The 57,109-nt window shown below is 37.8% G+C and carries 63 protein-coding genes and 1 other annotated feature (2 of these 64 only partly in view); of the genes, 50 read left to right on the top strand and 13 right to left on the bottom strand.

Going from position 1 to position 57,109, the window contains the following annotated elements:
- The 3 genes from IGI38_RS06550 to recQ form a co-directional block, all read left to right on the top strand.
- Positions 1-2,143 carry the 3' portion of a family 78 glycoside hydrolase catalytic domain gene (locus IGI38_RS06550; RefSeq protein ID WP_438728063.1) on the top strand. 401 nt of this gene lie to the left of the window's left edge, so only the last 2,143 of its 2,544 coding nucleotides appear in the window; its start codon lies off the left edge, out of view; the stop codon is at positions 2,141-2,143.
- A 113-nt stretch (positions 2,144-2,256) separates the two neighbouring features.
- Complete coding sequence (locus tag IGI38_RS06545) at positions 2,257-3,294, top strand: ABC transporter substrate-binding protein (RefSeq protein WP_438728061.1); 1,038 nt, start codon at positions 2,257-2,259, stop codon at positions 3,292-3,294.
- 471 nt (positions 3,295-3,765) lie between these two features.
- On the top strand, positions 3,766-5,517 hold the full coding sequence (gene recQ / locus IGI38_RS06540) for a DNA helicase RecQ (RefSeq protein ID WP_438728059.1): 1,752 nt from the start codon (positions 3,766-3,768) through the stop codon (positions 5,515-5,517).
- Positions 5,518-5,840: 323 nt separating this feature from the next.
- On the opposite strand, the gene IGI38_RS06535 is transcribed toward recQ, so the two are convergent.
- Both IGI38_RS06535 and IGI38_RS06530 read right to left on the bottom strand, forming a co-directional pair.
- Positions 5,841-6,113, bottom strand: a complete 273-nt coding sequence (locus IGI38_RS06535; RefSeq protein ID WP_438728057.1) for a hypothetical protein — start codon at positions 6,111-6,113, stop codon at positions 5,841-5,843.
- A 106-nt stretch (positions 6,114-6,219) separates the two neighbouring features.
- Complete coding sequence (locus tag IGI38_RS06530) at positions 6,220-7,038, bottom strand: helix-turn-helix domain-containing protein (RefSeq protein WP_438728055.1); 819 nt, start codon at positions 7,036-7,038, stop codon at positions 6,220-6,222.
- 478 nt (positions 7,039-7,516) lie between these two features.
- Here IGI38_RS06530 and IGI38_RS06525 point away from each other — a divergent pair, with 478 nt between their 5' ends.
- The 6 genes from IGI38_RS06525 to IGI38_RS06500 all read left to right on the top strand — a co-directional run bounded on the left by IGI38_RS06525 (position 7,517) and on the right by IGI38_RS06500 (position 13,780).
- Positions 7,517-8,494, top strand: a complete 978-nt coding sequence (locus IGI38_RS06525) for a C-terminal binding protein (RefSeq protein ID WP_438728053.1) — start codon at positions 7,517-7,519, stop codon at positions 8,492-8,494.
- 11 nt (positions 8,495-8,505) lie between these two features.
- Entirely contained in the window at positions 8,506-9,672 is a 1,167-nt protein-coding gene (locus tag IGI38_RS06520; RefSeq protein WP_438728051.1) for a hypothetical protein, read from the top strand.
- 30 nt (positions 9,673-9,702) lie between these two features.
- Positions 9,703-10,920 (top strand): LeuA family protein, encoded by a 1,218-nt coding sequence (locus tag IGI38_RS06515; protein WP_438728049.1) that lies wholly within the window; start codon positions 9,703-9,705, stop codon positions 10,918-10,920.
- A 23-nt stretch (positions 10,921-10,943) separates the two neighbouring features.
- Positions 10,944-12,008: a butyrate kinase gene (gene buk, locus IGI38_RS06510; RefSeq protein WP_438728047.1), complete on the top strand. Its 1,065-nt coding sequence runs from the start codon at positions 10,944-10,946 to the stop codon at positions 12,006-12,008.
- 13 nt (positions 12,009-12,021) lie between these two features.
- Positions 12,022-12,936 (top strand): phosphate acyltransferase, encoded by a 915-nt coding sequence (locus IGI38_RS06505; RefSeq protein ID WP_438728045.1) that lies wholly within the window; start codon positions 12,022-12,024, stop codon positions 12,934-12,936.
- A gap of 160 nt (positions 12,937-13,096) precedes the next feature.
- Positions 13,097-13,780 (top strand): alpha/beta hydrolase, encoded by a 684-nt coding sequence (locus IGI38_RS06500; protein ID WP_438728043.1) that lies wholly within the window; start codon positions 13,097-13,099, stop codon positions 13,778-13,780.
- 136 nt (positions 13,781-13,916) lie between these two features.
- Here the strand turns inward: IGI38_RS06500 and IGI38_RS06495 are convergent, their stop codons facing one another.
- The 3 genes from IGI38_RS06495 to IGI38_RS06485 are packed head-to-tail and all read right to left on the bottom strand — an operon-like array spanning position 13,917 to position 16,032.
- The gene (locus IGI38_RS06495; protein WP_438728041.1) at positions 13,917-14,675 is read right to left on the bottom strand and encodes a DUF1576 domain-containing protein; all 759 of its coding nucleotides are present in this window, start codon (positions 14,673-14,675) and stop codon (positions 13,917-13,919) included.
- A gap of 32 nt (positions 14,676-14,707) precedes the next feature.
- Entirely contained in the window at positions 14,708-15,253 is a 546-nt protein-coding gene (locus tag IGI38_RS06490; RefSeq protein ID WP_438728039.1) for a DUF1576 domain-containing protein, read from the bottom strand.
- Between the two features lie 14 nt (positions 15,254-15,267).
- The gene (locus IGI38_RS06485) at positions 15,268-16,032 is read right to left on the bottom strand and encodes a DeoR/GlpR family DNA-binding transcription regulator (protein ID WP_438728037.1); all 765 of its coding nucleotides are present in this window, start codon (positions 16,030-16,032) and stop codon (positions 15,268-15,270) included.
- A gap of 230 nt (positions 16,033-16,262) precedes the next feature.
- Here IGI38_RS06485 and IGI38_RS06480 point away from each other — a divergent pair, with 230 nt between their 5' ends.
- From IGI38_RS06480 to IGI38_RS06470, 3 genes are read left to right on the top strand one after another with little or no spacing between them, the layout of a single operon-like run.
- Positions 16,263-16,757, top strand: coding sequence for a MarR family winged helix-turn-helix transcriptional regulator (locus tag IGI38_RS06480; RefSeq protein ID WP_438728035.1), 495 nt, complete (start codon positions 16,263-16,265; stop codon positions 16,755-16,757).
- A gap of 1 nt (position 16,758) precedes the next feature.
- A complete protein-coding gene (locus tag IGI38_RS06475) occupies positions 16,759-17,265 on the top strand; it encodes a flavodoxin domain-containing protein (protein ID WP_438728033.1) in 507 nt (168 codons plus the stop codon).
- A 21-nt stretch (positions 17,266-17,286) separates the two neighbouring features.
- Positions 17,287-17,661, top strand: a complete 375-nt coding sequence (locus IGI38_RS06470) for an FMN-binding protein (protein ID WP_438728031.1) — start codon at positions 17,287-17,289, stop codon at positions 17,659-17,661.
- 179 nt (positions 17,662-17,840) lie between these two features.
- Here the strand turns inward: IGI38_RS06470 and IGI38_RS06465 are convergent, their stop codons facing one another.
- The gene (locus IGI38_RS06465) at positions 17,841-18,626 is read right to left on the bottom strand and encodes a GntR family transcriptional regulator (protein ID WP_438728029.1); all 786 of its coding nucleotides are present in this window, start codon (positions 18,624-18,626) and stop codon (positions 17,841-17,843) included.
- A 91-nt stretch (positions 18,627-18,717) separates the two neighbouring features.
- Here IGI38_RS06465 and IGI38_RS06460 point away from each other — a divergent pair, with 91 nt between their 5' ends.
- From IGI38_RS06460 to IGI38_RS06405, 12 genes are all read left to right on the top strand, one after another.
- The gene (locus IGI38_RS06460; RefSeq protein ID WP_438728027.1) at positions 18,718-19,701 is read left to right on the top strand and encodes a sugar isomerase; all 984 of its coding nucleotides are present in this window, start codon (positions 18,718-18,720) and stop codon (positions 19,699-19,701) included.
- A gap of 282 nt (positions 19,702-19,983) precedes the next feature.
- The gene (locus IGI38_RS06455; protein ID WP_438728025.1) at positions 19,984-20,403 is read left to right on the top strand and encodes a PTS sugar transporter subunit IIA; all 420 of its coding nucleotides are present in this window, start codon (positions 19,984-19,986) and stop codon (positions 20,401-20,403) included.
- Positions 20,400-20,870, top strand: coding sequence for a PTS sugar transporter subunit IIB (locus tag IGI38_RS06450; protein ID WP_438728023.1), 471 nt, complete (start codon positions 20,400-20,402; stop codon positions 20,868-20,870). Before IGI38_RS06455 ends, IGI38_RS06450 begins: the two co-directional genes overlap by 4 nt.
- A 15-nt stretch (positions 20,871-20,885) precedes the next feature.
- The gene (locus tag IGI38_RS06445; protein WP_438728021.1) at positions 20,886-21,674 is read left to right on the top strand and encodes a PTS mannose/fructose/sorbose/N-acetylgalactosamine transporter subunit IIC; all 789 of its coding nucleotides are present in this window, start codon (positions 20,886-20,888) and stop codon (positions 21,672-21,674) included.
- Between the two features lie 15 nt (positions 21,675-21,689).
- A complete protein-coding gene (locus IGI38_RS06440) occupies positions 21,690-22,505 on the top strand; it encodes a PTS system mannose/fructose/sorbose family transporter subunit IID (protein ID WP_438728019.1) in 816 nt (271 codons plus the stop codon).
- 90 nt (positions 22,506-22,595) lie between these two features.
- Entirely contained in the window at positions 22,596-23,573 is a 978-nt protein-coding gene (locus IGI38_RS06435; RefSeq protein ID WP_438728017.1) for an SIS domain-containing protein, read from the top strand.
- A gap of 139 nt (positions 23,574-23,712) precedes the next feature.
- Positions 23,713-26,442 (top strand): sigma 54-interacting transcriptional regulator, encoded by a 2,730-nt coding sequence (locus tag IGI38_RS06430; protein ID WP_438728015.1) that lies wholly within the window; start codon positions 23,713-23,715, stop codon positions 26,440-26,442.
- Positions 26,443-26,450: 8 nt separating this feature from the next.
- Complete coding sequence (locus tag IGI38_RS06425; RefSeq protein WP_438728013.1) at positions 26,451-27,083, top strand: HAD family hydrolase; 633 nt, start codon at positions 26,451-26,453, stop codon at positions 27,081-27,083.
- Positions 27,084-27,179: 96 nt separating this feature from the next.
- Positions 27,180-27,411 (top strand) — a binding site (T-box leader).
- Between the two features lie 73 nt (positions 27,412-27,484).
- The gene (locus IGI38_RS06420) at positions 27,485-28,300 is read left to right on the top strand and encodes a MetQ/NlpA family ABC transporter substrate-binding protein (RefSeq protein ID WP_438728011.1); all 816 of its coding nucleotides are present in this window, start codon (positions 27,485-27,487) and stop codon (positions 28,298-28,300) included.
- Positions 28,301-28,325: 25 nt separating this feature from the next.
- Positions 28,326-28,832, top strand: a complete 507-nt coding sequence (gene msrA / locus IGI38_RS06415; RefSeq protein ID WP_438728009.1) for a peptide-methionine (S)-S-oxide reductase MsrA — start codon at positions 28,326-28,328, stop codon at positions 28,830-28,832.
- Positions 28,833-28,965: 133 nt separating this feature from the next.
- The gene (locus tag IGI38_RS06410) at positions 28,966-29,379 is read left to right on the top strand and encodes an SRPBCC family protein (RefSeq protein WP_438728007.1); all 414 of its coding nucleotides are present in this window, start codon (positions 28,966-28,968) and stop codon (positions 29,377-29,379) included.
- Positions 29,380-29,509: 130 nt separating this feature from the next.
- Positions 29,510-29,686, top strand: coding sequence for a hypothetical protein (locus IGI38_RS06405; RefSeq protein ID WP_438728005.1), 177 nt, complete (start codon positions 29,510-29,512; stop codon positions 29,684-29,686).
- Between the two features lie 54 nt (positions 29,687-29,740).
- Here IGI38_RS06405 and IGI38_RS06400 read toward each other — a convergent pair whose 3' ends face one another.
- Positions 29,741-30,412 (bottom strand): Crp/Fnr family transcriptional regulator, encoded by a 672-nt coding sequence (locus IGI38_RS06400; protein WP_438728003.1) that lies wholly within the window; start codon positions 30,410-30,412, stop codon positions 29,741-29,743.
- 415 nt (positions 30,413-30,827) lie between these two features.
- On the opposite strand from IGI38_RS06400, the gene nox reads away from it, so the two are divergent.
- Complete coding sequence (gene nox / locus IGI38_RS06395; RefSeq protein ID WP_438728001.1) at positions 30,828-32,159, top strand: H2O-forming NADH oxidase; 1,332 nt, start codon at positions 30,828-30,830, stop codon at positions 32,157-32,159.
- A 187-nt stretch (positions 32,160-32,346) separates the two neighbouring features.
- Here the strand turns inward: nox and IGI38_RS06390 are convergent, their stop codons facing one another.
- The gene (locus tag IGI38_RS06390; protein WP_438727999.1) at positions 32,347-32,892 is read right to left on the bottom strand and encodes a GNAT family N-acetyltransferase; all 546 of its coding nucleotides are present in this window, start codon (positions 32,890-32,892) and stop codon (positions 32,347-32,349) included.
- A gap of 290 nt (positions 32,893-33,182) precedes the next feature.
- Between IGI38_RS06390 and IGI38_RS06385 the strand changes: the two genes are divergently transcribed.
- Complete coding sequence (locus IGI38_RS06385; RefSeq protein WP_438727997.1) at positions 33,183-33,671, top strand: TIR domain-containing protein; 489 nt, start codon at positions 33,183-33,185, stop codon at positions 33,669-33,671.
- A 146-nt stretch (positions 33,672-33,817) separates the two neighbouring features.
- Here IGI38_RS06385 and IGI38_RS06380 read toward each other — a convergent pair whose 3' ends face one another.
- Entirely contained in the window at positions 33,818-34,198 is a 381-nt protein-coding gene (locus IGI38_RS06380) for a PH domain-containing protein (RefSeq protein WP_438727994.1), read from the bottom strand.
- Between the two features lie 485 nt (positions 34,199-34,683).
- Between IGI38_RS06380 and IGI38_RS06375 the strand changes: the two genes are divergently transcribed.
- The 23 genes from IGI38_RS06375 to IGI38_RS06265 all read left to right on the top strand — a co-directional run bounded on the left by IGI38_RS06375 (position 34,684) and on the right by IGI38_RS06265 (position 54,136).
- Positions 34,684-35,715: a sulfurtransferase gene (locus IGI38_RS06375; protein WP_438727992.1), complete on the top strand. Its 1,032-nt coding sequence runs from the start codon at positions 34,684-34,686 to the stop codon at positions 35,713-35,715.
- The gene (locus IGI38_RS06370; protein WP_438727990.1) at positions 35,715-36,086 is read left to right on the top strand and encodes a hypothetical protein; all 372 of its coding nucleotides are present in this window, start codon (positions 35,715-35,717) and stop codon (positions 36,084-36,086) included. Before IGI38_RS06375 ends, IGI38_RS06370 begins: the two co-directional genes overlap by 1 nt.
- A 5-nt stretch (positions 36,087-36,091) precedes the next feature.
- On the top strand, positions 36,092-36,454 hold the full coding sequence (locus tag IGI38_RS06365) for a 4Fe-4S dicluster domain-containing protein (RefSeq protein WP_438727988.1): 363 nt from the start codon (positions 36,092-36,094) through the stop codon (positions 36,452-36,454).
- Entirely contained in the window at positions 36,451-37,206 is a 756-nt protein-coding gene (locus IGI38_RS06360) for a heterodisulfide reductase-related iron-sulfur binding cluster (RefSeq protein ID WP_438727986.1), read from the top strand. The genes IGI38_RS06365 and IGI38_RS06360 overlap by 4 nt, the downstream gene beginning before the upstream one ends.
- A 9-nt stretch (positions 37,207-37,215) precedes the next feature.
- On the top strand, positions 37,216-38,454 hold the full coding sequence (locus tag IGI38_RS06355) for an ABC transporter substrate-binding protein (protein WP_438727984.1): 1,239 nt from the start codon (positions 37,216-37,218) through the stop codon (positions 38,452-38,454).
- A complete protein-coding gene (locus IGI38_RS06350; RefSeq protein WP_438727982.1) occupies positions 38,447-39,301 on the top strand; it encodes an ABC transporter permease in 855 nt (284 codons plus the stop codon). The genes IGI38_RS06355 and IGI38_RS06350 overlap by 8 nt, the downstream gene beginning before the upstream one ends.
- A complete protein-coding gene (locus IGI38_RS06345; protein WP_438727980.1) occupies positions 39,298-40,092 on the top strand; it encodes an ABC transporter permease in 795 nt (264 codons plus the stop codon). Before IGI38_RS06350 ends, IGI38_RS06345 begins: the two co-directional genes overlap by 4 nt.
- Positions 40,076-41,071 carry an ABC transporter ATP-binding protein gene (locus IGI38_RS06340; RefSeq protein WP_438727978.1) on the top strand — a complete coding sequence of 332 codons (996 nt, stop codon included), beginning with the start codon at positions 40,076-40,078 and terminating at the stop codon, positions 41,069-41,071. The genes IGI38_RS06345 and IGI38_RS06340 overlap by 17 nt, the downstream gene beginning before the upstream one ends.
- Positions 41,068-41,748 carry a TIGR04283 family arsenosugar biosynthesis glycosyltransferase gene (locus tag IGI38_RS06335; RefSeq protein WP_438727976.1) on the top strand — a complete coding sequence of 227 codons (681 nt, stop codon included), beginning with the start codon at positions 41,068-41,070 and terminating at the stop codon, positions 41,746-41,748. The genes IGI38_RS06340 and IGI38_RS06335 overlap by 4 nt, the downstream gene beginning before the upstream one ends.
- Positions 41,749-41,761: 13 nt before the next feature.
- A complete protein-coding gene (locus tag IGI38_RS06330) occupies positions 41,762-42,757 on the top strand; it encodes an aminoglycoside phosphotransferase family protein (RefSeq protein WP_438727974.1) in 996 nt (331 codons plus the stop codon).
- Complete coding sequence (locus IGI38_RS06325) at positions 42,750-43,415, top strand: TIGR04282 family arsenosugar biosynthesis glycosyltransferase (protein ID WP_438727972.1); 666 nt, start codon at positions 42,750-42,752, stop codon at positions 43,413-43,415. The genes IGI38_RS06330 and IGI38_RS06325 overlap by 8 nt, the downstream gene beginning before the upstream one ends.
- Entirely contained in the window at positions 43,412-44,272 is an 861-nt protein-coding gene (locus tag IGI38_RS06320) for a nucleoside hydrolase (protein ID WP_438727970.1), read from the top strand. The genes IGI38_RS06325 and IGI38_RS06320 overlap by 4 nt, the downstream gene beginning before the upstream one ends.
- A gap of 59 nt (positions 44,273-44,331) precedes the next feature.
- Positions 44,332-45,006, top strand: coding sequence for a TVP38/TMEM64 family protein (locus tag IGI38_RS06315; protein ID WP_438727968.1), 675 nt, complete (start codon positions 44,332-44,334; stop codon positions 45,004-45,006).
- A gap of 135 nt (positions 45,007-45,141) precedes the next feature.
- Positions 45,142-46,269, top strand: coding sequence for a helix-turn-helix domain-containing protein (locus IGI38_RS06310; RefSeq protein ID WP_438727966.1), 1,128 nt, complete (start codon positions 45,142-45,144; stop codon positions 46,267-46,269).
- Positions 46,262-46,474 carry a PLDc N-terminal domain-containing protein gene (locus IGI38_RS06305; protein WP_438727964.1) on the top strand — a complete coding sequence of 71 codons (213 nt, stop codon included), beginning with the start codon at positions 46,262-46,264 and terminating at the stop codon, positions 46,472-46,474. Before IGI38_RS06310 ends, IGI38_RS06305 begins: the two co-directional genes overlap by 8 nt.
- The gene (locus IGI38_RS06300; protein ID WP_438727962.1) at positions 46,471-47,406 is read left to right on the top strand and encodes an ATP-binding cassette domain-containing protein; all 936 of its coding nucleotides are present in this window, start codon (positions 46,471-46,473) and stop codon (positions 47,404-47,406) included. Before IGI38_RS06305 ends, IGI38_RS06300 begins: the two co-directional genes overlap by 4 nt.
- Complete coding sequence (locus IGI38_RS06295) at positions 47,403-48,167, top strand: ABC transporter permease (RefSeq protein WP_438727960.1); 765 nt, start codon at positions 47,403-47,405, stop codon at positions 48,165-48,167. Before IGI38_RS06300 ends, IGI38_RS06295 begins: the two co-directional genes overlap by 4 nt.
- A 144-nt stretch (positions 48,168-48,311) precedes the next feature.
- Positions 48,312-48,998: a response regulator transcription factor gene (locus IGI38_RS06290; protein ID WP_438727958.1), complete on the top strand. Its 687-nt coding sequence runs from the start codon at positions 48,312-48,314 to the stop codon at positions 48,996-48,998.
- 90 nt (positions 48,999-49,088) lie between these two features.
- A complete protein-coding gene (locus IGI38_RS06285) occupies positions 49,089-50,012 on the top strand; it encodes an ABC transporter ATP-binding protein (RefSeq protein WP_438727956.1) in 924 nt (307 codons plus the stop codon).
- Positions 50,013-50,184: 172 nt separating this feature from the next.
- Positions 50,185-51,132, top strand: a complete 948-nt coding sequence (locus tag IGI38_RS06280) for an IS30 family transposase (protein ID WP_438725454.1) — start codon at positions 50,185-50,187, stop codon at positions 51,130-51,132.
- Between the two features lie 13 nt (positions 51,133-51,145).
- Entirely contained in the window at positions 51,146-51,811 is a 666-nt protein-coding gene (locus IGI38_RS06275; RefSeq protein WP_438730334.1) for an ABC transporter permease, read from the top strand.
- 21 nt (positions 51,812-51,832) lie between these two features.
- Positions 51,833-52,723, top strand: coding sequence for a sensor histidine kinase (locus IGI38_RS06270; protein ID WP_438727954.1), 891 nt, complete (start codon positions 51,833-51,835; stop codon positions 52,721-52,723).
- A gap of 138 nt (positions 52,724-52,861) precedes the next feature.
- Complete coding sequence (locus IGI38_RS06265; protein WP_438727952.1) at positions 52,862-54,136, top strand: S8 family serine peptidase; 1,275 nt, start codon at positions 52,862-52,864, stop codon at positions 54,134-54,136.
- Positions 54,137-54,267: 131 nt separating this feature from the next.
- On the opposite strand, the gene IGI38_RS06260 is transcribed toward IGI38_RS06265, so the two are convergent.
- Complete coding sequence (locus IGI38_RS06260; RefSeq protein ID WP_438727950.1) at positions 54,268-54,588, bottom strand: hypothetical protein; 321 nt, start codon at positions 54,586-54,588, stop codon at positions 54,268-54,270.
- A 101-nt stretch (positions 54,589-54,689) separates the two neighbouring features.
- Positions 54,690-54,959 (bottom strand): hypothetical protein, encoded by a 270-nt coding sequence (locus IGI38_RS06255; RefSeq protein ID WP_438727948.1) that lies wholly within the window; start codon positions 54,957-54,959, stop codon positions 54,690-54,692.
- Positions 54,960-55,292: 333 nt separating this feature from the next.
- On the opposite strand from IGI38_RS06255, the gene IGI38_RS06250 reads away from it, so the two are divergent.
- On the top strand, positions 55,293-56,558 hold the full coding sequence (locus IGI38_RS06250; RefSeq protein ID WP_438727946.1) for a glycoside hydrolase family 73 protein: 1,266 nt from the start codon (positions 55,293-55,295) through the stop codon (positions 56,556-56,558).
- 38 nt (positions 56,559-56,596) lie between these two features.
- Here IGI38_RS06250 and IGI38_RS06245 read toward each other — a convergent pair whose 3' ends face one another.
- Together IGI38_RS06245 and IGI38_RS06240 are read right to left on the bottom strand one after the other, a co-directional pair.
- Positions 56,597-56,815 (bottom strand): hypothetical protein, encoded by a 219-nt coding sequence (locus tag IGI38_RS06245; protein WP_438727944.1) that lies wholly within the window; start codon positions 56,813-56,815, stop codon positions 56,597-56,599.
- 87 nt (positions 56,816-56,902) lie between these two features.
- Positions 56,903-57,109 carry the 3' portion of an AzlD domain-containing protein gene (locus IGI38_RS06240; protein ID WP_438727942.1) on the bottom strand. The gene runs 114 nt beyond the window's last position, so only the last 207 of its 321 coding nucleotides appear in the window; the start codon falls outside the window, past its right edge; the stop codon is at positions 56,903-56,905.

The following is a 57,109-nucleotide window of genomic DNA, read 5'->3' as shown; positions in this document are numbered from 1 at the left end:
CTTGTTTATCAATGGTGAACGTGTTGGAAAGGACTATTTAAATAACGACGTTTCGAACTATGATAAGGTAGTCTATTATGATACCTATGAAATTTCCAATTATCTAAGCGCAGGAGAGAATCGTATTTCTGTTGAATTAGGAAATGGCTGGTACAATCCAGCGCCGATTGCTATTTTAGGGAAATACAATGTAAGAAAGCAGCTTTCGATTGGCAAGCCTTGTTTGATCGCGAGTATTGATTTTGAAAATTCTGAAGGAACATGCTGGCAGCTTTTAACCGATAATTCTTGGGAAAGTTCTGAAGGAAACATTCGGATGAATAATATTTTTGTTGGCGAAAAAGTTACGGATAAGGTCTGTAAAAAGAAGAAATACAACACCATAAAAATCCCTGGACCTACGGGCGTTCTGACACCAGGAAGTATTCCAAAGATACAAAGAATAAAGGATTGTTTGCCAAAAAAAATCACTCATTTAGGAAACAGAGCAATCATCGACTTTGGCGAAATTATCTCGGGACAAATTGCGTTCACTATTTCCAAGAGGTTTATCGGTAATCTTATCTTGAACTACTCAGAAAGACTAGCAGATGAAGAGACCTTAGATTTTTCTAGTACGATCAGCGGTGTTTACGGTATTACCGATCCGGAGTTGGGAATTGTTCCTAATCAGCGGATTATTCAAAGCGACACAGTTGAGAAAACACAGGATACGGGTTTTCATTATTCCAATCAATATACCTACCATTCATTTAGATATGTTGAGATTATTTTTAATGAATCCGTAAAATTTGAAGAGGTAATCGAAGAATTCTCTGCTTACAGAGTCCATACAAATGTTGATGTGATCGCCGAAATGAATACATCGCTACCCATACTTAACGATTTATGGCAGGCTGGGCTGCAGACTAGATTAAACAATATTCACTCCTATTTTGAGGATTGTACTCGCGAACGGTTTGGCTATGGAGGGGACATTGTCGCGTTGATAGCGTCTCATATGTATTCAATAGATGGGAGACAGTTACTAAAGAAAGTGATGATAGATTTCATCAATGACCAAACGATAGACGGTGGTATTCCCGCGACAGCACCTTTTGTCGGGATCATGACAAATAGCCCCAGCAATAAAGCTGGAGCGATTGATTGGCAGCTGGTCTTGCCGACAATTGCCAATCAATTGCTAGAATTTTACGATGAAACATCCTTTGTTCACCGATACAGCAGTTGTTTTAAGCGACATATCCGTTATTTACTAAGCTACGATTTTGAGTATATAAAAACATGCGGTTTAGGCGATTGGGGTTCTATTGATGAGAAAAGTAATGGAGCAGTGATTACGTCACCGGATCAAGAATTTTGTTCAGCTTGCAGTTACAGCCTCATACTTCAGGAATATTTGTCGGTAATGGAAAAAACATCTGACTTTGAAGCAGCTGCTGAGCTTTCGAAAAAAATTAATGAAGTCAATCAAAAGATTATCGCGGATTATTATCGACCAGAAGGCTATTTTGGCGAAGGAACACAATCAAGCTATGTTTTTGCATTCAAGGCCAATCTAATCGAGAAAGAGCATCAGAAAGAAATGATCAATCAGTTGGTCAAAAAAATACAAGCAAACGATGATATTGTTTCTGTCGGGATATTCGGCATGTCATGGATATACGAACTTCTCCATCACTTCGACTGTAAAGATGTTCTATTTAACTGGCTGACCAGAGTAGAGTCACCTAGCTATCAAGCAATGATTGCAGAAACTGGAACATTGAGAGAACATTTTCCACTAGCAGATAGAGAGGCCACCTACAACGGTTCATTAAATCACGCGATGTTTTCTTCTTATTCGGCATGGATGGTCAAGCAATTTTTGGGAATCGCCTTTCCTGAAGGTTATTTCAACAAAGTTGTCATTACTCCGCAAACCGATTTTTTCGTAGAAGAAATAGCTGGCAGCATCAAAACGCCTTATGAAAAGATCACGCTAAAATGGACGCAAAAACAAGCAGTAGTAACAGGAGAAATTATCCTCCCAAAAACTATTCCTTATGAGTTGCGAACGTCTTCTAATGAATGGCACATAGAAAAAGATTATCAAGATTTAGGGGAGCAGCAGAAAATTATCTTAAGAGTAAAAGAAGGCTAGATTCATAAAACGCTAAACACTATAGAAGAGTGTTTAGCGTTTTTATAGAAACGAATGGATTGTTATTAAACAATTTTGGATAGCTGAGGATTGAAGAAAGGAGAATGGCATTTATGGTAGCAGAACTAGAAACGAATGAATTGTCGAAATTGTACCAGGAAGCGATCGATGAGTTGAAAGACAGCGGGGAATCCTTGATCGTATGGTCAGGAGGCGACGCGGTAAATCAACAGGACGAATTGGCGAAAGCGTTTATTAGGCGTTTTCCTAAGGTTCCAATTGACATAAGAGTTGACTTATCAAAAATTCTTGATGTAGAAATCTATCATGGATTATTAGATGGCGAACTGATTCCAGATGTTACGATGCTTCAAACGTCTAATGATTTTGAAGACTGGAAGAAAATGGGGGTGCTGGAATCATTTAAGCCAGCAGGATTTGCAACTATCAGAGACGAATTTAAAGATCCAGATGGTGATTTTTCAGCATTTCGAATGTTTGCCTTCCTACCGCAATATGCAAGAAAGGGAGTACAGGTAACACCTCTGAATGTTAAGGATTTAATGAATGAAAGCTACAGAGATAAATTAGTTTTAACATATCCCCATGATGATGACGCCGTATTGTTTGTATACGACAAATTAATCAAACAATATGGAAAAGAATTTTTAAAAGATCTAGCGGCTTTAAATCCTTTTTTTGTGCGTGGAACAGCAGGGCCACCATTGCTTGTTGGATTGAATGGTCTGCTGGGTTGTTTGACGGGATACGAAACAAGCCCAGAACAATTATCTCAATCTTATATTCCTGAGGAAGATTTTTTTATCTCATGGGCACAACGAATTGCGATGTTTAAGCAAACAAAACACAAAGCAGCTGCTCGTTTATTTCTTGCATTTGTTCAAAGTGACGAATTTCAGGCATCGTTAGGTAAGTATACGGTTCAAAAAACAGTCAATTCAACGAGCGATAAATGGATCGGCAGTTATCCAAATACAAATCCAGTTGGATTCTATGAATTTATGCGCGATCGAGAGTATATTGGCAGACTACGCCTTACGATGGAAAAGTATTTTGGTCCTGTAGAAGGCGCTTCTCCGGTAAAGGATCACAAGATGATTAAATTAACTTATGGTTGGCCGTATTTTTAATAATAATAGCTAAAAAAGAACGCACTGGAACAGCTCGTAAAAAAATTTATATTGTCTATGTCCATTCACCTTTGATGGTGAGTGGGCTTTTTCATGGTTCGAGTAAAATAGAATTAAACTATTCGAGGCTTAGGCATCATGGAGAGGCGTTGCAAACAGTGAGCAATTTTGTTATGAGCGAACGCTAAGCTACTGAATCTATAGTTGTTAGAATTTTTATCTCCAAATGATTTACAGACTGGGGTATAATGAAAGCTGCGAACCAGAAAACAGTGGATCATTCTTAAGCGCAAGCTGCACTAAAATTACCATAAATGAAGCTGTTAGCTTGCCAGAGTATGAGTATTTCCATGGAGTAAAGGTGAACCGAAGAAGAATCAGGAATGAATAGTTTATTGAGGCGGCGGATGAAGATCTCCTCCGTCTCGTTTTTTCATGTATGAATCCATGAAAGATAGAAAGGGTACAAAAATGGAACGATTAAAAGAATTATTAGCCGAGAAATTTGGCTATACACAATTTCGGAATGGGCAAGAGAAAATTATCCAAAAAGTTTTACAGAAGGAAAATGTCTTAGGTATCATGCCGACTGGCGGAGGAAAGTCGATTTGTTATCAATTGCCGGCTTTAGTACTTGAGGGACTGACTCTAGTGATTTCTCCCCTGATCTCCCTAATGAAGGATCAGGTAGATAGTTTGAATGAAGTAGGCATTCCTGCGGCGTTCATTAACAGTACATTATCCAATTTTGAAATGAATGAACGGGTAAAAAAAGCGGCCCGCGGTGAAATCAAGCTATTGTATGTTGCGCCAGAACGCTTGGAATCAGCGGATTTTCGTGAGTTATTGCGTTATGTACCGATTGAACTTTTAGCGGTCGATGAGGCACATTGTATTTCGCAGTGGGGGCACGATTTTCGTCCGAGTTATTTGAAATTGGCAGAAACGATCGAGAATTTTAATCAACAGCCAACAATTATTGCGTTGACTGCGACAGCAACACCAGAAGTCGCCGATGACATATCTAACTTGCTGCATATTTCAAAAGAGAATGAAGTTAAAACCGGCTTTGCTCGTGAAAATTTGGCGTTTCAAGTAATCAAGGAACAAAAAGATCTCTATTTACTGGAATATCTAAAGTTGAATAAAGGACAGTCCGGGATCATCTATGCCTCCACTCGTAAAGAAGTTGATCGTTTATATCATCTATTAAAGCACCACGATTTCGCTGTTGGTAAATACCATGGTGGTTTAACTGGAGACGAACGTTTGCAAAACCAAGAAGACTTTCTTTTTGATCGGATCGAAGTAATGATCGCTACCAATGCTTTTGGAATGGGGATTAATAAAAGCAATGTCCGGTTTGTCATTCATGCGCAGATTCCAGGGAATCTGGAATCGTATTATCAAGAAGCGGGACGTGCCGGCAGAGATGGATTGCCAAGTGAAGCAGTCTTGTTATATGCGCCTCAAGATATTCAAATCCAGCATTACTTTATTGAACAATCCCAATCAGAAATAACCTATCAGCAAAACGAATATACAAAATTGCGTGAAATGAATCAGTATGCTCATACTCAACTATGTTTGCAACGGTACATCTTGCATTATTTTGGTGAAGATCAGCCGGACTGCGGAAAATGCAGCAACTGTTTAGATGAACGTGAACAAGTCAATATCACGACCGATACGCAAAAGGTCTTATCCTGTGTGAAGCGTATGGGTGAAAAATTTGGGAAAGCACTAGTTGCCAAAGTTCTGACAGGGTCAAACGATCAAAAAATTAAACAATGGCATTTTGAACAGCTGCCAACCTATGGATTAATGAAAGAAAAATCGCAAAAGGATGTTTCTAATTTGATCGATTACTTAACTGCTGAACGCTATTTGGTGCCGTCTGAAGGTCAGTATCCCGTGTTAACAATTTCTGACCAGGGAATTTCGGTTCTCCTAGGCAAACAAGAGGTCTATCGTAAACAAGCGCCAGTGAAGCAATTAGTGGCAGACGATGCACTTTTTGAAAAACTTCGCAGCTTACGATCGCAACTCGCTCAGGAAAAAAATCTTCCGCCATATCTGATTTTTTCAGATAAAACATTGACGGAATTGGCTGAAAAACAGCCGCAAACGTCATTGGATTTTCTACAGATTAAAGGTGTGGGAAAGAACAAGCTTGATAATTACGGTGAGCAGTTCTTGGCGTTATTAAAGAATGACGATTAAAAATGATAAACCGAGTCACTCGTATAGAGGGGATTCGGTTTTTTGCGTCTCGCAAAAAAAGTAAAGGGATTGGAAACCACTCCCTCGTTTCAGGAATTCTTCAACATCTGTCTACACGCGATTTTACGGAAAAAAGACCGCTGGAGGAGTCCAACGGCCGTGAGCTAGAGTAGTGTTCATGTCAAAATTGTCGGTCAAAACTTCAAGAGATCTAGCTCATCTATATTGTACACCCATTTGTAATAATTTTAAAAGAGCATACATTATTCATTAAATCGTAAATGAAACAAACGCCTGTTAATCGTTTGTTTATCAGTACAAGCTTAATTTGTCTCGAAGATTTGAGGGACGATAGTATCGATTTTCAGCACTTCTTCTTCAGAAAGAGCTTTGCCATCTTTACGCCAAACACTGATTCGACGTTGGTCCTTCTCAAGAGCATAGTTCTCTGAGACATATTTTGCTCGTGGATTATTTAATAAACTTTTTATGAAGAGTGCTCGCAATTGGCTAAGCGTTAATCCATTTTCTCCTTGCATAAAAAAAGGGGATTCGTAATGGTACACTCGTTGATCATTGGTGATAGTTCCACGCATAATTTTCTCCAATCTATCGTTTATGTCCTTCATTTTACCAATAAAAAGCCCAGATAAACATAGAAAATTAAAAGTCTTTTTCTGAAGTTTTTATAAACAGATCGGGTTAAGCAATGCGCTCATAAAACCACAACAGCTGCGTATCTTCAGAACTTTCATTGCACCAACCGTGGTTCTCTTTTGAGCTGTAGCTCAAGCAATCGCCTTCTTCTAAATAATAGACTGTTTCATCGCCTATGGTAAACGTAACTTTCCCTGATAAAACGAACACAATTTCATTTCCAGAATGCGGTTGGAGCGTCGGACGTTTGGAACCAGGCTGTAAGGTGTACAGCATAAAAGACAAACGGGAATTGTTCTGATTCAACAGATTTTCAATCGAAAGACCGCCTTTTTCATCCACTACACGAATGCGCTGGTCTTTTCTCACTAATTGAGACGTTTCCTCTGGATCTGTCGAGATGTAGTAAAGCACATTTTCACCATAATAATCGGCGATCTTTTTTAAAACCTCAACGCTAGGATTGACCTGCATATTTTCGATTTTAGATAAATAAGAAGTAGAGATACCTACAGCATCGGCGACCTCTTTGATGGTTTTGTTTTGCGATTGTCGGCTTTCTTTCCATTTTTCACTAAGAAAACTTTTGGTTAGCGTATCTTCCTCCGTAGATTTAAGCTCATTCAGACTGTAAGAATCCACCATCATTTTTACTGCCTGGGTGCCCATCTTCATATTCACCGACCAGTTTTTTATCTTCATAAGCATTTCGATATCGTGTTGGTCAAAAATACGATAGCCGTTTTCACTTCTTTTAGGTTTAAAAAAGCCGTGCTGCTCCCAGTTTCGAATGGTCGCAGGGACCACTTGAAGGATTTTAGCGACTTCTTGGATTTTGAAATAGATTTTATTAGAGGTTGGCATGTGAGATCTCCTTATAGTTGTAGTGCTTACTTTAGTTGAACAAATCGTCTTTCACTTAACGATCCTTTTTCTGGATAACTGTATCTGAAAACCCTCTCAATTTTAAATTAAGTTGCCTATCATTGTCAATGAACCTTACTATCAATAGGAAAAAATTGTGAATAAAGCAAATAATCAGCAATCTTTTTTTGTTTTTTTAAAATTAAGCAAGCAGGGGATCTTGTGTTTTCCTATGAATCCATTTTGATTCAATCGATTATGGGGACACCATTCTTATCAGAGAAAACGCGTTCAATCAATGGTTATTTATCATTGGTTAAAAAGTTACTCCTTTTGTTAGTGAATTTCTTAACTTGTAAAAAGGTATTTACAAAGTTAAGAAAATGTCTTACGATGTTTTTGAAAACGTATTCATAAAAACTTTGCGCAAAGTCAGTTGAATAATTTCATCATTTTTTTCGAAAAGGGAGGCTTTTTTATGAAAGTTGTACTGTTGGATTCACAAGTGATTAGTGGATACGATTATGCCATTGAACGAAAAATTGTTGAGGATGCTGGATTTGAGTTTGTCATGGGTACTTGTAAAAATGAGGATGAGGTGATCGAGAAGTATAGTGATGCGGACGCCATTTTAAACATTGCGACCAAAATGACGGAAAAAAGTATTAGTCAACTGAAGAAGTGTAAAGTAATGATTCGTTATGGAATTGGTGTGAATGAATTTGACATGGCTGCGGCGAACAAGATGGGGATCAGAATTTGCAACGTGACAACGTATTGTATCTCTGAAGTAGCCATCCATGCCACTGCTTTAGCGTTAGCTTTGACGAGACAACTGAAACATTTTGACAATGCAGTTGCAAGAGGTGTTTGGAATCAAGATCTAGGCAAGAGAATGCGTCGTCCAGCCGCACAAATAGTCGGATTAGTTGGTTTTGGAAATATTTCTCGCCAGATATCACGCAATTTCCAAGGACTTGGGTACTCCGTAATCGCTTATGATCCATACGTATCAGCTGAAGTTTTCAAAGAAAATGGGGTTGAACAAGTTGAACTTGATGCGTTGTATACACAAGCGGATATTATTTCATTCCATTTACCAGAAACAAAAGAAACGGCTGGAATGATCAATGCTGCAGCGCTCAACAAAATGAAGGATAATGTGATCTTGATTAATGCTGCACGCGGCGGACTGATCAATACAGCTGATTTAGTCGCAGCGCTCAAATCAGGAAAAGTTGGCGGAGCGGGATTGGATACATTAGCAGAAGAACCAATGAAGGATGTGAACCATCCGCTATTGGGAATGAAGAACGTTATTCTTACCCCTCACATTGCATATAATTCTGCAGAGGCGAATCAAGAGTTGTTTGCTTCAGTAGCACAAACGGCGGTAGATGTATTAAACGGGGAGAATCCAGCGAATATCTTAAATAGGAAAGCATTGAACTTATAAGGAGAAGCGAAATGGAAAAAAAAGAAAGCACGCTTCAAAGTTTGCTCGTTTCTTTTGGATTAGCCTCTGTCTGGTTTGGGATTTATATTGGTCCAGGATTTTCAGGCGGAGCGCAGCTTGTTAGTTTCTTCGTAGGGCAATCATGGCTTGGGGTATTTCTCGGTCCGTTATTTACAACCATCGTAGCGGGAGTGATTTGTTACCTCGTGTTGGAATACTGTCGCACATTTGAGCTTTATGATTTCCGTTCCTTTTATGATCGTGTTTTTGGGAAATTCAACTTTTTCTTTGCGAATGTCAAAGAATTTTCCGCAATATTGGCTTGTATTACTATCTCCGCATTAACCTTTGCGACTGGCGGCCGGCTGTTATCGGAATTTTTCAACGTTTCTTCGATTGCGATGGGGCTGCTTACCTTTGGAATAGTGATCGTCCTGATATTAGCAGGACAAAAAATCGTACTGCGTTCGGCTTCTTTTATCGCAATCGCACTGATCGGATTGATTGGGTACATTGCGATTCGAGGAATCCCAGCTTCTTGGGAAGGTATGAGTGTCTATGTTGGTAATCGAACGATGAATGCACCGATGTCTCATGTTCTCATGCAAATCGTTTTATACATTAATATCATGGTAGCCTTTATCGACGCCGTGATTCCAGCTTCTAAAGGACAGGTAAAAACGAGGAAGCATTCATTGGGCACTGCGATCATTGGAAGCGTGATGGTATTTGTTTCAACAGTCGCTATGAATATCATATTTGCTGCCGGAATGCCAACTGTGGCTGGCGAGGATTTGCCGACGCTTTGGAGTCTGAATCATATTATCGGCGCAGGATTCTCTGTCCGTCTGCTATATACTGCAATCGCTTACTTAGCGGTTCTCTCAACAGGGGCTGGCTACTTATATGGAATGATCGAACGCTATCAGCTTTTGGTCCACAAGGTTTGGAAGGGTTCTTCTTACAACGCGCGCCGTATCTTACTAGTAGCAATTCTAACGATTTTAGCATTCTATTTTGGTCGAGCTGGAATTCCGCAAATTGTTACAACCGCTTATGGAATCATTGGTCGAATCAACATTCCGTTGTTCGAAATTCCGTTTTTGATCATTTTGCCGTATCAATTATATAAATATCAGAAAAATAAGCTCTCAACGGAAATGGAATTATCAGAATAAAGAAATCAGTAAACGAAGGAGGAAATACGAATGGGATTTAGAGAAGAAGGAAAATGGTGGGTTAGTCCATCAAACTATGATGAAAAAGTGACGAGTGAATTCAAATTTGTCGATAAGATTCAGTTTTTAGATACGACACTACGCGATGGCGAGCAACAACCAGGCATCGTTTTAACGAAGAACGAAAAGGTTGAGATCGCTAAGAAGCTTGATGCTGTCGGTATTCATCGAATCGAAGCAGGTACTCCTGCCGTAACTCAGGAAGACGCGGACGCAATTAAGGAAATCACCAGTTTAGGATTAAAAGCGGATATCTATTGTTTCGTTCGGAATATGGTAAAAGACATGGAGTTAGCTAAAGAGTGCGGTGTCGATGGCGTCGTAGCAGAGATTCCAGGCAGTGAACATTTGCTGGCAAAAGGAATCAAATGGGGGGCTGAAAAGGCCATCAAATCCGCGATCGAAGCGACAGCGAAAGCTCATGAACTAGGCTTGAAGGTCTTGTTCTTCCCAGCGGACGGTTCTCGGGCCAGTATGGATTTCTTGATGGATACCGTACAAGCAATTGTTGATGGCGGCGGTCATATGGATTCGTTGGCATTAGTAGATACCTTTGGTGCACTTTCACCAGAGGGGGCACGTTTGAGAATCTCACAACTGATCGAACGTTTCCCTGAAACACCGATTGAATGTCATTTCCATGATGATTTTGGTTTAGGAACGGCGACTTCATTGGCTGGATTGGCTGCTGGGGCTTCAGCAGTTCATGTTACGGTTAATGGGATTGGTGAACGAGCGGGCTCAGCACAACTGGAGCAAGTGGCTGTCTCTTTGGAAGCTTTATATGGTCAGGATACAGGGTTGGATCTATCGAAATTAAAAGACCTGTCAGATACTGTGGCACGCTTAGCGCGTGAACCAATCAATCCTACTGCGCCAATCGTTGGTGATGCGATCTTTGGCTGGGAAACCGGAATGCCTTCCAGCCTTTGGGAAAATGCGCGTAAATCTGATCCGCTGGTAATGCTGCCTTATCGATGGGACCTTGTCGGAAACAGCGAGCCTGTCTTGGATCTAGGAAAGAAATCAGGAAAAGATAATCTACGTGTTTGGTTGGAACGTCATGATTTGACAGTTGATGAAGAGCGAAAAATGGATCTGCTAATGGCGGTCAAAGCAAAAGGAATCGAATTGCATCGTACATTGAATGAAGCAGAATTTAGAGAATTAGTCGCAGAATTTCAATAAATAGAGAAAGTTGGCTGCTGGAAATGAAAGCATTGATTATGAATTTGGGAGGAACCTCTACCAAGGTCGCTGTTTGCGAAGGCGAAAAAATGATCCTAAAAGAATCAATCCGCCACCCTTCAGAAGAGATTGAGGGCTACAAGAGGATTTGGGAACAATATGATTATCGAAAAGAACGCGTTCTAGGTTTTTTAAAAGAACATCAACTCTCGATTCATGATATCGAGTTGTTCATTTCTCGCGGACCTTCTGTAAAACCCTTATCTTCAGGCGTTTATGAAATAAATGAGACCATGGTTTCAGATGCTCGATCCGGTGACTATGGACAGCACGTTTGTAACTTGGGCTGTGCGATTGCTTTGAGTTTTGCTCAGGAAAATGGGAAGAAGGCTCTGATCGCGGACCCTCCTTGTGTGGATGAAATGATTCAGATTGCGCGGTATACGGGACTCCCGCAGATCACGCGCCATAGCTATTTTCAGGCGTTGAGTCACAAGGCGTTCGGTCGGTTTATTGCTGAGAAATTAGGGAAGAGCTATGAAGAAAGTACCATTGTCATTACCCATTTAGGCTCTGGAATCTCCTGTGGGACACATAAAAAGGGAAAAGTGATTGATATTACGAACGGTTTAGATGGCGATGCCCCATTTGGGATGGATCGCAGTGGGACATTGCCGGCAGCTGATTGGAAAAAGCTGATCCAGTCAGAGAAATACACGAAACAAGAACTGGACTACATGCTGAATGGCGGCGGCGGGCTAATGGCGCATCTGGGGACAAACAATGGGGAAGAGATCGAAAGAAGAATCGAACAAGGAGATTCAGAGGCGTTAGAAGTTTTTGAAGCAATGGCTTTTCAAGTCAGTAAAGCAATCGGTGCAGCGGCCGGCGCAATGGGGGCGCAGCCAGATGCGATTGGTATCACTGGGGGATTAGCCCATTCAGAACGTTTTGTTGATTTTATCAAGAAGCAGGTTTGGTGGATGGCGCCGATTTATGTCAAGCCTGATATTGATGAACTGGAAGCCTTAAGTTCTGTCTGCATTCCAGCTTATTTAGGTGACATTGAAATTAAGAATTATGAGTAAGGTAGGTGAGACGATGGAAATCACATCATTCAATGGACTGCGTTCACTAGTACGTGAAAATAATCAGGTAAAAATTGTTATTGCCATGGCAGATGAGGAAGAGGTTCTGCTGGCAGACGCTGCGACCAAAGAAGGCATTGCAAAATTTATTCTGATTGGGGCTGAAGAACGTATTCAAGGCCTATTTGACAAACATGAATTGTCTCGCGAAAACTTTGAGGTCATCAATGAATGTGACCACAAACAGGCTGCGATAAAAGCGATGAAAATGGTCAAGCAGCAACAGGCAGATATTCCAATGAAGGGGTTACTTCACACTTCTGAGTTTATGGGTGCTGTTCTGAATAAAGAATACGGCTTTGAAAGAACCAAAAGAATCAGTCAGATTACGATTTTCCAAGACCAATCGAATACGTTAACGTTTTTGACGGATTGTGCGATCAATATTGAACAAAGCTTATCCGTAAAAAAAGACATTATTGAAAATGCAGTTCTTGCCGCACGATTGTTTGGGATTCCTTGTCCAAAGGTTGCATTACTAAGTGCAGTTGAAACGATCAATGAAAAAATGCCGGATACAACGATTGGGGCTGTTTTGGTTCAGATGAACAATCGCGGGCAAATCAAGGATTGTTTGATTGATGGTCCGCTTTCACTAGATAATGCCATTTCAAAGGAAGCGGCTACAATCAAGGGGATTCGCAGCTCAGTGGCTGGAGCGGCGGATATCCTAGTAGGCTCTTCGTTGCAGGAAGCCAATACTCTAAGTAAAGCTTTGAACTTTTATGCAGGATTCGAAACGGCATCCATTTTATTGGGAACGAAGGAACCTTTCATTATGACTTCGCGAACAGATACCTTGCAGAACAAAGTGAATTCAATCGCAGCAACTTGTTGGCTCTATCAAAAGCAAAATAGTTCGACATAAAAGAAACGTTCTCCGGTCTAGGTTATTATCAAAGGATTGATTTGATTCTAACCTAGACTTTTTTGAATGGGTCAATGCAGCTGATACGATCTGTTCTCTTATTTCCGAGGAACATGATACAATTTGTAAAGATAAAAAAATCAATAAGTTGGTGATGAAAATGAAAAAAATCAATTATTCAGCTGACGCTGATTGCTTTATTCAAATAGCAGAACCAGAAACAATCACACAAAATAAGCTATTGGTATTGATCCACGGCGGTTATTGGAGACAAGAAAAAGCACTAGATACTATCACTGGAATGCAGGAATTATTTGTCTCCTTGGGATATCTTGTCTGCAACGTAGAATACCGCAGAGGAGTGAATAATCCTTGGCCAATACCACTTATGGATGTCAAATCTGCTATTCGTAAAATCAAAGAGCGGTATCCAACATACGAAATCGTATTGATTGGTCATTCAGTCGGCGGCCAATTAGCGCTTTTGAATGCTGACGAAGCACATCAAATTGTTGCTCTTGCACCAGTTACTGACCTTATCTACACCAATGAGCATCAGTTAGGGGATGATGCGGTTTTAGAATACTTTGGAAGTGCCGCAGATACTAACGAACTACTTGCTGCTTCGCCCTATCATCACCTGCCATTAACGGTAGAAAAATGCTTGATCATCCATGGCAGCGATGATGTTCGTGTGGCTGTCGAGACCACTCTAGATTATGTCAAAAAAAATCTATTAGCTAGGAAAAATATTGAACTGCTGGTTCTTCCGAAGATGGCTCATCAGACTATTATTGAACCAGATCAAGAACATTTTGCATATATTGAAAAGTGGTTGAAGTAAGAGGATAAAGGGACGAAGAAGTGAATACGGCTACGATTCAAAAAACAAATTAATAAAAAAACACAACATTCTTACAGAAGAATTCCTTTGTTTGTAGGAAGGTTGTGTTTTTTTGTTAGTCAGATTACAACAATAATCACTCATCTCTTATTGTTGTAATCTTAAAAACAAAGGCTTGAGTCATTTCTTGAAATTTAGTCACGAATCTCTTTTCTAGGCTTACGATTTGACTGTGCAAACTTTGAAAGTAGGCTTTGAATATGCTGTTTTTATAAAATTGTACACGAACAAAGTCCATCAATAACACGGTAATTCCACCAGCGAACCCACAGTTGTATAGATTGATTCCTGCAGTTAAGTAGTGTGTATTTCTAGTGATCAGTGAGAAGAAGCCGCCGGAAAAAGTTCCAGTCACTAAACCGTATTTACGAGTCATCGGCGATAGTGTGCTGGCAAAGAGAATAATAACGATATTATTGGTGGTGGCAGCGTCATGATAGAAAAATTGAGCAGTCAAAAAGACTCCTAAAGCCGGAAAAAAGAAGTAACGAAACTTGAAGTTGTACATACTAAACCCCGCAAAGGTCAGAATAGCTCCCACTAGAATTCCGCTTAATGGAACCTTTAGAATCAGTGTAAAGATCACTGCAAGGTATCCGTATAGTGAAAAACGGGCGATTTTCTTTAAATCTAAAAGGAGATGCTTTGATCGTGTACTATTTTTTTTATAGAAAAAAAGGAATACTAAGAAGGGAACCGTGAACAGGGTAGCAAGGAAACTAAGCAACGCATGATGGTGCTCGAAGGATAACGCATGCGGGACAACTTTTATAGCTAAAACTTTTCTGGTAGTGAGATTTCCGATAACACCGATGAAGCCGGCGGAGAATCCCATGTTGTAGAGATTAAGCTCTTTTGTGTGGACTTTTAAAATTCGAAGATTGGTAAAATCGTGTAGCCGATTAATATGCCCGCGATAAGTGCAATAACCTTATTGGATAGGAAGGAATGGTCTGGAGCACTATAGATTGTGCTGACGATCGGCGAAAGACAGGTGCTTAATAGCCCCATTACCAATAGATCTTGCCGACCGGAATGATGGATGCGTAAATAAAGTAGACAGCCTAAAATAATCGGCGCGGAATTCACAATGTTTTTCCCAAAAAAGGAAAAGCCGGAGAGCATCATAATGACGGAAACAGTTAAAGAACAAAAGTGGTGTTTATGCTTACGCAGAAGAAACAGACTGCTTAATGTTAAGAGTCCACTATTAAGAAAGGCAGGACCAACACCTGCGATATGAACATAATCGGTTATCAGATTGCTCGGCGAACTGATGATGTGCTGCATCCCAGCAATCAGTTTTTGCGGACTGGCTAAGAAAAAGGCGGCCAACGTAATTGATAAACCATATGTAAATAAAAAGATAAAAATGATGTTTGTAGAAAGTAGTACTTGTTTCGTTTTCCCCAAAGAATCACACTCCTTTAAGTGACTTGAACGACAGTTACCCCCATATTTTGAATCTCATTCAGACATTCCTCTGAACTAAATTGATCCGTTATCAAATAATCAAAGGCTGAGATATCAGCTACTTTAAACTTTGATGTGACACCTATTTTGCGATGATCCGCAACCAGGACCTTACATCTAGTTGTGCGATTGATCATCATTTCATTGATCGTGGCTTCATTCATAAACTGAGTAGTGACGCCATTTTCTAAATCGATTCCGCCGCAGCCGACGATACAGGCATCGGCATTGATAACAGATAATGTATTGAGTGCAAAGTCTCCAACTAAAGCTTCTTTCGGGTAGCGCATCTCGCCGCCCGTCAACACGTAATTGTAGTTAGGATTTTGCGTAGAATAATTAACCTTTAGATTATTGGTTATGATCGTTAAATGATCGGCATGCAAATAATCTAGTGTTTTTAATGCGGTTAAGCTGGAATTGATAAAAATCGTATCGCAATCATGAATGAGCTTGCTGGCCTCATGTGCTAGTGCTTGCTTGATCCGGACTGGACCAGAATGATCACTATCCAGCTTGTTTTCGTAATTGAAAATACAATAGCCGAATTTACGAATGATATCATTTTTTTCCTCAAGTAGATGCAAATCACGACGGATCGTACTTAGTGAAACGTCTAAAGCTTCAGCCAGTTCCAGCGTGGTCATATGTTCTTCTTTTTCTAAAATATCCAAAATGTCTTTATGACGTTTATCAATATTTATGATTGAATTCTTCAAATTAAAGCCTCCTGAAAACCAAAAATCGGTATAGAAAACGTTTTTATACGATTTATTATACATTTATATTGTTGGTTTGAATAGATAAAATCTTAAAAGAATCAAAAAATCATAAAAATCGAGTTATATACGATTGATTAAAAATAGGACTTAAGTATGATAGCTGATACAAAAAAATCAAGTTAAAATATAGGTAACAAGTTACGTATTAGAGAGGATGAATACTCGTTATGAATATTGAAAGTTTGACAGCGGCGTACAAAACGGGGCGTGACAACCAACAACGGGCAATCTTTGCCAGTTTATTTATTTTAGGAAACCGTCTGCAGACATCATTTGATAAGGTCGATCCGCAGGTTACGATGAAACAGTTCATGGTGTTAATCATGATAAAGCAAGTTCCAGAAAAAAGTTTAGACATTACCAGCTGTGGCGATTTATTAGGCTGCTCGAGGCAAAATGCAAAAAAACTAGCCCTCGTCTTAGAGAAGAAAAACCTGATTACTATTTGTCGGAATGCTAAAGATAGGCGAAAAACAGATTTAACCTTGACCGAACATGGAGAAGCCTATTTTCAATCGGTAGCAAAGCTTCATAAAAAAGCACTTGACACTATTTTTGAAGGATACACAGATGAAGAATTGGAACAGTTTTTTATCATTTTTATGAAATTGTATGATGGCGCAGAACAATTAGCTGTACTGGAAGAATCAGGAGGGAAATGAGATGGAGACGATCGTAATCTATTCAACAAAAAAAGGTAGTTCAAAGATCTATGCTGAAGCATTTGCTGAAAACAGAGGGTATCCAATTTTCGCAAGAGAACAGATCTCACAGGAGGTTCTCTCCGAAATAACGAACGTCTATTATTTCGGTAGTGTCTATGCTGGAAAAGTACTGGGTTTAGCAGAATTAAAACAGATATTTTCTAATGATGCTCAATTAACGATTATTTCTGTGGGACTAACTTCAGAAAACGATCACGAGAAATTAACTGAGATCCGTGAAGGAATAGTAAAGGAATTCCCGCAAGCGAACAGTGTCCATCTAAGAGGCCGGTTATCAAAGGAACAATTAAAACTGCCGGAAAAACTGATTATTAAAATGATCAGTAAAACGAGTCAGAAAAAAGCTGTCTCGGAAAAGCTGGATATCGAGAAAGCAATCGAACAGGTGGAACGTGATGGCGGTGTGGATTGTATTGATTTGGACCAATTAAGCAGCATTATTTAATAGAAAGGATTAGATGAAATCATGGGGAAACGGGTAATCATTATTATCGTAGTCATTTTACTACTACTACTATGTGTAAAAATCGGGGCCGATTTTCTGACTAAGCGTACGTTGAAGAAGGTGAAGGTTAATGAAGTAGCTATTTCTCAAGTAGAGAGTGGAGAATACGAGGGGAGTGCTAAAATTGCTCCTGTATCAGCAACAGTTAATGTACAGGTGGAAAATGGAAAGATAACAGGTATTCAAATCAAGGATCATATGACCGGACTTGGAAAGGCTGGCGAAAAAATCGTTGGCGAGATCATCAACAAACAAAGTTTAGAAGTGGACGCCATCAGTGGTGCAACTCAAAGTAGTATGACCATTATTAAAGCAGTAGAGGATGCGTTGCTTTAAGGCCAATAGAATCGTTTCAAATAATGAGCAGAACGAGAATAGAAAGGAGCTATGACAAGACTTTTGTCATAGCTCCTTTTTCCGAACAAACGGTGCTCCAGAAGTACTTCTGCGGAAATAAGCTGAAATTTCTTGAAGGGAGCACTTCTGCAACAACCTCTATTTATTGCTGCTACATTTTACAAGTAATACTTAAACAGGTCCGGCAGATCAACTCTTACTAGCTCTTCTGCTACGAGCACCAATTGATTTTTGGAGTCGTAAACGGAGCCTTTATGATGGATAACTGACAGTCCGCTTTGTACATTAAATAATTTAGCCTGCTGATCAGTCAATTGGCTGATCGATACTTGATTCAAACCTTTATATTTAGGTTCAATTCCAAAAGTATTCAACACTTGATATAAGGAACCCGCCAAATCATTTTTAAATAGGAAGGAATAGGTAGTTGGTAGAAAGTTTCTTTCCAGCATGATTGGAACACCATCAATTTTTCGGAGTCGTTCGACTAGGATGACCCTATCTGTCGAAAAGAGTTCTTTGAATTCTGATGGTACCGTTTCCTCGTTGACTAAAAGTACCTCAGAGTTCAATTTTTTTCCTTGATCAAGACAAACTTGTGTCAAAGATAAACTTTTTTGAGGATCATGTGCCTTTTTTTTAACAAAAGTTCCTTTTCCTTGCAAGCGGGTCAAATAACCTTCTTCAACTAGCTCATCAATCGCTTTTCGTACGGTAATTCTGCTTACACCAAAGCTTTTTTGAAATTGTGCCTCGGAAAGTAGCTTATCTCCAGGAGTCAATTTGCTTTCATTAATCTGTTGCAAGATCGTTTCTTTAATTTGCAAATAGAGAGGTTTATTCTTATCAATAACTTTTTGAGCCATTCGTACACCGCCTTTTCGATTATTATACGTAAAAGAGAATGGTAGTTCAACTATAATACGAGTTTGAATATATGTCATTAACATGTATTGACATACGTGCAAACATGTATTAAACTCGTATTGTCGAAAGGTACAATGTTGGAAAAGCAAAAGAAAGCGAGGAGCTAAGATGGAGTTAAGAGCAATAATCGAGGAAATCAATGATGTGAAACAGTCGATCGGCGGGATCAAAAACGTTGTGTGGTTAGCAGCTGGAGGTAGTTATGGAGGATTTTATCCAGGAGATTACTTTTTAAATCAGGAAGCCCTAAGTATTCGTTCTAAAACTATTACCAGTAATGAGTTTGTGCAATCACCACCCGCTTTTATCGGAGATAATACGTTGGCGGTTGTTTGTTCAATGCGAGGGACACCGGAAACGATTGAGGCGACAAAAGTTGCGAAAGGTTTAGGAGCAACGACTATTGCTTTGTATGTCGAAGAATCTGAATTAACAGAAGTCTGTGATTATAAGGTGATTTATGACTCAGTTGCCGTAGACAGCAGTGATTTTTCTAAAACGAATTCGGCATATGGCTTAAAAATCGCAATGCTGGTGATGGATGTTGTAGAAGGTTACGAACATACTGCTGTTGCTATGGAGAGCTTTGAGAAAGTCAACGAGGTTTACTATCAAGCCGTGTCAGATATTCGAATGAAAGCTATAAAATGGGCAATGCAAAACCGTGAGTCGATGTCCATTCATGTTATGGGGAGCGGTGCAACCTATGGAGCAGCCTATATTTTCTCGATTTGTAATATTATGGAAATGCTGCAGATTGATTCCCCAACCGTTAATAGTTGTGATTTCTTCCATGGACCATTTGAAGTGATTGATGCAGAAACCTCGGTCTTTCTTCTTGTTGGAGAAGGCGGTAGCCGTTCTAATGATGAACGAGCTGCTCGCTTTTTACAAGAATTTGGCGGGATAAAGGTTTTCCAACTAGATTCTAAAAATATCGGTTTAAATAAATTTGATTCAAAGGTCAGCGAACATTTTAATCATTTGATTTTTTCGCCAATCTTAAACAACGTTTTCATGCGAGAATTAGCTTATCAAATCAAAAAAGATTACATGACACGCACTTATATGTGGAAAGCAGAATATAAGTAACCATTCCCTTTGCCCAGCGATGAGAAATCGTTGGGTTATTTTTAGTGAATCAGCTTGATAGTATAATGGAAGAAACATTCATCTCTTGAGACAAGTCGATCCGGCTCATTCTATTACCTAGCATTTTTCCCAACACTCTTCTCGCACATTTTTCCAACAACTGATAGAAGTGTTGAAAGCGGTTAACAGATCCTTGGTACGACAAGCTTAATATCCTGTCGCAAAACTTGGCACGGTAGTTGCATTATATAAAAGTGAGAACAGTTAAAAGGAGGATAGGGAATGAATAAGATTATTTTAGCAAGTCACGGAGATTTTTCGCAGGGGTTGAAGCAGACCGTATCCATGATCATTGGAGATGAAGGAAATATTTTTGCACTGTCAGCATTCCGCGACGAAGATCAGCCCATTAAAAATCAGGTGGAGCAGTTACTAGAAGAAATTGGGTATGATGATGTTTACATTTTGACGGATATTTTTGGAGGAAGTGTCAATAATGATTTATTAAATATCCAGCAAGAGCATCAAGAAATCCATTTATTTACAGGAATGAATTTGCCGTTAGTGATCTCTATTGCGACCCAAACTGGAAAAATCAAGCCAGCTCAATTGGCAACGATTCTTGAAGACAGTCGCCAAGGAATGATTGATTGCAAACAATTATTGACGACAAAAATTAATATTGGAGGGGACGATTTATGATTAAACTCGTTCGAATTGACTATCGTTTATTGCATGGTCAGGTAGTTTTTTCTTGGACCAAATCACAGGGAATCAACCGTATCATCGTAATCAATAAGGAAGCAGCCACAGATGAATTCAAGAAAATGTCGTTGAACTTGGCGAAACCGACGGGAGTAAAGTTGAATATTTTTACTGTCGAGGAGGCGTTATCAAAAATGCCCAAAGTTGAGACTTTAAAGGAAAATATCATGCTGATTTTTGGAAATACAAAAGAAATTTTAGCTTTTTGCGAGGCGTATCCAAAGATCAAAGAAATCAACTATGGCGGGATACCAAAGACGAACAACGGAAAACAATTTGGTAGTGCGATTTTCTTAAATGAAGAGGAACAGGTAGAAGCAAAAAAAATGAAGGAGATGGGGATAAAGCAATATATGCAGCAGATACCAACCTCTAAATCAGAAGATTTAAATAAATTAATTTAAAAAGGAGGGCTTTAAATGTTGGTTCAATCAATAGTTTTAGGGTTGATTGGTGTATTTGTTATGTTAGACTCCCGGCTGTTAGGGCGATTGAATTTTGAACGTCCACTGATCGTGGGAACCCTTGTAGGTTTAGCACTGGGAGATCTGGAGAAGGGGTTGCTAGTAGGAGCCTCGATTGAATTGATTTCACTAGGAGTTGTTCAGGTTGGGGCCGCAGTCCCGGCGGATATGACATTAGGAGCAGTTATCGCAACAGCATTTGCAATTTTATCTGGTTCAAACGCCGAAACAGCTTTAACGATCGCTATTCCCATCGCGATTTTAGGACAGCTTCTAGGAATCTTGATGCGAACTGTCTTAGCTAGTTTGACGCACCGAGCCGATTCATTGATTGAGGAAGGAAAATTTAAAAGCGCACAGCATATTCACATAGTCTGGGGAACGATTTTGTATTCATTGATGTATTTCGTACCGATTTTCTTAGCTATCTATTTTGGTACCGATTTAGTTAAATCAATCGTTGATGCGATTCCTGAATGGATTACTGATGGGTTGAGTTTGGCAAGTAAACTTCTACCAGCATATGGGTTTGCTTTGCTGCTGCAAACGATGTTGTCTAAGAAAATGATGCCGTTTTTAGTTTTAGGGTTTTTGATTACTGCTTATTCAGGATTGGGAATTACAGGTGTCGCTTTATTTGCGGGGATTGTAGCTTTCGTCATGTATCAAATTGAAGCAAATAAATCTGGCGGAAGTGGTGGTAATGGTACAGCAGAAGAGCCTGATGCATTGGATGATTTATAAAAGGAGGTTAACAAAATGGCAAAAGAGAAGGATCAAAACGGTCGTAAATATTGGCAATTTTTCTGGCGTTCATGGGCGATTCAGGACTCTTGGAACTATGAGCGTGCCATGAACATGGGATTTTTATACGGAATTGCTCCAACATTAGACCGTATTTACAAAGACCCTAAAGATGAAGAATTAAAAAAAGAAGCTTATCAACGTCATATGCTTTATTACAATTGCACTCCGCAAACAAGTGCTTTTGTACTGGGCTTAACGGCTTCGATGGAAGAACAATATTATGAAGACCAAGAAGGCTTTAATCCAGATACAATCAACTCAGTAAAAACGTCATTGATGGGACCATTGTCTGGGATCGGCGATTCCTTCTTCCAAGGGACTGTTCGTGTTTTAGCATTTGGATTAGGGATTAATTTAGCACAGCAGGGGAGTATTTTAGGACCAATTTTAGCAATGATCATTTCCTTTGTTCCCTCTTATCTTGTGACTTATTATGGCGGGAAATTCGGTTATAACATGGGAAATAAGTATTTGGCTAAGCTATATGAAGGCGGCTTGATGGACCGGGTGATGTATGTCTGTTCGATTATCGGGCTGATGGTCATTGGCGCAATGATTGCTAGTATGATCGGAATCACGACACCAATCAAATTCGGTAAAACGTTTGTATTGCAAGATGTTTTAGATAGTATTATGCCGCAAATGCTGCCATTTGCATTAACGATGTTTATGTATTGGCTACTACAAAAGAAGGTAAATACGAGCATTATGTTATTAATCTGTATTGTCGGTGGACTGATTTTAAGTGCTTTAGGGATTTTTGTTTAATTCTGATAGTTGAAGCAGACTCGTGATGTGGTGCAAACATCACCGTGTCGTTTCTCTAAATAAAAAGAAAACTGAGGAGGAATTCAGAAAATGAATTCAACGATGGAAGCAAAAGAAATTATCAAAGAGATTGTAGGAAAACATGATGTGAAACACGTTGTTTTCGTTGGCTGCGGCGCGTCAAAAGCAGATTTGTATCCAGCAAAATACTTTTTAGACCAAAATGCGAAGCAATTACGCATTAGTCACTACACAGCCAACGAGTTCAACTTTGCTACACCAACTTCGGTCGATGAGAACACAGTAGTGATCTCGGCTTCTCTTGGAGGTGCAACTCCAGAAACAGTAGAAGCCAATGCCGTTGCCAAAGATAAAGGTGCTACAGTAATTAGTTTAACACGAATAATTGATGCGCCGTTAACAAAAGATGCAGATTATGTGATTTACCACGGCTTTGCTGAGAACTACGCGACCAAACTTGAAAAAACGGGGTATTGCCTGCTTTTAGCAGTGGAGCTGTTAAATCAAGTGGAGGGCTATGAACATTACGATAAGATGATGGATGCCTTTGCTAAGATTTATGACTTGGCACAAGAAAGTGCAGAATCAGCACGTAAAGCAGCCAAACACTTCGCACAACGCTTTAAAGACGAAAAAGTAATTTATATCATGAGTAGTGGTGCTACTCATGAAGTAGCGTATTCATCATCTGTTTGTCTGATGATGGAGATGCAATGGATCAATTCAGGAACCTTCCATGCCGGTGAATTCTTCCACGGACCATTCGAGATCGTTGATAAGGATGTCCCATTCATCTTGTTGATGAACGATGGAAAAACGCGAGCAATTGATTCACGGGCTTTAGCTTTCTTAGATCGCTTCGATGCGAAAACCGAAGTGGTCGATGCTCTAGATTATGGATTATCCGCGCACGTAGAGAAAGAAGTTTTAGACTACTTCAACCCATTTGTTATTACTGCAGTCTTTAGAGTATATGCAGAGGAATTATCTTATGCTAGAGAACATCCGCTTACAAAACGTCGTTATATGTGGAAACTTTCTTACTAGTCGCAAAATTTTTGCGAAAAAACTGAGATATGGCATCTCGGTTTTTTCGCATTATTAGAAATTTTAGTCTCTTAGAGGAAAAGAAATGCTATACAATAGAAATGAAGGTACATCAAATCGATTAAAAGCAGGTGATGAAATGAAAAAGGAATTGGATGATTATTTATATGAATTAACGATGAATCTAAAAGAAGGAGCTGAGGAACGTTTCTCGGCCTATAAAATCGCTGAGTCACTGCAACTAAATCGAAGTACCATCAGCAGTTATCTAAATCAAGCATTTCGCGAAGGAGAACTAGTAAAAATCAAAAGTTATCCAGTCTTATTTTTACATAAAGGAGCGTTAGAGAATGCTTCGATTGAAGTGGATAAATTAGAATATGACTCGCTAAAGGAATTATTTACGCAAGATAATGGAAACGCGATTGAAGAAATCATTGGGGCTAGTGGGAGTTTAAAGGAAGCGATCGATCAAATCAAGACGGCTGTGTTATATCCTCATAATGGGTTGCCGATCTTACTGATGGGAGTAAGCGGGTCAGGAAAGACTTTTTTAGCAGAGAAAATTCATGCATATGCCAAAGAACAGCAGGTGATTGATCATAAGGCGCCATTTATCGCGTACAATTGTGCCCAATATTTCAATAACCCAGAGTTATTATCATCAGCGTTATTCGGTCATACCAAAGGAGCTTTCACTGGAGCAGATCAGGAACATAATGGATTGATCGAAAAGGCAGATGGAGGTATTTTATTTTTAGATGAGGTTCACAGATTGTCAGAAGAAGGACAGGAAAAATTATTCACCTTTATGGATACTGGAGAATTTTCACCGATGGGAGATACAAGTATTCGGCGAAAGGGTAATGTCCGTTTAATCTTTGCTACTACTGAGAATGTTTATTCGACTTTCTTGCCTACTTTTTTAAGACGGCTGCCAGTAATTGTTACTTTACCAAAATTTCAAAATCGCCCACAATCTGAACGTCTGCGTTTGATTGATTCATTTTTTATTGCAGAAAGCAGTATTTTAGATAAAGAGTTGCAAGTCTCCTATCAAATGATTGATTTCCTTTTGAACAGTGATCTAGAAGGGAATGTAGGGAAAATCAAAAACATCATCAAGTACGCTTGCGGAAATGCCTACGTTCATGAAAAAAATAAGCAGGTTATTGCGGTTCGGTTGAAGGATTTACCGCTAGAATATAATCTGAAATTTAAGGAACAGTTTAGCAAGCCGAAAAAGAGGATGTCGGATCGTACCTATTTACCGAATACCAAGCAGCAGGTCCATCTAGAGAGCAAAGAAACACAGATTCTTCGCAGTTTTTTTTCCGAAGTAGTTTCTGAGTTCAAAAAGGTCCAACAAAAAGAAAGCTTAGCGCAAAATTTTATAGAAGATAACGCGAACCGAGTGACCCAAATGATGGATGAGTTTCTTTTTCAAGGAACCTATGAAAAAGAAGAATCGCTTTATTCAGTTCTGACCTATCATATTCGTCAAACCTTGGATATGATGTATGAAAATTATGGGTTCGAACAGGATGGTAATCGAGTGGTCTCCTTGGCTAGTTATCTTTATCTAAAGGATAACGCAGACATCTTAAGCAGTGATTATGAATGGCAAGAATTAAAGAACGGATTGATAGAGTTTTTGGACTCTTTCCTAGAAACGCCATTTTGGTATGCTAAAAAATTATTAACCTACCTATCGCAGCAATTAGACCAGCAGATTCTAGAAGAAGACATTGTTTTTGTAACATTTTACTTTTACAGTTTGCAGATCAGTGATTTGCCAAATGATGTGAAATGTATCGTATTGGCACATGGCTATTCGACAGCCAGCAGTTTAGCCAACGTGGTGAATCGGATGTTAGGAAAGAATGTTTTCCAAGCATACGACATGCCGATCAACATCACTCTTGATAAAGTTGAAAGTCAAATTATTCGCTATATTAATGATTACCGAACAGATTCTGGTTTGATTTTATTAGTGGACATGGGGTCCTTCAATCAATTAGGAGAACGTTTGTCAAATCATATCAAGAGTCCGCTAGTGATTATTGACAACGTTAGTACGCCGCTTGTCTTAGAGGTCGGTCAGCATATTGTGAATGGCGATAGTGTAACAGAAGTGTATGAGGCGATAACCGTAGAACATCGAATTCAAAAACAATTAATAATTCCAGAGGTCAACAAGAAAAAGGCAATCATTACCTGTTGCTATACTGGTATGGGAAGTGCTACACAAATTCAGGAAATCTTACAAAAATGTTTGGGTGATTCTGCTAAAGAACTGACGATTCTTCCCTATGATTATAAAAAATTAGCGGAAAATAAGATGTACGAAACGCCCTTTCAATTGTACGATGTTTTGATGATTGTCGGTACTGAAAACCCCAAGATCAATCAAATTCCTTACATTGGTTTAGATCAGTTGATCAACGGTGAAGCTGTTTCTGAATTTGCGGAATTATTGCAGGAACAGGTCGATATTGATGGAGAGGCTTTTAAAAGCCAATTAATCTTCAATTTTTCGATTAACAAAATTGTAGAGAATTTGACGATATTAGACGCGACGAAAGTTCTGCAACTCGTTCAAAAAGCAGTTAAGGAGCTAGAGAAATTGATGGGAATTGAATTCTCAAATAATCAGCTTTTTCTGCTTTATATGCATTGCTGTTCCATGATCGAACGGATTTTGCGGAAAGAAAGCGTGGATGAACAAGAGGATATCGAAGAATACGTACAGAAGGAGGGCCATAATATGGAACTGATCCATCAGGCGTTCCAAGAAGTTGAAAAGGAATATACGATCGAGATTCCGTTGTTAGAGCTTCGGTTATTAAATGACATTGTGAAGGACTAGGTGAAGAAATGGGAAAAGCAGTTATATTTGATATGGATGGCGTGTTAATTGATAGTGAGCCGTTCTATTTTGAACGGCGAATGGACTATTTTAAGCTGAAAGGTATCCAACCCGGATCAAATAAATTTGAAGACTATGTTGGTAATTCTGAAAAACAAACATGGGAAATGCTGGTTCCTAATGATGAAATCAAACGAAATCAGCTTCAACTGGAATACATTCACTACAAAAAACAAAATCGAATTGACTTTTCAAAGGCATTAAGGGATTCAGTTCCTAATGTATTAGAGGAATTGACGAAAGCGGGTTTTTCACTGGGGTTGGCATCGTCTTCCCCTCGCAGTGAAATCAATCAAATGTTATCTGATTGCAAGTTGAATATCTATTTTTCTTATACGATCAGCGGCGAAGAAGTAAAGGAAAGCAAACCGAACCCAGAAATTTATTTGATCAGTCGGGAAGCATTAAAATGTGACGACTGTTTAGCCGTTGAAGATTCAACTTTAGGAATCGCCGCTGCGAAAGCGGCAGGGATTTACACTGTTGCTTTGAAGCAAGATTTTATGATGGATCAAAATGCAGCAGATATTATTATTGAAGATCTGAAGGAAATAAGGACATTGCCAAAGTTAACACGTTAATATCAGCGAGAACTCCTTATCCAAAAAATAAGGAGTTCTTTTGATAATTTTTTATTGCAAATCAGATTTTTTTGTATTAGAATTACGTCAATCGATAATCATGCATTGAAGAGAAGAGTAGTTGACCGTGAAACGATTAAAGAGACCCTCGGCAGGTGAAAAGAGGGATCGTGGAAAATCAATGAAGATGAGCTCTGAGCCTTCAGTTTGTTCACGCAAGCTGGACGGGAAGCGACCGTTATATCGCCGGGTATGTCTGTACCGTTGAGGTATTGTCTGTGAAGATAATACGAATAAGGGTGGTAACGCGAAAATATTCGTCCCTTTATTTATCAGGATTCTGGTAGATAAAGGGATGGATATTTTTTTTATTTGTCAAAAAAAATTGGGAGAGTGTTTGTATGAAAAAATTTGGTTTTGTTCTATTGGTTCTAAGCTGTATTACCTTCTTGGCCGCTTGTGGTTCCAACTCAGCTGAGAAAGCGAATAAAATAAAAATTGGTGCCTCACCAACTCCTCATGCTGAAATTCTGGAACACATCAAACCAGAATTAAAGAAAAAAGGGATTGATTTGGAAATCGTAAAGTTTGATGATTATGTTTTACCGAACAAGGCGCTAGAAAATGGCGATATTGATGCAAACTATTTTTCGACGGTTCCATATTTCAATTTGCAAAAGAAAGAGAATGGTTATAAATTCTCAAATGTAGGAGCTATTCATCTTGAACCGATGGGGATTTACTCTCAAAAGATAAAAAAGGTTAGCGAAATACCCAATGGAGCAAAAGTTATTGTTTCCAATGTTCCTTCTGAATGGGGAAGAGTACTAAATATCTTTGTAAAAAACAATTTGATAAAAATCAAAACAGGCGTAGCAATCGACAAAGCAACTTTCGATGATATAACTGAGAATCCTAAGAACTTAGTATTTGAGCATAGCGTTGATCCGACCTTGCTAACCTCGGCCTACGAAAACAACGAAGGGGATTTAGTTGCGATCAATTCAAATTTTGCTTACGAAAAGGGTTTGAACCCAGTAAAAGATTCATTGATGATTGAACAAAATGATTCTCCTTATGTCAATATTGTAGCGACAAGAACAGAAGATAAAAATAGCAAAGAAATAAAGACCATCGTGGAAGTTTTACATGAACCGAAAGTTCAAAAATGGATTGAGAAGAAATGGGGCGGCTCGATCGTACCTGTCAATGAATAATCAATAGAAGGAATAGGTGAATATTATGGAACGAGCAATTTTTGCAGGAGGCTGCTTTTGGTGTATGGTGAAGCCCTTTGACAGTCTGCCAGGAATCGAATCCGTCATTTCTGGTTATACAGGAGGAGTAACTGAGAATCCGATTTATTTGGAAGTAAAGAGCGGAACTACTGGACATACTGAAGCCGTTGAAATTATCTTTAATCCAGAGTTGATATCCTATCGTGAATTAGTGGAAATCTATTGGCAGCAAACAGACCCGACAGACGCATTTGGTCAATTCGAAGATCGTGGTAGCAGCTATCGTCCAGTTATCTACTATTATAATGAGCAACAGAAAAAGGAAGCAGAAGAAAGTCGAGCGGTGTTACAAACTAGTGGACGCTTTGATCAACCAATTGTGACTCAGATTGAACCTGCAACCATTTTTTATCCCGCTGAAGCTGAGCATCAGGAATATTATCAAAGAAACCCAGAAAATTATCATAGGAATGCGGAAAGAAGAAAGACGTTTATTCGTGAATTCTGGTAAAAAGAATTCTGTGAGATCCTAGCTATAAAATAAATGTTCATATTTTCCTCTAAAACCTCGCAAAAAGTGTCTGAGTGTTGAGAGGTTTCTGAATAGTAAACGAATTATAATGAGCTAGAGGGGAAGGGATTGTATGGCGACCACAAGAATTGAAGCGATTTTTAATGAAAATATTGAAAGAGTTTGGGAGGTAGTCACGTCATTATCTGATGTAAAATGGCGAAGTGACCTTAGTAAGATTGAGGTTCTAGATGATCCAACTATCTTTATTGAATATACTAAGCAGGGATTTCCTACAAAATTTACAATCACTGCTTTTGTTGCGCCACGATTTTACGCATTTACTATGGAGAATGACAACATATCCGGAAAATGGACTGGCGAATTTCAACAATTGACGGATCAGCAAACGAAGATTGTTTTTACTGAGGATGTTCTAGCAAAGAAATTCTACATGAAACCTTTTGTAAAGAGTTACTTAAAAAAGCAACAACAAACCTATGTTCATGATCTAGCAGCTTATTTGGAAAAGACAACAAAAGTTTAAACGATAAAAATTGAAAGAGTAAGGAACAATGGTTTTCCGATATTTTTCATGATCATTTTCAAAAATGTGATAAATGTCCTAATTGTTTTTCCAACTATTGAATAGAATACAGATATAGGAGGTGCTTATTATGATGATCCTTATCGTATTCATTCTTGGTATTGTGGGACTGGTATCTGTTAGGCAGTGGACAAAGTACCAAAGAAAAGTAGTCTATTGGAAACGAGTCAATAAACTTGAAGCACAACGGAAAGAACAAATTTTGCGCACAGCGTTAAAAAAACAACAGTTGATTAATGAAAAATAGCCATCCGCTTCTTTAGGATAAAAGGAGTCGGATGGCTTCTTTGCAATGATAGTATCAGTAATTCTTTTTAAAGTACTCTGCTTCTGACGAACGAAGTTTCAGCTGTTCTTTGTCAATAATTTGAAATTTCCTTTTTTCACGAATCAAAATACCGTCATCGCACAATTTATTCAGTAGACGCAAAAGGTGTCGGTAGCTAATTCCAATCGTCGCAGCAACATCGGTCAAATTGTCAAAAAAATAATTTTTATAGGCACCCTGCAGAATATACGTACACAAACGCTGTTCTCCAGAATAAAGTGCATTTGAAGTGTAATTGTGAGAACTGTTAATCAGGTTTTCAGAAAGACCTTTAGCTAGAGTTGTCATAAAAGTAAGATTTTTAAAAATCGAATCTTGCTCATTATGAAAAGGGACGACGATCACTTCAAAGGGAGAAAGTGTAATTACTGAAGCAGTGGCATAGATTGTATTAGACATCAATTCGACATCGCCAATCAAGCCGCTTGAAAGATAATAGGCCAAAACTAAGTCCTTTCCACTAGGAGCACTTGTACATACCTTAGCTTTGCCAGATACGACAACCATGATGTATTTATATGCCACTCCTTGAGAAAAAATAGTTTCTCCCGAGTTGAAGTTGCGAACCTCACAAACGGCCTGATGATCTAACAAGCCATATTTATCGAGTAAATCAAGATGATGCTTCTTTAAATTCTCTACCAACGAACACACCTCATTTTTCTTTTTAGTACATGCAATAGTTTTCGTCTTTTAATAATCAATGAATACCTTGATCCTAATATAGAATGTTAAGGCAATCAAGTTTAATCCATTTAGATATCCTAAAGAAGCAAAAAAAATTAAATTTCATTGACCGAATTAACTTTACTCAAGTGAATTTCACTTTTTTTGGAGGAAATCAGCATATTTAATAACTTCTTTAGGAGGAAACGTATTAATAATTTGGGGAGTGAAAACAGTTGATGTTGCTTTTTTCAGACTTTAGGCTACTATAATGGTTTTGATGCTTTTTCAACAGTTATTTTAAAGTATTTGCATTTTTTTAAAAGTCATTCGTGCAGTATGTTACAATTATATTTGTAATGAAAATGCTTTCAATAACTAGGAGGAAGATTATATGACAAAAACTGTAATTGTAGGTACAAACCACGCTGGTATAGCTGCAGCAAACACGCTTTTGGACAATTTTGAAGATCAAGAAGTAGTAATGATTGATCGAAATAATAATCTCAGTTATTTAGGTTGCGGGACGGCTTTATGGGTAGGTCGCCAAATTGATTCTTACGAAGGGCTATTTTATACAAAACGCGAGGATTTTGAAGCAAAGGGTGCTAAAATCTCAATGGAAACCACTGTTGATCGAATTGATTATGATAGGAAAGAAGTTCATTGTCTGTCAAAAACAGGAGAGAGTTTTGTTGAAACTTATGATAAATTGATTTTAGCAACAGGATCAGTGCCTATTTCACCAAAAGTTCCTGGTCGCGATCTAGAAAACATTCATTTTTTGAAGCGTTTTCAGGATGGTCAGGCTGTTGATGAACTTTTAAGCACGGATGATGTAAATAATGTTGCAGTTATTGGAGCTGGCTATATCGGTGTAGAGATTGCTGAGGCAGCAAAACGTCGCGGCAAAAATGTTTTATTATTTGATGCAATGGAACGGTCACTACCAAGTTATTATGATAAATGGTTCACGGACGACATGGATGCAATGTTGAAAAAACATGCCATTGATGTACATTTCGGTGAATTAGCTAAGGAATATAAGGGGAATACTCAAGTCGAAGCAATCGTAACGGATAAGGGTGAATACAAAGTCGATCTAGTGATCAATGCCATCGGGTTCTTGCCAAATAATGAATTAGGAAAAGAGCACTTAGCGTTATTCAAAAATGGTGCCTATTTGGTTGATCGTCATCAGCAAACCAGTGATCCGGATGTCTATGCCGTAGGTGATTGTGCGACAATTTACTCAAACGCATTGCAAGATACTACTTATATCGCACTAGCGACAAATGCAGTTCGTTCGGGAATTGTAGCTGGTTATAATGTTGGTGGAGTTGCTTTGGAATCGACAGGTGTGCAAGGCTCTAATGGTATTTCAATATTCGGCTTGCACATGGTTTCAACTGGTTTATCAGTAGAGGCAGCTGCGAAAAATGGAATCAAAGTGAAGTATACTGATTTTGAAGATCTACAGCGTCCAGGATTCATGAAAAACAATGCCAATGTAAAAATTCGAATCGTTTATGAAGAAGGTTCCCGTCGTGTAGTTGGTGCACAATTATCATCAACTGAAGATATTTCAGGTGTGATACACATGTTCTCACTAGCAATTGAGGAGCAAGTAACAATCGATAAACTAAAACTATTAGATATTTTCTTCTTGCCTCATTTCAATCAGCCGTACAACTATATTACCATGGCTGCGCTAAGTGCAGAATAGGAATAAAATCAACGCGCCTGTCATTTGCTTGATAGGTGTGTTTTTCTATACTGAATAGTAAGAACGCGACCTCGTATTGTCCGTAGTCATAATATGAAATATCAAAAAGGACCTTAAAGAAGCTAGAGTTTGCTCTAACTTCTTTAAGGTCCTTTTTGATAGAAACTCATACATACACCCGACATGATTAATGCTGATTCGCTTCTTTTAAAGTTGCCAATATTTTTTGATAGTCTTGATTTTGGATAATTTGATAATTCAACTTTTCGTATAGCTGTACAGCGTGATGACTCCATGTCTGTGTACTCAAGTAAATGTCCTGACCAGGATAATAGTCATGGAGAAGTTGAGTAACTCGAATTGTTAGGGCTTTCGCAAGGCCTTTTCGCTGTTCTTCAGGGACAACACCTAACCAGTGGAGGCGCGGCTGATTTTCTTCTGTCCACCATGCTGTAAAAGTAGCCACCTTTTTACCAGACGAGTTTTCGATGAAGAGCATCCGCTTTTTTAACTCTTCTTGATAAGGAGCAAGAGAACGTTGGAAATAACTCATGGCATCTTTCTCAGTCTCAAATTCTAAAACCGCTGTTTCAATTCGACACCAATCGTTTTCATCACCAGGTTGATAAAATACCATCCGGTACGCTTCTGGTAATTGAATCTCTGGTAATGACGGTGCATTTGCTGGCCGAAACATCGTAAACGGAATAAAGGGAACAGATTTATCCAACATAATAATCCTCCTTGTCATTTTTCAAATAAATCGTATCATGTAAGAAAAATAAAAGCTAGCGGGTTTTCATCACTTGGATAGTTTATTTATTAGATTATACAAAACGCTTGTTCATCATAAAAACATCTATTATAAAGAAAATGGAGCCATTGAAGGAGAGGAGTATTATATAATGAATAGAGAAATTGGAATACAGAATTGTTTGAGAATGTCAAGAGGTTTCTAGCTGTTTCAAAACAATAGAAAACCGCTTCAGTTTTTAAATATAAAAAGTTAGGGAGGAAATTTTAATGGCGAGAAGGGTATTCTTTAGTTTTTATTATGAAAATGATTTATCAAGAGCGATGGTTATTAAAAATAATTGGGCGCTAAAGGAGAATGAAGAATCAGGATTTATTAACAAAGCAGAGTTTGAAGGAATTAAGCGTGATGGCGAAGAAAGTATCAGGCGATGGATCGACAAACAATTAGCTGGCACATCGGTGACTGTAGTATTGGTTGGCAGCGAAACATTAGATTCAAAATATGTTCAATATGAAATTGAACAAAGCTATGAACGAGGCAATGCAATTATCGCATTGAAAATTGGCAAGGTCAAAAACTTGAGTCAGAAAACATCTATCAGTCAATCAGTCGTAAAAATTGTTGGAGAGAAAAAAGATGGAGAACTGCTCTGGTTTGATGAGATCATTGACGGGGAATATGATTATATCAAAAATGATGGTTACAACAATCTTGAAAAATGGATCGAAAATGTTGATAAGGTAAAAGAGAGATAACCATACTTTTTTTAAACTCGCTGATTACTTTTAAAAGGAGAGAATGAGGGCGAATGAAAAAAATAAAGGGGAAAAAAATAGCACTGCTTGGGAAGAAAAAAAGGACAAGATATTGAACAAAACGTTCAGATCTTGTCTTTTTTTATTTATTTTGATACGGCTAAGGCCAAAGCTTTTTGTACCTCTACGATATTTTTGTCTTTTCTAAACTGAATAGTCTCAGCTGGCAGTTCAGCACTGGAAATCCATATTTTTAATTCTGCATCTAAATCGAAATGCCCACTGGTTTCTACGGAAAAGCGTGAAATCGAACGAAAAGGAATCGATTTATATTCCACCTTCTTCCCGGTTACTCCTTGCTTATCGACTAAAATTAAACGGAAATCAGTGAAGACGATAAGGTCGCGTACTAGCTTAAAAGCTAACGAAATAGTTTCGCCAGGAATTAAAATATCCTCTAATTTCCCCTCAACGGATTTGTTATTGTGTTGGCTGGCATTTCCCATTAAACCGTCGAAAATACTCATATAAAAAAACCTTCTTTCCCAAATTAGATACTCCAATTTTATCTGATTATGGCAAGGAAAGCTACTTACTAACAAATTATACAAAACTAAAAAAAAGACTGAACAATAATCACTAGTTCACAAAATAAGTTTTTGTTCTTTTTAACGGAAATCCTCTTGCTAAACGAATAGTGTTTCGATATACTCGGAAGGGAAAAGAGCCCGGTTTAAAAAATTGGGGTAGGAGGTGTTCTTATGCTTAAAAACTATCAGCGGTGACTGTGAAACCAATCATTACTTAGAGTTTCTAAGCTAGTAGAACAATTGACTTTCCTTCGACCAACTTTTTTTGCGACCAGCTAAAAGGGCTATTAAGTACGTAAAAGATGTATTCAGAAAGAAAGCATACTAAACTAGTATGTTTTTTTGTTGTGTGTAAAAGAGGTCTTTGTTGCTGCTGAAAACGTTTCAAGTGAAAAAATAAACTTTTATAAGGGAGAATTAAGATGAAAAAAATTTTTGCGGTAATCAGCTGTTTGATGTTAACAGCGTTAGTAGTCTATTCAAAAACTGAAGAGGTACATGCGGCTGACAAATCAAGTAAGGTTCAGCGTTTGGTAAAAAGTAAAGATATCAAAGATGATGATTTTTTTGTAGATGCGAAATGGTTGAAAAAACAAATGAAGGATGACGATAAGACTGTTGTCATTGAGGCGTCTTACGGTGAGGGTAAGGATTATAAAAAAGCTCATATTCCTGGCGCATTCCATGTTGATACAATGGAGATCGAAACCGAAGAAAACAATTGGAACATCTTAGATGCAGAAACATGTAAAGAAGTTTTCTTGAAACGAGGCGTAACTAAAACAACACCTGTCGTTGTTTATTCAAGCGATATCAATGCTGCAGCTCGTGTTGCGTTTGTTGCTTACTGGTTAGGTGTAGATGAAGTTAAGATTTTGGATGGCGGTCTAAAAGCATGGGAAAAGGCTGACTACAAAGTAGAAAAAGGGAATGAAGAAGCTACCGCAGCAAAAGATTTTGGCGGGAATGTTCCTGGTCGTCCAGAAAGCTTGATTTCAACTTCAGCAGATTTGGTTGCTGCAAAGGATAAAAATCCGGAACTAGTCCTTGCAAGTATTCGCTCTTGGAAAGAATTCACTGGTAAGACTAGTGGATATGATTATATTGAAAATGCTGGTGAACCAGAAGGTGCTGTTTATGCAAAATCTAGTAAAACCAGCGCAGACGTTGCCCAATTAATGAATAACGATGGTACTGTCAAAGAACCAACAAAGATTTTTGCAGCTTGGAAGAAATGGGGCATTACGCCAGATAAAGAAGTTGCTTTCTACTGTGGAACTGGCTGGCGTGCAGCAACAGCTTTCTTTATCACTAAACAAGAAGGCTGGAAAGATGTTAAATTATTTGACGGCGGCTGGTTCGATTGGGATAAAGCGCATCAAAAAGATCCAAGCAAATATCCTGTTCAGGTTGGTGATCCAAGAGATGAAGATAAAGTAGAAATTTTGAACTAATGAAAATTTTTCGATATTTTTTACATCTAGTTCAATTGGGAGTCGTCTACGGAATCTATTTAATGGATGATCTTTACAAAAATCATCTTGGCTTTATGCGAAATGTTTCTTTTTATTCGCATAAAGTAGAAGGGAGTGTGTTCGGCAGCAAGTTGTTCTTGCTGCCGCTCGCACTAGTGGTGCTTGCGCTCTTTTTGACAATTAAAAAAAGAGACGTTGAACGTTTTATTTTACTTTTACTGGGGCTTCTGTTTCTGATTTGGCAAACAGTATTTGCACTTGCTACAACGCCGATTTACTATTTGGTGAGCGCCATTTTATGCCTAGTTTTTTTATTACAATTGATAATTGTTTTATTGAAAAGGAGTTAGTCAGCTTGATAGATTACTCAAAGAAAACGATTGAAATGGCTCAATTGATCGCTGATACCTGTACGAGTTGTAAACGTTGTATGAAAGATTGCCTCTTTTTGCAGCAGTATTGTCAGGATCCGCAAAAGTTATTTCATCAATTTCTGGAAGAAGGATTTGACCCCATCGTTCCATACTCTTGTATGTTGTGTGGCCGTTGTACAGTAGTTTGTCCTCTGCAATTGAAATTGGATGAAGCTTTTCTAGCGATACGACAAGATTTAATGAGTGACGGGCTACCATTAAAACAATTAAAAAGTGTTGAAATGCATCAAAAGCTTTCAACTAGTAAATTCTTTACGGCAACGAATCGAGGAGAGACAAAATGACATACGGATTTATGGCTGGCTGCGCATTAAGTTCTAGTAGTCCAAAACAAGTTGCGCGAATGATTGATTATTTAAAAGACTATTATCCAGATTTGGCTGTAATTCAAGGCTGCTGCGGGAAACCGACTCGTATGATAGGTCAAGAGCAATTATTTCAAGAACGTTTTAGCAGGCTGACGGAACAAGTTCATCATGCTGGGATTGATGAGTTGATTGTAGCCTGTCAAGGATGTATAAAAACGATGACGATTCAGAATCAATTTCCTACTTCATCTTTGTGGGTAAAAATGGCAGAACTAGGGTTGCCTAAAGATGCAATAAATAAGGGCAAAGACAGCGATATAGTTTTTTCTATTCAGGACTCTTGCCCGACTAAAGAAGTGACAGAAATTCATCAAGCCGTACGTTTTTTGTTGGAACAATTAGGTTATCAAGTTAAGCAAAACCGGTTATCCGGAAAAAACACCTTGTGTTGCGGGATGGGCGGAATGTGCGGGGTCACAAACCCGGCTTTAGCCAAAAATTTTGCTGAAAAACGCGTAGAGGATTTCAAGACGGATCATATTGTTACCTATTGTGCCAGTTGTACTTCGGCCATGATTCTCGGAGGTGGGAACGCTTGGCACTTATTAGATTTGATATTTGGTGAAGTCATACATAAAGAAGATAAGACCCCCTCCCATCCTCTGGACAATCCGGTACAGGCTTGGAAAAATCGGTATCAATCAAAAAAAATCGTAACAAATGCATAGGAGAGAGCAATGAAAAAATGGTTAATTAGTTTGTTGACAGTGGGGATGCTATTTTCTCTAACTGCCTGCAAAACCAATGATACAAAAGAAACTAAAACAGAGGAATCTATTAGTAGTTTTTCCGATGCTGTGAAGAAAAGTAAAGGAGAGACCGTTACTTTTTATGGTTTTGGCGGGGATGAGAAAGCCAACGCATGGGTGGATGAAGTAGTCACCCCAGCAATGAAGGAAAAATATGATGTTACTGTTAAGCGTGTTCCAATGGATATCGATCAAATTCTGAATAAGCTGACGACTGAAAAGGAAGCTGGAACAAAAGAAGGAGACATTGATGTTATTTGGATCAATGGCGAAAATTTCTATACTGCTAAACAGGCGAAACTACTTTATGGACCAATTACTAAAAAGATCGAAAGTTTTGAGAAATTGATGGATGTCGATGGGCATAATTCGAAGTATGATTTTGGCGTCAAAATCGATGGCTATGAAGTTCCTTATGGGAGCGCACAATTAGTTTTTGCTGGGGAAAAAGAAAAATTTAAAGATGGTTTTCCGACAGGGACACAAGCCTTATTAGAATATGCGAAAGCAAATCCAGGAAAAATCACGTACACAGCACCACCAGAATTTACTGGGAGTGCTTTTGTGAGGAATGTCATCTGTGATATCGTAGGCTACGATAAAGTTGAGGAAGCGAAAGCCAATAAAGAAGATCTGTATAAAGTCATCAAACCGGGCTTAGATTATTTAAATGAAATTAAACCCTATTTATGGCAAGAAGGGAAAACCTACCCGACTACTACAGCAGAACTGGATCAAATGTTTTCCGCTGGCCAAATTGATATGAGTTACAGCTATTCTCAAATGCATGTAGCAGAAAAACGCAGTGATAAGGAGTTCAAAGCGACCACTGAGTCTTTCCTATTTGATAAAGGGACAATCGCAAATCAGAGTTATCTCGCAATTGCCAATACGTCAAAAGTCAAAGCTGGGGCACTAGTTTTAATCAATGAAATGACTAGTGAATCTGCCCAATTAAAAAAAGCTGAAGCTAAATATGGATATAGTATACCTCCATTTGATTCAAATAAATTATCAGATGAAACTAATCAGACACTGACTGATCTTTACAAGAATCAAGGAGTACTTTCGCTTGAAGAAATGCAGGAAAAACAAATCCCTGAAGTTCAAGCAGAAAAAATTCCGATTATTGAAGCGTTGTGGAAAGAGCATGTTTTGCATGAATAAAAGAAAATTATTAGTTGTCCCATTTTTATTATTAAACAGCGTCGTGATTTTGGCGGCGTTGTTTAAGGGGCTGCAAATTAGTTTAGGATATTATCCTTTGATTGGGCTTAACAAAATTAGTCTTACAAACTATCAACAGGTTTTGAGTGATCCATTTTTCCAAAAGTCGCTAGGATACAGTTGCTACTTGGCACTGACAGCGACTTTTTTGTCATTGCTGGCAGGGGTGGGGCTATCTTTTCTTTTGCTAAGAGTGAGAAAGTCTTGGTTACATAAAATTATTAGTTTACCGATCTCCTTGTCTCACATTATCGTTGCTTTAATGGTCATGCAATTAATCAGTCAGTCTGGAATCATTTCGCGCCTTTTTTTTCAACTGGGATTAATAAAAGAAATTGACCATTTTCCCTTATTGATTCATGATTCTGGCGGATTTGGGATCATTTTTGTCTTTCTATATAAAGAGATTCCCTATGTCGCAGTAACGACTTTCGCAATCTTACAACAATTGCAATTAGGTTACATAGAAGTGGCTAAAAATTTAGGTGCCTCAACTACTCGAATATTTTTCTCAGTAATTTTACCAATGCTCCAAAAAACGTTGATCACTCTATTTATTATTTTATTTTGCTTTACTTTTGCCTCCTTTGAGGTTCCTTATTTGTTAGGTAATCCGAGCAATCAGACGGTGGCTTTGACTGCCTATGATTTGTTTACTCAAGCTGATTTGACCACTCGGCCGCAAGCCTTTGCTTTGAATCTAGTGATATCCGGAATTTGCTTAGTCATCACATTCGTTGCTCTGACGATTAGTCGGATCTTACCGGGAGGGAGGAAAAAACCATGAAACTCTCGATGAAAAGAAACTATTTCCTATTGTTTCTTGTGGCAGCAATGATAGTCTTTCCTACACTTTTGCTGTTTTGTTGGTCGTTTAGTGCAGAGTGGATGTATCCGGCCATTTTCCCACAAGAATTTTCGGGAAAAATATACAATCAAATGATCAATGAACCTAATTTTTGGCCAGCAGTGATTAATAGTTTTGTGATCGCTTTTGCTACGACGTTGGTAAGCATGGTGCTGGCTTTGCCAGCAGCTAGATATTTTGCTTTTCAAAAAAAAATGTCGCATCGTTTTATTGAAATAATCATTTATTTGCCGTTGATTTTACCAGCAATAGCAATTATCACTTCCAGTCAGGTCATATTTTTGCAATTACATCTGACCGGAACTTTTTTAGGAATAATTTTGATTCATACTTATCTGTGTTTGCCATACACGATGCAGATATTATTAGAAAGTTATCGTCAATTAGGAGAAGGATTTAGTTTGACTGCTCGAAGTTTAGGTGCAAAACCGTGGTCGATTTTTTGGCAGATTACTTGGCCGCTGTTAAGACCAGGGATTCTGACGTCAGCGACATTTGTATTTATTATATCTTTCAGTCAATACTTGCCAACTTTTTTTATTGGCGGTGGTAGGATCGTTACCCTGCCGTTATTATTACTTCCGTATGCGAATAATGGACGCTTCGGGTTGGCCTCGTCTTATAGTTTGGTCTTTTTAGGCTGTACACTAGTGGGCGTATTTATCTTGAAAATAGCTATTGGAGGAATTCAGAGTGGGACTAAGCGTTAGCAATCTTCATTTGCAATATGGAAAAAATAGGATATTGAAGGATCTATCTTTTGAAGTAGGGCCTGGTGAGATCATCGCACTTTTTGGCCCATCTGGAGTAGGAAAAACCAGTTTGCTTAAAATGATTGCTGGGATTCAACCGGTTAATAAAGGCACAATTGCATTCACCGAAGATTTTTCTGAAGACGGAACAATCTTAGTTTTTCAGGACTTCTGGCTTTTTCCCCATATGAACGTAGTTGAAAATATTACTTTTGGATTGAAAGCGCGGAAGTTTTCAAAGAAAATCATTGCTCAAAAAATCAATAAAATCATCCACGCATTTGATTTGATGGGGCTGGAGAAACATTTTCCTGATCAGCTGTCTGGCGGACAGCAACAACGCGTGGCCTTGGCTCGTGCAATCGTTTTAGAGCCTAAGTTATTATTGCTAGATGAACCATTTGCTAATTTGGATGGGCATTTAAAAGAAACGATGCGAAATTATTTACGTCGTCTTCAAAAAGACTATCGTTTTAGTGTTGTTTTAGTTACACATGATCGAGAGGAAGCTTTTCAATTAGCCGATCGGATGATTATCTTGTTCGATGGAGAGATTCAACAAATTGGTCGACCAAAGGAGATTTACTTTTATCCAGCAAACCAGAAAGTTGCTCAAACGATTGGAGAGAGTAATTTTATTCCCGGTATCATTACGAATAATACTTTTAAAATTGGAAATTCAGAGCTTACCGTTCAAAACCCTAGTAATATTCAAGGAGAAGCTTTGCTTTTTATTCCATATGGTGCAGAAATCGAGATTTGCAAGACAGGATTGCCTGCTTTAGTTGAAAGTAGCGAATGGTCTCCATCTGGTCAGCGCACCCAAATGAAAATTGGAGAAACGAGTTGCACGTTTACCAATGTATCCCCAAAAATCGTGAACGAAGATCGAATCTTTTTGCAGTTCAACGAATCTTTACAGGTGATGCCTCGATGATTTCGATAATTATTCCGGTCCTAAATGAAGAAAAAAACATCTCATATTTGCTACAGCAATTAAAAGGATTAGACGATGATATCCCTTATGAAATAATTGTGGTAGACGGCGGCAGCCGAGATCAGACAATATCAATTGCTGGAAAATTTGCAGCTGTTTATCAGTTGAAGAATGCAAATCGCGGGGCACAACTCAAGTACGGAGTAGAGAAAAGTTCCGGTGATTATTTATGGTTCCTACATAGTGATAGTTGTATAGGAAGTACGGATAATTTGTTAGTGCAAATTGAAACTGTATTAAGCGATACACGCTACAGTGCAGGATTTTTCAAGTTAACATTTGATTCATCAGAATTCTTTTATCGTTATTTGGCTGGAACTTCTAATTTACGGGCGCGTTATCTGGGGTTGATTTTTGGTGATCAAGGAATGTTTACTACGCGTAAGTACTATGAAGAAGCTGGCGGGTTTGAGACCATTCCGTTGATGGAAGATTGGCAGTTAAGCCGAAGACTGAGAAAATTAGGCCGCTTTTACCAATTGCCTATATCGCTTGTTACTTCAAGTCGGCGTTTTCAAAAGGGCAAGCTTCGTACACATCTAAAAATGCATAAAATAAAACTGCTCTATTTATTAGGTATGCCGCCTGAAAAATTACTCAAGCGATACAATAGATGAGAAGGAGTTATTCATGATAGAAAAAATTCGAGACTATTTGAAAGAAAAACACCTTATTGAAAAATTACAATTATATGGACCACTTGCGATTGATTTTTTAGCGCAAGGAGAGTATAACCAAAATTTTTTAATTTCTGCAGGTAATAAAAAATTTGTTTTTCGTTTAAACTATGGCAGTCAATTACACTTAGAGAATCAAATTGATTACGAATATCAAGCACTAAAATGGTTGGAACAAACAAACAGAACCCCGAAAGTATATTATGTAGATGATAGTCGGCAAACATTTTCTCAAGGATTACTGATCATGGAATTTCTACCGGGAGCCCCGTTAGATTATCGGAATGATCTGGAAGAAGCTGCTTTGATTTTTGGTGAGATTCATCAGCAGCCTATTGATGAATCTGCAGAAAGTTTCTTTGTAAAAGAGAAAAGAACAATTTTATCGGCACGTGTTAATGAGTGCCGACAGTTATTAGAACCTGTATTAAAAAGTGATTTCGTACCAGTCTCTGCGCAAAGACGTTTATATGATGGGTTGGAATGCTGTGATAAAAATGTAGGACAGCAGCAATTCTTTATTGATCTTGATCAGTGGTGTATCAATAATACCGAGGTTAACTCGCATAATTTTCTGATAGGAGACAAGGGTTTCTTGATTGATTGGGAAAAACCAGTAATCAGCCATCCGGTTCAAGATATCTCACAATTTTTAGCTTCAACTACAACTCTTTGGCGCAGTAATTTAATTTTGACTCAAATTGAGAAACAAAATTTTTTTGCTAGTTATTTGAGGGCGACTGATTTTGACTCGAAGACGTTTGAAGAAGCATTGAGAATCTATCATCCATATTTGATGTTACGGGCTTTGGCTTGGTCAGCAATGGCTTATGATAGTTATCAACGTGATACAAAGAAATTGAAGAATCTAGAAATTTTTGAAAAGGTCGCCAGCTATATGGAGGAAGATTTTTTAAGTCAGGCATTAAAGGAGCAAGTCTTTGAATAAACAAGCGTATATCTTATTCACACGAGTCCCCGTACCAAATAAAGTTAAGACACGCTTACAAAGTTTGCTGAGCGGTGAAGAGGCCTGCCAGGTTCAATTGCGAATCTTGCAGGATAGCTTTTTAAAATTTGAAGGCTTGAGTGATCAGGGAATTGATTTGTATCTTGCATACTCCGATGAAGGCGCCCCAACTGATTTGCTTTCAGGGCTCCCCAAAAAATTTAAGGCATTCTCACAAAAGGGACAGACGATTGGGCAACGTATGAATCATGCAATAAGACATGTTTTAAACATGGGTTACGAGAAAGTTCTATTGACCGGCAGCGATATCCCCAACTTAAATCCGAAAATAATCCAAACAGCCTTTGAAAAACTGACGGATGTTGTATTAGGACCCTCATTAGACGGAGGTTATTATCTAGTAGGTTGTAGGCAATCGATTGATTTGTCATTGATTTTTGAAACGAATATAGCTTGGGGAAAGAATGAAGTATTGGCAGAAACATTGAAACGATTGACGAGTTTTGAGGTTTCTTTAGTATCTCCTTTGCAAGATATCGATTATCCAGCCGATTTAAAAGCGATTCATGATGATTTAGAAGATGACAATCCGTTTTTACTACAGTGGTTGAATGAAAATCGAGGAACATTAGAATGAGAAAAGTTATTTTTGATTGTGATAATACATTTGGTTTAGAAGATCGGGATGTAGATGATGGCCTGACCTTGCTTTATTTACTTGGTTCTCCGATGATAAACTTACTAGGTGTCACTCTGACATATGGAAATGACACCTTAGAAAAAGTCACAGAAATGACGAACATACTTCGGAACCGTTTAGACTTAGCATTTAACTATTGTTCAAGTCACCAAGCAAAGTTTCTAGTGGAGCAAGTAAATCTTTATCCGAATGAGGTTACGCTCATTGCCACAGGAGCACTGACAAATCTGGCTGAAGCTCAAAGGATAGATCCATATTTTTTTGAAAAAGTCCAAGAAATCGTGTTGATGGGTGGTACGATCGAACCATTAGTGGTTAATCAACACTCGGTTAATGAATTGAATTTTTCCTGTGATCCATTTGCTACGAAAACAGTGCTATTGAGTCAAGTTCCACTCACGATTATGAACGGCCATATGACATCTGAAGCGTTCTTTTCTGAAATGGATTTGGATCAATTTCTAAAGCTGGCAGGAAAGTTCATTGACGAAGAAAAAGTAGCTTGGATAAATGAAACAGTGAAAAAATGGATCGAGTGGAATCGAAAAGTATTCAATTTTAATGGATTCTGTAATTGGGACATGACGACTGCAGTCTATCTAGAGCGGCCAGAGCTATTCAGTGATGAGTGTTATTATTTATCTGGTGAACAGCCCGCTATTTCTAACGGTCAAATGACTTTAATCGAAAAATCAAGTTATCCTATAAAAATGCCCCAAAAAATTTTAACGCTCCCAGATTTCAATCAATTAGTTATTGAACGAATGGCTGATGGATTGAAAAAAATGAACTAATGATTTCTGGTTGGACGGTCTTCATTACAAATAAAAATTGAGGGAAGAAAGGTGAGCTGGTGAAAAAAATCGCTCTATTTATTCTTTTATTATTATTGGTTATTTTAATGGCTTATCAGTTTGGACTGGTAGATCTATTGACAGACATCACTGGACTACGGACCTATTTGGAGAGCCTTGGCTGGTGGGGATATGTGATCTTCATTTTGCTTTCTATTATCGTAGCTGTTTTTCTTTTACCAGGACAATTTTTAGCGATTGTTGGCGGTCTTGCCTATGGTGGTTTTATTGGAGGAGCTTTGACGATCGTTGGAGCTTCTCTCGGAGCTAGTATTTCTTTTATCATCGGAAAATATATCGCCAGAGCGTATATCCTAGAACGTTTCGGAAATGATCCTACCTTTAAAAAAATCGAAAAAGGTGTTAAAGAAAACGGGATTTCCTTTTTAGTTTTTACACGTTTAGTGCCAGTCTTTCCTTTTGCAATTCAAAGTTATGCTTACGCGATGACGCCGATGGGTGTAAAAAAGTTTAGCTTAATCTCTTTTTTGACTATGATGCCTGCTAGCTTTATTTATGCCTTTATGGCTTCGGAAATTGCATCCAAGGGTGTTTCCACATCATTATTGTTCGAGTTAACTATTGCAGGGATTTTTCTCGCTTTATTAGCGTATTTACCAAAAAGGGTCAGTAAGAAACTCAATCAGTTAAACTCCGAATACAAAAAAGAATAACAACTTAAAGAGCAGAGAAAAAATCTCTGCTCTTTAAGTTGCTTGTAGGTTAACTTTCTTTCGCTAAAGTTAACAATTACTCCATTGTTTTCTGTTATTAATCATTTTAAAATGATTATAAAGGGGGAACGAGTTATGGATATGAATATTGGTCCGATTATTATGGAAAAACGAAAAGAAAAAAAAGTAACGCAACAAGAATTAGCGAATTTTGTAGGGGTATCGAAAGCTTCAGTATCTAAATGGGAGACAGGACAGACCTACCCGGATATTACATTGCTGCCGCTGCTGGCGGCGTATTTTGATATAACGATTGACTCATTGTTGACCTATGAACCTCAATTGGACAATCATGACATTCAGCGAATTTATGCCATGCTTAAGGAATCATTAGAAACAAAATCGCCAGAAGATGTCTTGGCGACTATTCGCAGTTTTGTTCGTCGGTATTATTCATGCTATCCTTTTGTATTGCAAATGGGGATGTTTTTATTAAATCATGCAGATATGTTACCTGGTGAAGAAAAAATTAAAACCTACAATAAAGAAGCGCAAGAGTTGTTTATTCATGTTCGGACGCAATCAAAAAATCCAGAGTTAATTACACAGGCTCTAAAATATGAAGCTTACACTTCTTTAACATTGCAAGAGTTTGATCAAGTATTAACGATTTTAGGCGATTATCCTCCCATTCTATTTCCAATTGAAAGTCTGATTGCAGCGGCACAACAACAAAAAGGGGATGAACAGCAAGCAATTGTCACGCTCCAAAGTGCTATCTATCAATATACAACAGTTTTCTTGAGTTTTTTAACCAACTATTTACAGTTGTTGATTCATAATCCTGAAAAATTTTCTGAGACTGTATTTCGTGGGAATGAATTTGCTTCTATTTTCAATTTTACGGAGATGCACCCTGTGGCGTTAATGAATTTTCAGTTGTCGGCCGTTTTCGGTTATACACAGATGAGTGATGAAGAGGCAGCATTGCGAGAATTGACCAATTTTCTGAAGGTAATGAAGCAAACTGAGTTTCCTGTTGTTCTCCATGGTGATGCCTATTTTGATCAATTGGAAGAATGGTTTGAACAATTAGAGATTGGAAATCAGTTGCCGCGAGATTCAAAAATAATCAAAGATGGACTAATTGATCTGATAATCGATAATCCTGCATTTATAAATTTCCAAGATAAGGAACGTCTGCAGCTCATTTACACTGAATTACGAGCTATTAAGGAAAGAGGGGGAGCTGAAAATGAATAATTTTGACTTCTTTAAAGAAAATCTTCCAATTTTTTTACCATTGGTTCTTTTAGAGCTTATTTTGATGATAACGGCGGTCAGACATGTCTTAACACATCAAGGCTATCGGTTTGGCAATAAGGCTATCTGGTTATTTGTTGTTATAGTGATTCAAATTATTGGTCCAGTCATCTATTTCGTTTTTGGAAAGAGGGATGATTCATGAACATTTTAGAATTGAAAAATGTTTCAAAAAAATTTGGTTCCAAGAGTGTTATAAATAACTTGAATTTGACTGTGCCAACAGGAGACATTTTTGGATTTGTTGGTGAGAATGGTGCAGGCAAGACTACAACAATGAAAATGATTTTGGGTTTGGAAGAAAAAGACAGCGGGGAGATTCTAGTTAAGGGGAAATCGGTTGTTTTTGGTGATAATCAAACAAATCATTTAACAGGTTATCTGCCAGATGTTCCGGAATTTTATGATTATATGTCTGGACAGGAATACTTGAAGTTTTGCGGAGAAATAACTGGATTAACGAGAAGCCAATTAAAGCAAAAAGTTCCTGAGATATTATCCTTAGTTGGATTGGAATTGGATAAGCGAAGGATCAAAGGATATTCAAGAGGAATGAAGCAGCGTCTAGGTATCGCTCAGGCATTATTGAATGATCCAGAATTACTAATTTGCGATGAGCCGACGTCGGCTTTGGACCCTAGTGGACGAAACGAATTTCTTGAAATGTTGTCAACACTAAAAGGACGTACGACAATTTTATTCTCTACCCACATTTTGACTGATGTAGAACGAATTTGTGATTATGTCGGTATGTTGGATCGGGGAAAATTAGTTGTGAGTGCCCCTTTGGATGATCTGAAACAGAAATATGCTAAAGATCAAATTGAAATTGAATTTTCGCAGGCTGTAAAACTTGAGACTTTCAGCAAGAAATTGGAAGAATTAAGAGAAGAAAATATTTTAACCGCCTACTCTTTTGATTCTTCAAAAAAGGTATTTATTTTAAAGTACACCCAGAATTATGATGAAATCGCTCCATTGATTTTTAACTTGTTTGAGTCTTGTAAAATCTATCCAAAGGCAATCAAAAAAATCGCTCCATCACTAGAATCGATTTTCTTGGAGGTGATTCAATGAGAAATTTCTATTTTTTTACTAGAAAGGAATTGTTTGAAGCGTGGCGTACTTCGCGGATGATGATTCTAATCGTTATTTTTTTAATATTTGGATTAATGAATCCTTTACTAGCGAAACTGACACCAGAAATAGTAAAAATGACGATTGGGGAAACATTGGCGAAAACAATTCCTGAACCAACTTCAGTTGATTCATGGACACAGTTTTTTAAAAACCTCACACAAATGGGATTAATCGTTTTAGCGTTAATGTTTAGTGGAAGTGTTAGCAATGAAATCAGTAAAGGAACATTGGTCAATTTGGTTACTAAGGGACTTCGACGTTGGACAGTAATTGTTGGAAAGGCGACCAGTTTAATTCTACAATGGACCGTTTGTCTACTATTAACTTTTTTAGTCACGTGGGGGTACACCGTTTATTACTTTCCTGATCAAAAAAGTCCTTATCTTTTTCAAGCAGTTTTTCCCTTATGGCTCTTTGGAGTACTGTTATTAAGTTTGGTGATTTTTTCTTCCACAATTTCCCGTAATAACTATGAAGGATTATTATTGACTGGCGGTGTGATTGTTTTGTTGGTATTGATGAATTTATTTAGTAAAACGAAACACTACAATCCCATATCGCTGGTAACGCAAAATCTTAATTTCCTGCAAAAAGAAGGCGCTCTCCAATCCTATATTCCATCAATGGCTATCAGCTTGATTCTTTTTATCCTTTTTATATTATTTAGTATACTCCTCTTCAATCGTAAAAAAATATGAAGCATAACGGGTCTGGATTCTAATTCCAGGTCCTTTTTGTTACTACTAGACTAAGATAGGCAGAGAAACCAATTGTTGTATATAATTGAATAATAGAACTGAAAACGAATTCATTGACAGTAGTTTGGAAAAGAGGAATGAGTAATGAACGTGCTGATAATTGATGATGATTTTGAAATTTGTACCTTGTTAAAAAAAGTAATGGAGGAAAACGATTGGTGTTGTGAACTTGCTTATAATGGGTTTGAGGGTATAAAGAAGCTGCAAACTAAAAAGTTTGATTTAGTCTTTTTAGATCTGAATCTCCCTTATCAAAGTGGAGACTCTGTTTTGCTTAAGTTGCGAACATTTTCAGATGTTCCTGTGATTGTGATTTCTGCGAAGGAGCTGGTTACAACCAAAATTGATCTTTTAAAAATCGGGGCAGATGACTATGTTACAAAACCCTTTGATATTGATGAATTGCTTGCTAGAGGAGAAGCTGTGCTGCGTAGAAATTCTCAATTAAACAACAATATTTCAAATGAATTATGTCACAAAAATTTGAGATTAGTTCTTGATGAAAAAAGAGTTTTCATAGAGCAAAATGAGATTCAATTAACTGGTACGGAATTTCAAATTTTAGAATTATTAATTAGGCATCCAAATAAAGTTTTTTCGAAACAAAATATATTTGAAAGTGTATGGAAGGAAATCTATCAGAATGACGGACACACGATTAATGTTCATATGAGTTCCTTACGTGGAAAATTGGGGAGTCTCCATTCAGCTGCCGACTATATTGAAACCGTTTGGGGAATTGGCTATCGTTTGACAAAATCGGAATATTGATAAACTCTTGACTATTCTTATGAAGGTTTCTTGCGACCTTTTTTATAAAGTTATATTATAGCATGTCATTAGAAATGGAGGTTTTTGATAATGTGTGTAGTTGTTTTGGAAACTAAGAATTTAACGAAGAGCTTTAATGACATACAAGTTCTTAAAAACGTTTCTATTAAATTGGAGCGAGGGAAAATCTATGGTCTTATAGGCTTGAACGGAGCTGGAAAAACAACACTAATGAGAATTTTAACGGGACTGATGAAAAGTGATACGGGCAATATATCACTTTTCAATGAGTCTAAAGAGAAAATATTGAAGGAAAAGCGAAAACGAATCGGCAGCATGATTGAAAGTCCAGCTTATTATTCTGAAATGACTGCTCATGAAAATCTTAATATGGTTAGAATATCCCGCGGATTACCTAACAAAAGTTTAGTAGCTGACCTTGTTGAGGCAATCGGGTTGGAAAGTGCTGGAAGCCAGAAAGTTAAACATTTCACATTAGAGATGAAGCAACGTTTGGGTATCGCACAAGCGCTATTAGGTAATCCTGATATCTTGATTTTAGATGAACTTAATAATGGGTTAGATACACTCGGCATTGTAGAAATTAGAGAATTATTGCAAAAAATAAATCATGAAAAAAGGGTTACTATGGTACTCAGTAGTCATAACTTAGAAGAATTATTCCCGTTAGTCACGGACTATATTATTCTCCATAAGGGAGTGATCGTTAATAGTGTCAGTAAAACGACAATGCAGGAGCAGTGTAAAAGGCATATTCATTTAAAGGTAAAAGTTCCCTCTTCGGCTGTAGCTATAATTGAAAAATTTTTGCGTACCATGAATTATCAAGTACTGCCTGATAATTCAATAAAATTATATGACTATGTTGATGATTTAAATCGTGTAATTTTGTGTTTAGTACAGCAAAACATCGAGATTCAATCAGTAACTATCGGAGAAGAAAGTTTTGCAAACTATTTCATACATAGCATAAGGGAGATTGAAAATGATTAATTTGATAAAAATTGAACTGTATCGTTTAGCTAAGTTTCGTATGCTGCCTTTGCTGATAGTATTGGCCTTCTATTTTTCATATGCTGAATTGTAATATTAATCGCAACAAAGAACCCATCAAAAATTTCTAGTAAAATGAGTTTAGGATAACAAACTACTAGGAGTGATTTTGATGGGTTCACACAAAAAGCTTACACGAGATAATCGAAAATGTATAGAGACGATGATTTATGATGCCAAGAGTATTCAAGAAATAGCGGACAGAATTGGTGTTAGCCGAACAACGATTGATCGTGAGTTGAAACGAGTACCCGAAGATTTGATCTATAATGCCGACAATGCGCAATTAGATGCGGAAATGAAGCGCAGTGCCTGTGGTGCGAAGTCCAAATGGACTTCTGAATTCGCTTATCAGATTGAATGTGATCTTGAAGACAGCTGGTCCCCTGAACAAATTGCGAATGATCGTCAAATAGTTTCATTCAAAACCATTTACAATTGGCTCTATGCCGGTATTCTTAATGTGTCTAAACAGTGTCTGAGACATAAAGGCAGAAGACAAGAAAAACAAGAAGAGGCACGAGGCAAAATGACTGTAGGGCATACCATTGATGAACGCCCAGCTTCTGTGTCAACTCGAGAAGAATTTGGACATTGGGAGTTGGACACAGTTGTTTCTAGCAGAGGGGAAAGCAAAGCCTGCGAAGCAACGTTTATTGAACGGAAAACACGCTTTTATTGGGCGATCTCAATGAGGGATCGTACCGCGAAGTCAATGGCACAAGCGATTAAAGCTTTTGTGCAAGACCTAGGGAGTCACAAGGCATTTTTAAGCTTTACGGTCGACCGTGGGAAAGAGTTTTCTTGCTGGAAAGAAATTGAGAAAGATTTAGACGTACCTATGTATTTTTGTGATCCATACTCCCCATGGCAACGCGGATCTAACGAAAATGGGAATGGTTTATTTAGAGAATTCTTCCCTAAGGGAACTGATTTTTCAAAGGTACCCCCTACGGAGAAACAGGAAGCATTACGCAAGATAAATATGCGTCCTAAAAAAACATTGAACTGGAAAAATTGTTGGGAAGTCTTTCAAGAAGAAATGTTGCAATTAATTTGACAATTCAGCATATATTATTCTGGATAAGTTATTCGGCAATAGTATAGAAGGTGCGAATTTTCTATTAAGTGGACAAGCGACATTTGTTAATAGCTTTTCAGCAAATTTGACAGTTATAGGTCCGATTCTCTTGGCTGGTTTTTTTCTTGGTTCGGATTTTACACAAAGAACACTGCAACAACAAATAACTAACGGACATAGCCGTACAAGACTCGTTTTAGCTAAAGTGATTGTTTTCAGTCTCTTCTCCTCAGTGCTAATGATGATAACCCCCATTACGACTACGGCAACCGTGACGATCATCAAAGGCTGGGGGGCTGATTTTACTAGTGAAACAGCAATACACCTGTTGAGAGTGTTCTGTTTAACCAGCTTATTGAGCGTTTCAGCAGTCAGTGTCTATCTTTTGATTTCTTTTATTTGCAGAGATATTTTTAAAACACTTTTTTTTTCAGGGTTGTTCACCCTTGTGTTTTTTGAACTAGGTGGAATACTTACAAAAAATGCCCCCTTTTTTTCAGCAATTTATGATTTCTTTCCGTTGAATCAAATGACGATAGCCGCTCAAATGCACGTACCTATCAAGGATATAATTAGAGTGATACTTTCATCGGTTATCACCTGGATAACGGTCGTAGGATTTACGATTTACATTTTTGAGAAGGAAGATCTGAATTAATCTAGAGAAGGGGCAGATAATATGAAAAGTGTCATAATTGCTCTAATGATCCTCGTTTTACTATTAGTCCTTCAAATTTTCTTTTTGCATCGAGAAATACTGAAACTAAATGGCCGACTAAAACGATTGGATCTAGACAGTAATCAACTTTTGGAGATTAACTTATTTGATCGCGCAATGAATATCTTAACTGATACATTGAATCAACAGATTATGGAGCAAAGGGCCTATAGAATTTCGATTACTACTCGTGAATACGAACTCAAAGAAGCAATTTTGAATATTTCTCATGATTTAAGAACACCGTTAACTGCTATCATCGGCTATCTTCAGTTGATGAAACGAGAGCAGGTCTCAAAAGAGCAGGCAGAATACATTCAAATCTTGTTAGAAAAGTCTTTGGCAATGAAAAATCTGACCCAAAGTTTTTTTGAGTTATCCTATTTTGACTCTCAGACCATCGAAGCAGAATTAGTAAGAGTTGATTTAAGTAATTTATTAATTGAAGAACTTTTGAACGAAACAGTGAATTTTGAATCCCGTTTCATCGAACCTCTGTTAACTGTTCAAGAGGAATGCTTCGTTTACTCTGACGAAAAACTGTTAACTCGGATTTTGCAGAATTTAGTAATGAATGTTTTACAACACGGATGTGAAGAAATGCTTGTCCAATTGGAAAAAAAAGAAAAGACTGTTCTGATTATTTCCAATAAATATAAGGGTAGGATTGTGGTTGATACACAAAAAATTTTTCAACGTTATTATGTATCGGATGATGGTAAAACAAATAGAGGAAATGGACTGGGCTTGGCGATTGTTGAATTGTTATGTCATAAACTTGATATAGTGGTTACTGCCACAGCTGATTCAGATAATTTTACTATTCGACTAGAGATTCCAACAGCAGATTAATTAGAATATTCAAACAATAGAGCCAATTTTTTGGCTTTTTTTCTGCTCTTGATAGTTTTTTGATGAATCCTTGATTAATGTTTGATACGTACTAATTAGAATGAAGTATAGATAAACATTAATAATAGGAGGATTAGTATGAAGAAGAAAATCAAGAAAATTGTATCACTCACTTTAACGATTGTCATTTCTGGAACTTCATTAATGTTGATTTACATTCTGTGGGTCCAACCAGTTGATAGTAGAATGCCTAATCATTCAATTGGTATCGCTCGTAAAACAGAGGCCAATCCCAAAAAAATAAGCAAAGCAAAAAAAATGCCTAAACTCAATAGTAATTACTCAAATTTTAGCCAAGTTAACCTCCGTTCAAAAGATTTGTCTCACTTGAACTTAACTGACAATTTAAATGAAATACAACGTGCTGTATACAGCTCATCAACAAAATGGCCGCGATTATTGCCTAAAGGTTTTGACCCTAATAAATCTATGGAATTAGGAAAAGATCCAGGTTTGCACGTACGAGATTTGCATAGGAAGGGGATTACTGGAAAGGGGGTCTCAATTGGAATAATTGATCAGACGTTATACACCCAGCATAAGGAATACAAGAAACAATTAAAACATTATGAAGAAATTCATGCATTATCAAGAATTCCCGAAATGCATGGAGCTGCAGTAGCATCATTAGCCGTTGGAAAAAATATAGGCGTTGCTCCGGATTCAAATCTCTTTTACATCGGATCATCCTTAACAGATAGCTTGATAGCTATGTTAAAAATGAAAAAACAAGATTCCAAAGGGATTACGTCTTCAAAAGGAATTACTTACAAGTATTACGCTGAATCAATTGAACGATTTCTTGAAATAAACAAATTCTTACCAGAAAAAGAAAAAATTCGAGCTATTTCTATTTCTCGAGGATTCAATAAAAAAGATGACGATTATGACTTATTTAAACAAGCTTTGGATAAGGCTAATGCTCAGGGGATATTAGTAGTAACGGCTACGTTAGAGCATGATTATGGAATTGGGATCGCTGGATTGGGAAAGGAAATGATGAGCGACCCTAATAGTAGGGCTTCTTATTCAGTGGGCTCTTGGCTGAAGGAAAATGCCGCCGACTATCAAGATTGTCTCTTTTTACCAATGGATTGTCGGACGTATGCGGGTATCACTGGAGAGGACTCTTACGTGAATGATACAAGTGGAGGTTTAAGCTGGGTGGTACCCTATTTGGCTGGGTTGTATGCTCTTAGCTATCAAGTGAACGTCTCAATAACACCTGAAAAGTTTATAGAGATGGCAGTTAGAACCTCTGATTCTCAAATAGTTGAAAACGAAGGACAATCATTTAAAATCAAACATCTAATAAATCCTGTTCGATTGATTGAAGAAATTCAAAATGATTAGTAGTATCTCACAACTTGTCGGAAAATTTCCAGTTATAAACAACTGGCATGAATTTACTAATAGGCATCATCACTAATTCTCTTGATGAAGGCAATAAAAAAACATCGATGAGCTATCGATGTCATGGGAAACTAGATAAATAAGTAAACAACAGAATAGATGTAATAGGCCAATAACAACAATGCAATCAAACAGGATGCTTTTGATAAAAAGCCGCCACTGCGGGTTGGTTTTGCCGATCGGCGAGACTGTCTGCGTGTCATTTCGCCTTGTTCAATCGGGATATCTTCAACTTTTGGAGAACGTAAAAGGACAACTGCCAAAAGATCGATAAAAAGTAATCCTTGCAAAACAATGCTAACGATAAAAGTAATTTGATCTCCTCTAATCATTCTGAATAAGAATAAAACAATCATCAGAAGATCAAAAAGTAGTGTCAATAAAAGCGCCATAATAAAGCTCCTTTGAATAAGTTAGAATAGACAGCCTTTATTATAGCATACAACTAATAAAAAAAATTACGAATTATTTATGAAGAATATAGATAGAACAATCATTTTCTTCGTTTCCAGAGTGAGTATACTATCCAGTAGAGCATGAAAGTTATCAGAGAGATCAGCATAAGTAGAGCCAAAGTCCAAGCTCCTTCCACTGGTTGGTAATGATGATAGTTCATCAGCAAGTAAATGCATAAGAAGGTAGGGATTAAAGAAAAATAAAAATGGATCAACACGTGATCCCTTTTGAATAAAGAGAAGTATGTGATCGTCATAAAAAGAAAAATTAGATAGATTACCCCTGAAACTGCATCACCAATATCCATGATATCCCTCCTCGTAGGACATTATATCAGAATGAGAAGATTCGTTAAATAACAATAAAATGAGAATTTATCAATTTTGTTAATGAAAAAATGCCTTTTTACTCCCAAACATCTATTACCTATAAGTAAGTGAACGGTTTTGCTGACTCAAACTTTCTTTATTTTAAAAAAATCAGAAATTATTGAGAAACACGCGTTATTTCGGCATTCTTTATACTCATGAACAAATAAAAAAATTTTACTTTGTGATTAATTTTTGTTACTTTATAAAGAGAGGTAAGAAAAAGAGTATTAAATGTAACCATTATTTAATGGTTGTTAGAGGGGGATGACATGGATTATAAAAAACTGCTATGCAGCGTGATGTTATTAGGAAGTTTAGGGAGTTCTACACTAGTTGCCTATGGTGAGGAAACAACGGGGTCTTCGGGAACACAGGCGAACTCAGCTATTGTTGAGTCATCAAGTTCTTCAGATAATTCGGCCAGAACGCAAAGTACATTAAGTCAAGAAACATCAGGATCTGTTGAAGAGTCTGCAACTGCTCAAACTTCTGATGAGCAAGTCGAGGAAAGCGTTGATGATCAAGAGAGTGTGGTAATTGATGAAGAGGAATATGATGCGCAAGGAAATCTGCTATTCCACCATCCAATCCCATTTGAAGATTTTACGATTGAACCACCTGCTTTTAGAGCTGCAAGGTCAAGTGTGAGCACTCAACAGGCATTCATCAATCAAGTGGCACCATCTGCAAAAACTTTAGCGAGTGCAAATGATTTGTACGCCTCGGTAATGATTGCACAAGCTATTGTTGAGAGCGGCTGGGGCGGCAGCACTCTTTCAAAAGCGCCAAATTACAATTTATTTGGTATTAAGGGTGATTACAATGGCCAATCTGTGACGATGCCAACACAAGAGTATGTAAATGGGAAATACGTAACTGTCAATGCCAAGTTTAGAAAATATCCATCATATAAAGAATCTTTAGGGGACAATGTAACAGTTCTTAAAAAGACTTCATTTACATCGGGAGTGTATTTCTATTCTGGAGCTTGGAAGAGCAATACAAAATCGTATAAAGACGCGACGGCCTATTTAACTGGAAGATATGCAACAGCTCCAAACTATGCAACAACGCTGAATAGTGTGATTGAGACATATAATTTAACACAATATGATACTGGCGGTTCAAATGTAGTCCAAACAAACGCGATGCATCGTTTATATAATCCAAATAGTGGCGAGCATTTCTATACAGCTAGCTCTGCTGAACGTGATAATGTAAAAAAAGCTGGTTGGCGTTATGAAGGTATTGGGTGGCAGGCACCCAAAAGCGGTTCACCAGTGTATCGTCTATACAATCCAAATGCAGGAGACCACCATTACACTCTGAATGTAGCTGAAAAGAACAACTTAGTAAAAGTTGGTTGGCGCTACGAAGGAATTAGCTGGTACTCTGGAGGAAGCAAACCACTTTATCGGTTGTATAATCCAAATGTTAAAGCTGGTTCCCATCATTATACGTTGCTTCAAAGCGAAAGGGACAATTTAATTAAAAAAGGTTGGCGCAACGAAGGAATTGGTTGGTACGGACAATAATAAAAAACGCTCGATGAAATTTTTCATCGAGCGTTTTTTTAGCCTACATCAGAGATATCTGAAATAACAAAGAAACTATGCAGACTGTCCATTGAGCATTCATATTTCTTTCCTATTTCAGTTAAAATCTGTTGATCAGATTCTAAAATGGCTTCGTTCCCATCATACAAAGTGTCCGTTGGAAGATGGATTTCGAAAGGTTTTTTATCCTCTAAAACCAAAGGCTTTTTGAAGAAATATCCAGCGATCTTTTTCATGAGAATTACTCCTTTTCCTATTATTTTGTTATATATTACCTCAATACTGCAAGTAAAACCAGAAATAAGCTCTATAACACGTGTAATTTAAAACAACCGTAAGAGAGCGATTCCAAGAACCCCTGTTAAGACGATTTTCATTAGGTCATTGGTACGAATACCGACGATCAATGCCGGGATACAGGCAAAAAATTCTGGAAAACGCAATGACGGGTATTGTCCTGTTTGAAAATTTAAGAGGCTTTGTACTAGTAGAGCTGTTAAGATCGTCATGGGTAAGTAACTTAAAAATTT

Origin of the sequence: Enterococcus sp. AZ128, assembly GCF_051714485.1 — a bacterium.
GTDB lineage: Bacteria > Bacillota > Bacilli > Lactobacillales > Enterococcaceae > Enterococcus_A.
The sequence above is the reverse complement of the archived record's forward strand: the minus strand, read 5'-3'. Positions and strand labels throughout refer to the sequence as shown.

Coding starts and splice junctions, on each gene's coding strand:
- IGI38_RS06545 (WP_438728061.1), top strand. CDS start 2,257: ATGGTAGCAGAACTAGAAACGAATGAATTGTCGAAATTGTACCAGGAA.
- recQ (WP_438728059.1), top strand. CDS start 3,766: ATGGAACGATTAAAAGAATTATTAGCCGAGAAATTTGGCTATACACAA.
- IGI38_RS06535 (WP_438728057.1), bottom strand. CDS start 6,113: ATGCGTGGAACTATCACCAATGATCAACGAGTGTACCATTACGAATCC.
- IGI38_RS06530 (WP_438728055.1), bottom strand. CDS start 7,038: ATGCCAACCTCTAATAAAATCTATTTCAAAATCCAAGAAGTCGCTAAA.
- IGI38_RS06525 (WP_438728053.1), top strand. CDS start 7,517: ATGAAAGTTGTACTGTTGGATTCACAAGTGATTAGTGGATACGATTAT.
- IGI38_RS06520 (WP_438728051.1), top strand. CDS start 8,506: ATGGAAAAAAAAGAAAGCACGCTTCAAAGTTTGCTCGTTTCTTTTGGA.
- IGI38_RS06515 (WP_438728049.1), top strand. CDS start 9,703: ATGGGATTTAGAGAAGAAGGAAAATGGTGGGTTAGTCCATCAAACTAT.
- buk (WP_438728047.1), top strand. CDS start 10,944: ATGAAAGCATTGATTATGAATTTGGGAGGAACCTCTACCAAGGTCGCT.
- IGI38_RS06505 (WP_438728045.1), top strand. CDS start 12,022: ATGGAAATCACATCATTCAATGGACTGCGTTCACTAGTACGTGAAAAT.
- IGI38_RS06500 (WP_438728043.1), top strand. CDS start 13,097: ATGAAAAAAATCAATTATTCAGCTGACGCTGATTGCTTTATTCAAATA.
- IGI38_RS06495 (WP_438728041.1), bottom strand. CDS start 14,675: ATGGGATTCTCCGCCGGCTTCATCGGTGTTATCGGAAATCTCACTACC.
- IGI38_RS06480 (WP_438728035.1), top strand. CDS start 16,263: ATGAATATTGAAAGTTTGACAGCGGCGTACAAAACGGGGCGTGACAAC.
- IGI38_RS06475 (WP_438728033.1), top strand. CDS start 16,759: ATGGAGACGATCGTAATCTATTCAACAAAAAAAGGTAGTTCAAAGATC.
- IGI38_RS06470 (WP_438728031.1), top strand. CDS start 17,287: ATGGGGAAACGGGTAATCATTATTATCGTAGTCATTTTACTACTACTA.
- IGI38_RS06465 (WP_438728029.1), bottom strand. CDS start 18,626: ATGACATATATTCAAACTCGTATTATAGTTGAACTACCATTCTCTTTT.
- IGI38_RS06460 (WP_438728027.1), top strand. CDS start 18,718: ATGGAGTTAAGAGCAATAATCGAGGAAATCAATGATGTGAAACAGTCG.
- IGI38_RS06455 (WP_438728025.1), top strand. CDS start 19,984: ATGAATAAGATTATTTTAGCAAGTCACGGAGATTTTTCGCAGGGGTTG.
- IGI38_RS06450 (WP_438728023.1), top strand. CDS start 20,400: ATGATTAAACTCGTTCGAATTGACTATCGTTTATTGCATGGTCAGGTA.
- IGI38_RS06445 (WP_438728021.1), top strand. CDS start 20,886: ATGTTGGTTCAATCAATAGTTTTAGGGTTGATTGGTGTATTTGTTATG.
- IGI38_RS06440 (WP_438728019.1), top strand. CDS start 21,690: ATGGCAAAAGAGAAGGATCAAAACGGTCGTAAATATTGGCAATTTTTC.
- IGI38_RS06435 (WP_438728017.1), top strand. CDS start 22,596: ATGAATTCAACGATGGAAGCAAAAGAAATTATCAAAGAGATTGTAGGA.
- IGI38_RS06430 (WP_438728015.1), top strand. CDS start 23,713: ATGAAAAAGGAATTGGATGATTATTTATATGAATTAACGATGAATCTA.
- IGI38_RS06425 (WP_438728013.1), top strand. CDS start 26,451: ATGGGAAAAGCAGTTATATTTGATATGGATGGCGTGTTAATTGATAGT.
- IGI38_RS06420 (WP_438728011.1), top strand. CDS start 27,485: ATGAAAAAATTTGGTTTTGTTCTATTGGTTCTAAGCTGTATTACCTTC.
- msrA (WP_438728009.1), top strand. CDS start 28,326: ATGGAACGAGCAATTTTTGCAGGAGGCTGCTTTTGGTGTATGGTGAAG.
- IGI38_RS06410 (WP_438728007.1), top strand. CDS start 28,966: ATGGCGACCACAAGAATTGAAGCGATTTTTAATGAAAATATTGAAAGA.
- IGI38_RS06405 (WP_438728005.1), top strand. CDS start 29,510: ATGATGATCCTTATCGTATTCATTCTTGGTATTGTGGGACTGGTATCT.
- nox (WP_438728001.1), top strand. CDS start 30,828: ATGACAAAAACTGTAATTGTAGGTACAAACCACGCTGGTATAGCTGCA.
- IGI38_RS06390 (WP_438727999.1), bottom strand. CDS start 32,892: ATGTTGGATAAATCTGTTCCCTTTATTCCGTTTACGATGTTTCGGCCA.
- IGI38_RS06385 (WP_438727997.1), top strand. CDS start 33,183: ATGGCGAGAAGGGTATTCTTTAGTTTTTATTATGAAAATGATTTATCA.
- IGI38_RS06380 (WP_438727994.1), bottom strand. CDS start 34,198: ATGAGTATTTTCGACGGTTTAATGGGAAATGCCAGCCAACACAATAAC.
- IGI38_RS06375 (WP_438727992.1), top strand. CDS start 34,684: ATGAAAAAAATTTTTGCGGTAATCAGCTGTTTGATGTTAACAGCGTTA.
- IGI38_RS06370 (WP_438727990.1), top strand. CDS start 35,715: ATGAAAATTTTTCGATATTTTTTACATCTAGTTCAATTGGGAGTCGTC.
- IGI38_RS06360 (WP_438727986.1), top strand. CDS start 36,451: ATGACATACGGATTTATGGCTGGCTGCGCATTAAGTTCTAGTAGTCCA.
- IGI38_RS06355 (WP_438727984.1), top strand. CDS start 37,216: ATGAAAAAATGGTTAATTAGTTTGTTGACAGTGGGGATGCTATTTTCT.
- IGI38_RS06350 (WP_438727982.1), top strand. CDS start 38,447: ATGAATAAAAGAAAATTATTAGTTGTCCCATTTTTATTATTAAACAGC.
- IGI38_RS06345 (WP_438727980.1), top strand. CDS start 39,298: ATGAAACTCTCGATGAAAAGAAACTATTTCCTATTGTTTCTTGTGGCA.
- IGI38_RS06335 (WP_438727976.1), top strand. CDS start 41,068: ATGATTTCGATAATTATTCCGGTCCTAAATGAAGAAAAAAACATCTCA.
- IGI38_RS06330 (WP_438727974.1), top strand. CDS start 41,762: ATGATAGAAAAAATTCGAGACTATTTGAAAGAAAAACACCTTATTGAA.
- IGI38_RS06320 (WP_438727970.1), top strand. CDS start 43,412: ATGAGAAAAGTTATTTTTGATTGTGATAATACATTTGGTTTAGAAGAT.
- IGI38_RS06310 (WP_438727966.1), top strand. CDS start 45,142: ATGGATATGAATATTGGTCCGATTATTATGGAAAAACGAAAAGAAAAA.
- IGI38_RS06305 (WP_438727964.1), top strand. CDS start 46,262: ATGAATAATTTTGACTTCTTTAAAGAAAATCTTCCAATTTTTTTACCA.
- IGI38_RS06300 (WP_438727962.1), top strand. CDS start 46,471: ATGAACATTTTAGAATTGAAAAATGTTTCAAAAAAATTTGGTTCCAAG.
- IGI38_RS06295 (WP_438727960.1), top strand. CDS start 47,403: ATGAGAAATTTCTATTTTTTTACTAGAAAGGAATTGTTTGAAGCGTGG.
- IGI38_RS06290 (WP_438727958.1), top strand. CDS start 48,312: ATGAACGTGCTGATAATTGATGATGATTTTGAAATTTGTACCTTGTTA.
- IGI38_RS06285 (WP_438727956.1), top strand. CDS start 49,089: ATGTGTGTAGTTGTTTTGGAAACTAAGAATTTAACGAAGAGCTTTAAT.
- IGI38_RS06280 (WP_438725454.1), top strand. CDS start 50,185: ATGGGTTCACACAAAAAGCTTACACGAGATAATCGAAAATGTATAGAG.
- IGI38_RS06270 (WP_438727954.1), top strand. CDS start 51,833: ATGAAAAGTGTCATAATTGCTCTAATGATCCTCGTTTTACTATTAGTC.
- IGI38_RS06265 (WP_438727952.1), top strand. CDS start 52,862: ATGAAGAAGAAAATCAAGAAAATTGTATCACTCACTTTAACGATTGTC.
- IGI38_RS06260 (WP_438727950.1), bottom strand. CDS start 54,588: ATGGCGCTTTTATTGACACTACTTTTTGATCTTCTGATGATTGTTTTA.
- IGI38_RS06255 (WP_438727948.1), bottom strand. CDS start 54,959: ATGGATATTGGTGATGCAGTTTCAGGGGTAATCTATCTAATTTTTCTT.
- IGI38_RS06250 (WP_438727946.1), top strand. CDS start 55,293: ATGGATTATAAAAAACTGCTATGCAGCGTGATGTTATTAGGAAGTTTA.
- IGI38_RS06245 (WP_438727944.1), bottom strand. CDS start 56,815: ATGAAAAAGATCGCTGGATATTTCTTCAAAAAGCCTTTGGTTTTAGAG.